Origin of the sequence: Isoptericola maris, assembly GCF_048065335.1 — a bacterium.
GTDB lineage: Bacteria > Actinomycetota > Actinomycetes > Actinomycetales > Cellulomonadaceae > Isoptericola > Isoptericola rhizosphaerae.
The window spans coordinates 1-55,895 of the sequence record NZ_JBLUNY010000001.1; the positions used below are offsets into that span (position 1 = coordinate 1).

The following is a 55,895-nucleotide window of genomic DNA, read 5'->3' on the forward strand; positions in this document are numbered from 1 at the left end:
ACCCGGAAGCTCAGCCCTTCAGCGCCGATGGTACTGCCCTGGAGACGGGGTGGGAGAGTAGGACGCCGCCGGACACCCTTCACAGCCAGGCCCCCCACACCACACGGTGCGGGGGGCCTCGCTGCATGTCAGGAGCGGGTCGCGGTTCCCACCGGCTCGTCGATCTCGAACATTGCGGCCGACATCCCCGGTCGATGAGCGTGGGACAATCATTCACTGACCGGAACGAGAGGATGACAGTGAACGACACTCCGCGCGAGGACCGTCCTGCCCGAGGCGAGGACGGCCCGCGACGCCCCCAGGGGCAAGGGCGCGGCGACGGGCCGCGTCGCCCCCGGGACGACCAGCGACGTTCTGACGGTCCTCGTCGTGACGGAGGCGACGGTCGCGACGGATCGGACCGCCGCGGTGGCGCGCGTCGTGGCGAGACCGACGGCCGTCGCGGTGGCGACCGCCGCACCGGTACGGCAGGGCGTGGCGGCGCCAGCGCGCGGGGCGGTCGCCAGGACGGCAAGGCGTACGGCGGCGACAGGGGCCGGCGCGACGAACGGCACGGCGGATCGCGTGGCCACAGCCCTCGCAGTGGCGCGGACCGCCCGGTGCGTCCCGAGCGTCCGCGGGACGCGGACCGCACTCCTGACCCCGAGATCCCCGAGGGCGTCGACGCACGCCAGCTCAGCAAGGACGCCCGAGCTCGCCTGCGTGGCCTCAGCAAGGACAACGCCGACGGCGTCGGTGCGCACCTCGTGATGGCCGGCCGGCTGCTCGACACCGACCCGGAGCAGGCCTACCTGCACGCGCAGGCAGCGGTCCGGCGCGCCGGGAGGATCGACGTCGTCCGGGAGGCCGCGGGTATCGCGGCGTACCGCACGGGACGCTACGCCGAGGCTCTGCGCGAACTGCGGACGGTGCGGCGGCTGAACGGCTCGTCGGAGCACCTGCCGCTCATGGCCGACGCGGAGCGCGGACTGGGACGCCCCGAGCGGGCGATCGCTCTGGCGCAGTCGGAAGAAGCGGCCACGCTCGACTCCGAGGCGCGGACCGAGCTGGCCATCGTCGTGAGCGGTGCGCGGAGCGACCTGGGCGACCATGACGCTGCGCTGACGGTCCTGGACCGGATTCCGGCCCCGGAGCGCCAGGGTGATCTCGGCCTGCGCGTGCTGCAGGCGCAGGCCGTCGCTCTCGAGGCGGCGGGTCGGGACGACGAGGCCGCGCGGGTGCTGTCCGGGCTCGACCCGGCGGCCCTGGACCGCGCTGCCGGTGTGCCCGAGGGCGACGAGGACTACGTGGTCTACGACGCCTTCGACGAGGAGGCGGACGACGAGGAGGCCGACACGTGAGCGCGTCGCTGCTCGGCAGCGACCGGCCGTTGGCCGACGTGCACGACCTGGCCCTCGTCGACCTCGACGGCGTCGCGTACCAGGGGCGGCTCCCGATCGCGCACGCTGCGGCGTCGCTGGGTGAGGCGCGCACGAGAGGTCTTCGCCTGGTCTTCGTGACGAACAACGCCTCGCGCGAGCCGGAGGAGGTGGCGAGCCGGCTGACCGGTCTCGACATCCCGACGGATCCTGACGAGGTCATGACAGCCGCGCAGGCGTGCGCGAACCTGCTCCGGACCCGCCTGGAGCCGGGCGCCAAGGTGCTCGTGGTGGGCGGCAAGGGACTGACCACGGCCGTGACCGAGGCTGGTTACGAGGTGGTGACGTCGGCCGAGGACGGACCAAACGCCGTCGCCCAGGGCTACTCGCCGGAGCTCGCCTGGCCGGACCTGGCCGAGGCGGCGTACGCCGTCGCCGGCGGAGCCTGGCACGTGGCGAGCAACCGAGACCTGTCGCTCCCGACGGAGCGAGGTCTCGCGCCGGGCAACGGGGCGCTGGTGGCCGCGGTCGTCGCCGCCACCGGGGTGGACCCGGACAGCGCCGGCAAGCCCGAGCCGACCATGTATCGCATGGCCGTGGAACGGGTCGGCGCCCGGCGCCCGCTGGTGATCGGGGACCGGTTGGACACGGACCTGGCTGGCGCGCGCGCCGGTGGCTATCCCGGCCTGCACGTGCTGACGGGCGTCTCGAGCGCTCGAGACGCCGTCCTGGCCGGACCGGGCATGCGCCCCGCCTACCCCGGTGCTGACCGGCGGTCGTTGCTCGAGCCGCACCCGGCGCCGAGCGAGGCCGAGGACGGCTGGTGGCGGTGCGCAGGACGTTCCGCCCGCGTGGTGGACGGCTCCCTCGAGCTGGACGGCGAGGGCCCTGCCGGGATCGACGTGGTCCGCGCCGCCTGTGCCGCGGCGTGGTCCGCCGTCGACGACGGGGCGCTGCTGGACCCCGCCGGTGTTCCCGAGCTGACCGCTTGACGGCACCCGCCCGTGCGTCGTGCCGGGGCCGCCGCCCCCAGCAGGTAGCGTTGCCCCGGGACGGACGAGCAGCGAGGAGGGGACATGTCGCAGGACGCGGAAGCGCCGCGCGCGCCGGCACCGGAACGTCCTGAGTCACCTCTTGCGCCGCTCGACGGCCTGGACGAGCTCTCGACCGACCAGCACGTCGCACGCTTCGAGGCGGTCCACGACCGCCTGCGAGCGCGACTCGACGACGGCCCGGCGGACGACGAGGCGGGTGACTGATGCCCGAGCGTGCCGACGCCGAGCTCGTGCGGCGTGGCCTGGCCCGGTCGCGCAAGCAGGCCTCGGTCCTGATCGCCGCCGGCCGCGTCCGGATGGACGAGACGGTCGTGGCCAAGTCCTCGACCCCGGTACCGTCCGGTCGTGCACTGGTCGTCGAACCTGATCCTGACGACCCCGGCTACGCGTCCAGAGCCGGGGGTAAGCTCGCGAGCGCCCTCGAGGCTCTCGCGGGCGACCCCGCGGGACGCGAGCTGACCGACCGCCTGCCGGGCGGGGACTGCCTGGACCTGGGCGCCTCGACCGGAGGTTTCACCGATGTGCTGCTGCGGCGCGGCGCCGCGCACGTGACGGCGCTCGACGTCGGCCACGACCAGCTCGTGCCGGCGCTGCGGACAGACCCGCGCGTGACGGTGCGCGAGGGGTTCAACGTGCGACACCTGGGGGTCGACGACCTGGCCTCGCCACCGGACGTCGTCGTGGGTGACCTGTCGTTCATCTCGCTCCGGCTCGTCGTCTCCGCCGTCGCCGGGGTGATGGCACGTGGCTCGTTCACCCTGCTGCTGGTCAAGCCGCAGTTCGAGGTCGGTCGTGACCGGCTCGGCAACGGGGGGGTCGTCCGCGACCCCGACCTGCACGTCGGGTCGGTGGTGGACGTCGCCGCGTCGGCGGCAGCCGCGGGCCTCACCGTCCTCGGCGTCGTCCCGAGCGCGCTGCCGGGCCCCAGCGGCAACCGCGAGTACTTCTGCTGGATGCGCCGGGCGGACGCGGCGCCGGTCGACCGCAGCGCGTTGACGGAAGCCGCGCGAGCCGCTGTCGACTGGCAGCCCGGCGGTGGGGGCCTTCCGCCGGTGGTCCCGGTGCCGGCGGGCGTCTCCGGAGGTGCGTCATGACCCGTCGCGTGCTCATCGTGACCCACGGCGGCCGCCCTGAGGCCGTCGCCGCCATGGCCGAGGCGGTGGCGGAGCTGGAGAGGGCAGGCTTCGAGGTGGCCCTGCACGACGACGATCTCGCCGAGACCTTCGGCGACCAGATGTCGGCCACGCGGGTGCGCGAGGGCGTGGCCGAGTCGGAGATCGTGATGGTGCTCGGTGGTGACGGCACGATCCTGCGTGCCGCCGAACTCACCCACGGCACCGACGTCCCCCTGCTCGGGGTCAACCTGGGCCACGTGGGCTTCCTCGCCGAGTCGGAGCGCGACAACCTCCACGACGCCGTGCGCCGGGTCGCCGCGCGCGAGTACGTGGTCGAGGAGCGCAGCGTCGTCGACGTCGTGGTGCACCGGCCGGGGGAGAGCGAGCCGGTCACCGGGTGGGCCCTCAACGAGGCCACCGTGGAGAAGGCGCAGCGGGACCGGATGATCGAGGTCGCGATCGCCGTCGACGAGCGCCCCGTCAGCTCGTTCGGCTGCGACGGCGTGGTCGTGTCCACCGCGACCGGGTCGACAGCCCACGCCTTCTCGGCGGGCGGGCCGATCATGTGGCCGGACGTGGACGCGGTGCTGCTGGTGCCGCTCTCCGCCCACGCGCTGTTCTCGCGTCCCTTGGTGATCGGTCCGCGCTCGGAGTTCACGGTCGACGTGCTGGCGCGCAGCCCGCTGCCCGCGGTGCTGACCTGTGACGGGCGGCGCAGCATCGACCTCCCGGTAGGGACAAGGGTGCAGGTACGGCGAGGGGCGGTGCCGCTGCGGTTCGCGCGGCTGGCGCACGCGCCCTTCAGCGACCGGCTCGTCTCGAAGTTCAACCTGCCGGTCATCGGCTGGCGCGAGGCCGCGGGTGAAGCGGCGGCGCGCCGGGCGGCGCGGTACGCCGTCGACCAGGACGACCAGGACGACAAGGAGGCATGAGGGTGCTCGAGGAGATCGCGATCGAGGACCTCGGGGTGATCCGCGCCGCCCGCGTCCCGCTGGCCCCGGGCCTGACGGTCATCACCGGTGAGACCGGTGCCGGCAAGACGATGGTCCTCACCGGGCTCGGTCTGCTCATGGGAGGCAAGGCCGACCCCGGGACGATCCGGTCAGGTGCGGACCGTGCCGTGGTCGAGGGCAGGTGGGACCTCGCCCGCCATCCCGCCGCGGCGCGCCGGGTCGACGACGCCGGGGGCACCGTCGACGACGACGGCTCCGTCGTCGTCCTGCGGACCGTCGCCGGAGGCCGGTCCCGGGCGCACCTGGGCGGGCGCGGGGTGCCGCAGGGCGTCCTCGCCGAGATCGCGGACGACCTGGTCACGGTCCACGGGCAGTCCGACCAGCTCCGTCTGCGCACCCCCGCCAAGCAGCGGGCCGCCCTCGACCGCTTCGCGGGGGCCGATCACGCGGCGGTGCTGGTCGAGCACCGCGCGGCATGGGCCGAGCGTGCGGCCCTGCAGGCGGAGATCGACGACCTGACCTCCCGTGCGGCGGAACGGGCGCGCGAGGCCGAGCTCCTGCGGCTCGGGCTCGCCGAGGTGGAGCGCATCGATCCTCAGCCGGGCGAGGACGTCGAGCTCGCGACGCTGGTCGCGCGTCTGGGCAACGCCGAGCAGCTGCGTCAGGCGGCCCAGCTCGCCCACGACGCGGTCGCCGGTGAGGACATGGACACCGAGGGGTCGGCCGTGCACGCGGTGGAACGCGCCCGCCGCTCGCTCGAGAGCGTCGTGGCCGACGACCCCGGGCTCGAGGACCCGGCGCGTCGGTTGGCGGAGGCGGGCTACCTGCTCGCGGACATCGCCACCGAGCTGTCCGGGTACGTCGCCGACCTCCAGGCCGACCCCGCGGCGCTGGAGACGGCCCACGCCCGGCTCGCCGAGCTGGGGACGCTGACACGCAGCTACGGCAGCAGCATCGACGAGGTGCTGCAGTGGGCGTCGGACGCCGGGTTGCGTCTGCTCGACCTCGACGACGGCGGCGGTCGGCTCGAGGGCATGCGGGAGCGGGTCGCCGAGCTCGACGAGCAGGTGGCCGACCTGGCCGCGCGGGTCACCGCAGGCCGGACCGATGCCGCGGGGCAGCTCGCTGCCGCCGTCACCGCCGAGCTGGCCGGGCTCGCGATGAGCGGTGCGCGGCTCGAGATCGAGGTGTCCGCGGCGGACCCGGGGCCGGCGGGCGCGGACCAGGTGACGTTCCTGCTCGTCCCGCACCCCGGGGCGCCGGCCCGGCCGCTCGGCAAGGGTGCGTCGGGCGGTGAGCTCTCCCGGGTGATGCTCGCGGTCGAGGTGGCGCTCGCCACGGCCGCGGACGAGGCCGCCGACACGGTGCTGCCGACGTTCGTCTTCGACGAGGTGGACGCCGGCGTCGGCGGCCGGGCAGCCGTCGAGGTCGGCCGCCGGCTCGCGTCGCTGGCGCGCAGCACCCAGGTCGTCGTGGTGACGCACCTCGCCCAGGTGGCGGCGTTCGCCGACACCCATCTGGTGGTGACGAAGTCGGCCGGCGACGACGGCGACGCGACCGTGACCGGTGTCCGGGCGGTGTCCGACGACGAGCGGGTCCGTGAGCTGGCGCGCATGCTTTCCGGCCAGGACGACTCGGAGACAGCACGTCGCCACGCCGTCGAGCTCATCGAGTCCTCCGTCGTGGGACGATAGCCCCGATGAGACTGACCCTGCGCCGGGCCGACCGCGGCCCTGAGACCAGCGACGACGCGACCGAGCACTGCGGTCCGGCTCGCGTCGGAGCACGTACGAAGGACCTCACGAAGCGTCTCTCCGCCGGTGACGTGGCCGTGATCGACCACGCCGACATCGACCGTGTCGCGGCCGAGGCCCTCGTCGCCGCACGTCCGTCGGCGGTGCTGAACGCCGCGCCGTCGACCACCGGCCGTTACCCGAACGCGGGCCCCGGCATCCTCCTCGAGGCGGGGATCGTGCTCGTCGACGGGCTCGGCCCTGAGGTGATGGACATCCACGAGGGCGCTCGCGTCGCCGTCGAGGAGGGCGCCGTCCTCGTCGACGGCAAGCCGTGGGCCACCGGTACGCGACAGACGCCCGAGACCGTCGAGACCGCCCTCGCCGCAGCCCGGGACGGGCTGTCGGACGAGATCGAGCGGTTCGCCGAGAACACGATGACCTACCTGCGCCGTGAACGGGACCTGCTGCTCGACGGCGTCGGCGTCCCGGACGTGCGGACCAGGTTCGCCGGCCGGCACGTCCTCATCGTGGTGCGCGGCTACCACTACCGCGAGGACCTGGCGATGCTGCGGTCCTACATCCAGGAGAACCGGCCGGTGCTGGTCGGGGTGGACGGCGGTGCGGACGCGATCCTCGACGCCGGCTGGCGTCCGGACATGATCGTCGGGGACATGGACTCGGTGTCCGACAAGGCGCTGGCCTGCGGTGCGGAGATCGTCGTGCACGCCTACCGGACCGGCGACGCCCCGGGCCTGGAACGCGTCCGCGAGCTCGGCGTGGACCCGGTGGTCTTCCCGGCGACGGGCACCAGCGAGGACATCGCCATGCTGCTCGCGGACGACAAGGACGCCGAGCTCATCGTCGCGGTCGGCACCCACGCCACCCTCGTGGAGTTCCTCGACAAGGGCCGTGCGGGCATGGCGAGCACCTTCCTCACCCGGCTCCGCGTCGGGGGCAAGCTGGTGGACGCCAAGGGCGTGTCCCGCCTGTACCGCACCCGCATCTCGAACCTTCAGCTCACGCTCCTGTCGCTGGCGGGCGTGGGGGCCGTGCTGGCGGCCCTGTGGTCGACGGCGGCCGGACAGACCGCCTTCGGACTCGTGGGCGCCCAGATCGACGACATCGTCTCGTGGGTCGGCAGCCTCTTCGGCGGCTGACCCATCGCGACCCCTGAACCAAGGAGTACCCGCACGCCGTGATCGATTTTCGCTACCACCTCGTCTCGCTGATCTCCGTGTTCGTCGCGCTCGCGGTCGGCATCATCCTGGGCGCGGGGCCACTGCAGAACGCGATCGGTGACCAGCTCACCGACCAGGTGGAGGCCCTGCGGTCCGAGCGCACCGACCTGCGCGAGATCCTGGTCGAGACGGAGTCCGAGCTGGCCGACCAGAACGCCTATGCGCTGGCCGCCGGGGCGGAGCTGGTCGACGGCTCGCTGACGGGCGTCACCGTCGCGGTGGTCGACGCCGGCGGCACGGCCGACACGCTCGAGGTCGACGTCGTCAGCCGGCTGGAGGACGCCGGAGCACGCATCGTCGCCCAGGCGTCGCTCACCGACGCCTGGAGCTCCGCCGAGGACTCCGTGCTGCGGGGGACGGTCGCGGACGGCCAGCGCGAGCACGTCGCCGACGCGATCGACGAGGAGGCCGGCACGGCCGAGGTCCTCGGCGCGGTCCTCGGTCTGGCGATGACCGAGGCGGACCAGCAGATGCCGTCGGCGCGCAGTGAGCGCTCCATGGAGCTGTATGAGCTGATGCTGCGCGTCGGACTCGTCGAGTCCCGGTTCGAACCGTCCGGACCGGCCGACGCCGTGCTGCTGCTCGGCGGCGCCGCTGCCGACGAGAACGCGACGGCTGACGGAGCCGGTTCCGAGGAGCCCGAGGACGTCGACGTCGTGGCGCTCGTCTCGGCGCTCCAGGCGACGGCGCAGGACGTCGTGGTCGCGGGGCCGACGGCCGCGGACGGCGACCTGGTCTCGGACGTCCGTGCCGACGACGACGTCGTGGCGCGAGTGAGCACCGTCAGCGGCACCGAGCGCGAGGTCATGCGCCTGAACGTGCCGCTCGCCCTGGCCGCCCAGATCGCGGGCGAGGTGGGTCAGTACGGGTTCGAGGAGGACGCCGCCGTGGTGCCGCCGGCCGTCGACCTGCCGGGCCCGGACGACGAGGCCGACGACTCGGGCGACTCCGGCGGTGACTCCTGATGGGTATCGCACGGACGCTCGTCGCCGGCGTGGTCGCTGCCGCGGTGACGCGGGCGGCGCGCAGGGCGCTGGACGCCGCACCGCCTGGTGGCGCGGAGCGTTGGACGCGCACCAACCATGGTGGTGAGCCGGTGTCGATGCTGGAGGGCCCCGCAGTGGCCGCCGGTCTCGTGGCCGGTGCCGCCGTCGCGGGCGGCGGGCCGCGCGACCGGGCGGCCACCGTGCTGGCGTGCGCGGGGGCCGGGGTGTTCGGGATCCTCGACGACCTCGCCGAGGACACCACCCACAGTGCCAAGGGTCTGCGGGGGCACCTCGGGGCGTTGGCCCAGGGCCGGCTGACCACCGGCGGCCTGAAGGTGGTCGGCATCGGGGCGACGTCGCTCGTGGCGGCAGCGGTCGGGACGCGCCGGCGGGGCGGCGTCCTCGGGCACGCGGCCGACGTCGCGGTCAACGGGGCGCTGATCGCCGGGACGGCCAACCTCGTCAACCTGCTCGATCTGAGACCCGGCAGGGCGCTGAAGGCCTCCGCCCTGCTCGCCGCGCCGGTGCTGACCGGCTCGGGCGGGCAGACGGGGGCGCTGCTCGGCGCCTCGGCGGCGGCGGCACCGGCCGACCTCGGTGCGCGTGACATGCTCGGCGACGCCGGAGCGAACGCTCTGGGTGCGTTCGTGGGGACCCGGTGGGCGCTGTCCGCGCCGCGGCCGGTGCGTGCCGTCGCGCTGGCCGCCGTCGTGGGCCTGACCCTGGCGTCGGAGCGGGTCAGCTTCTCCGCCGTCATCGAGCGCACGCCGTGGCTGCGTCGGATCGACCAGGCGGGGCGCACGCCGGCCGTCGCGCCGCCGCATGACCTGGAGGCGGCCTCGGACGAGGGTCCGACGGCGTGAGCATGCCGGGCGGTCGCCGCGCCGCCACGGCGGTCGCCGGTGCGGCGGTCCTCATCACCGTGGTGACCCTGGCCAGCAGGGTCGTGGGATTCGGCCGCTGGCTCGCTCAGGCGCACTTCGTCGGGACCGACGGCGTGGACGGGCCGTTGAACGCGGCGAACTTCCTGCCGAACGTCCTGTTCGAGGTCGCGGCGGGTGGTGCGTTGGCCGGTGCCGTCGTCCCGTTGCTCTCCGGGTTCCTGGTGCGAGGTGACCGGGAGAAGGCCTCTCGGACGGCCTCGGCGCTGCTCGGTTGGACGCTCGTCGTGCTGGTCCCGCTCGGTGCGCTCGTCGCGCTCCTCGCCGACCCGTTGGTCCGCCTCACGGGTCTGAACGACCCGGTCAACGTCGCCGTCGCCGTCGACTTCCTGAGGGTGTTCGCGGTGCAGGTGCCCCTGTACGGGGTCGCCGTGGTGCTCGGCGGGATGCTGCAGGCCCACAACCGGTTCTTCTGGCCGGCGTTCTCCCCGCTGGTGTCGAGCCTCGTCGTGATCGGGGTGTACTGGCGGTTCGGGGCGTTGGCCGACGGCAACCAGCAGGACGTGGCCGAGCTGTCGTCGCAGGCGCTGGGCTGGCTGGCCTGGGGGATGACGGCGGGAGTCGCCTTCCTGGCGCTGCCGTTGGTCTGGCCGGTCGCCCGGTCCGGGCTCCGGCTGCGGCCGACGTTGCGGTTCCCGGCCGGCGAGGGACGCCGTGCCGCACGCCTCGCCTCCGCCGGGATCGGAGCACTGGTGGCCCAGCAGCTCGCGCTGCTCGCCACGATGAAGGCGGGCAACGAGGCCGGCGGGGACAGCACCTGGACGATCTTCCTCTACGCGCAGAACGTGTACTTCCTGCCGTACGCCGTGCTGGCCTTCCCCATCGCGACCAGCGCGTTCCCGCGGTTCGCCGAGCTCGCGTCGCAGGGACGGCGCGACGACCTGGCGCGTCTGGTCTCGTCGACGACCCGCGTGCTGGTGGTCGTCTCGGTGGCGGGTGCCGCCGCGCTGGTGGCGGCTGCGCCGCTCGTGGAGAACGTGTTCGACGGCATCGCCCGCCCGAACGCGGACGGGCTCGCCGCGGCGCTCGCCTGGATGGCGCCCGGGCTGCTGGGCTATGCGCTGATCCTGCAGCTCTCTCGTCTGCTGTACGCGGTCGACGCCGCCCGGGCCGCCGTCGTGGCGACAGCCGCCGGCTGGTTGGTCGTCGCCGTCGGGGTGTCGCTGGCGGTCCCGATGTTCTCCGGGGAGGCCGGTGGCACCAGGAGCGACGTGCTCGCCTGGCTCGGGGGCGCCACCACCGTCGGCATGACGGCGGCCGGTGTCGCTCTGTTCGTGGCCGTGCGCCGCGCGGTCGGCGCGGCGGCGGTGTCGGGCGTCGTCCGGACCGCGGCGGTGGCGCTCGGTGCGGGTGCCGTGGGTGCTCTGCTCGGGCGCTGGTGCGTCCCGGTGGCGGACCGCACGGCCCCGGTGGACCCGACCGGTGCGGACGGGGCGCCGGCCGAGACCCCGCTCGAGCTCGGCTGGTTCGCCGCGGACGTGGGTCTCGGGCTCCTCGCCGGCCTGATCGCGGCCGCCGTGGTGCTGCTGGCCGCGGCGTTGGCGGACGGCGCCGTGCGTGCTCGCCTCGCCGCCGTCGGACGGCGTGCCGCCCGCCTCTGACGGGCTACCCTCTGTGCCGCATCCCACCCCGGGACGGGCGAGTCCCGGACGCCGTGGCGCGAACTCTCGGATAGCATGGAGTTCCGTGGCTGACTCCGTGAACCGAACGTCCTCCCGCTCCTCCAGCCGCGCCGGTGCGACGCACCAGACGCGCCACATCTTCGTGACGGGCGGTGTGGCGTCCTCCCTCGGCAAGGGCCTCACGGCCTCCTCCCTGGGCCGCCTGCTGCGTTCCCGCGGGCTGCGGGTGACGATGCAGAAGCTCGACCCCTACCTCAACGTGGACCCGGGCACCATGAACCCGTTCCAGCACGGCGAGGTGTTCGTCACCGAGGACGGCGCCGAGACCGACCTGGACATCGGGCACTACGAGCGCTTCCTCGACATCGAGCTGCCGGCCTCGTCGAACGTCACGACCGGTCAGGTCTACTCCCGGGTGATCGCCAAGGAGCGCCGCGGCGAGTACCTGGGTGACACGGTGCAGGTGATCCCGCACATCACCGACGAGATCAAGCTGCGCATGCGGGACCAGGCGGGCCCCGACGTCGACGTGATCATCACCGAGATCGGCGGGACGGTCGGTGACATCGAGTCCCAGCCCTTCCTCGAGGCCGCGCGGCAGGTGCGCCACGAGCTCGGCCGCGACGACTGCTTCTTCCTGCACGTCTCGCTGGTGCCGTACATCGGGCCGTCCGGCGAGCTGAAGACCAAGCCGACGCAGCACTCCGTCGCTGCGCTGCGCTCGATCGGCATCCAGCCGGACGCGATCGTGCTGCGCTCGGACCGCATCGTGCCCGAGAGCATCAAGCGCAAGATCGCGATGTCCTGCGACGTCGACAACGAGGCGGTCGTCAACGCGGCGGACGCCCCGAGCATCTACGACATCCCCCGTGTGCTCCACTCCGAGGGCCTCGACGCCTACGTCGTGCGGCGTCTCGACCTGCCGTTCCACGACGTCGAGTGGGGCGGTTGGAACCGACTGCTCGAGCGCGTCCACGAGCCGGAGCACAAGGTCGAGATCGCGTTGGTCGGCAAGTACATCGACCTGCCGGACGCCTACCTGTCGGTGACCGAGGCGCTGCGCGCCGGTGGTTTCGACAACGACACGCGGGTCGCGATCCGCTGGGTCGCTGCGGACGACTGCAGCACCCCGGCGGGGGCGCAGGAGGCGCTCGACGGCGTCGACGCGATCCTCGTGCCCGGCGGCTTCGGCGTGCGCGGCATCGACGGCAAGATCGGTGCCCTGCGCTGGGCGCGGGAGAACCTGGTACCCACGCTCGGCATCTGCCTCGGCCTGCAGTCCATGGTCATCGAGTACGCGCGCAACGTGCTCGGCCTGGCGGACGCCTCGTCGACCGAGTTCGAGCCGGACACCGAGTCGCCGGTCATCGCGACGATGGCCGAGCAGCTCGCCATCGTGGGTGGCGACGGCGACCTGGGCGGCACGATGCGCCTGGGCGACTACCCGGCGGCGCTGGCCGAGGGGTCCGTGGTGTCGAAGGCCTACGGCTCCACCCAGGTCACCGAGCGTCACCGCCACCGGTACGAGGTCAACAACGCCGTGCGCGACCAGCTGGAGGAGGCCGGCCTGCGGTTCTCCGGCACGTCGCCCGACGGCACGCTCGTGGAGTTCGTCGAGCTCCCCGCCGACGTGCACCCGTACTACGTGAGCACGCAGGCGCACCCCGAGTTCAAGTCGCGGCCGACGCGGTCGCACCCGCTGTTCCACGGTCTGGTGGCCGCGGCGCTGGTGCGCCAGGGCGCGCCGGCGTGACGGCACGACGGCCGGACGAGGAACGCGTCGAGGACCGTGTCGCGCCGCGACGGGTCGTGCGTCGCACCACCGTCCACGAGGGCAGGATCTTCGACCTCGTGCAGGACGACGTCGACCTCGGTGATGCCGGGGTCGTCGCCCGCGAGTACCTCGACCATCCCGGCGCGGTCGCCGTCGTCGTGCTCGACGAGCACGACCGGGTGCTGCTCCTGCGGCAGTACCGGCACCCGGTGCGTGCCGAGATGTGGGAGATCCCCGCGGGCCTGCTCGACGTCGTCGGCGAGCCCGCCGTCGAGGCCGCGGCCCGCGAGCTCGCCGAGGAGGCAGACCTGACCGCCGGGCGCTGGGACGTGCTCGTCGACTTCGCCACGACGCCCGGGGCGAGCAACGAGGCCCTGCGCGTCTTCCTGGCCCGTGACGTGCGGGAGGTCCCGCACGCCGACCGCCACACGCGCACCGGCGAGGAGTCAGAGATCGTCACCCGCTGGGTTCCCCTGGACGAGGCGGTCGAGCGGACCCTGGCCGGCGGACTGCACAACCCGTCCGCCGTCGTCGGCATCCTTGCCGCGGCAGCGAGCCGGGCCGACGGGTGGGCGTCGTTGCGGGACGTCGACGTGCCGTGGCCCTACCGCCGGGGCGAGCTGCCCGACTGACGGTCAGCGGGTGCGTAGCCGCAGCACGGCGTTCGCCGTGGCCCACACCAGCAGCCCGGCACCGAGCATGTGCACGCCCACGAGCAGCTCGGGGAGCCCGGTGAAGTACTGCGTGTAGCCGACGGCACCCTGGGCCAGCGTGACGACCAGCAGCAGCCAGGCGCCGCGGCGTGCGCGCCGGACGAGGTCGCCGGCGGGCTGGCGCAGCAGGAGGAGCAGGAGCAGGGCGAGCACGGCGACGAACAGCCAGACGGACGTCGAGTGCGCACGGGTCATCGCCAGGGGGTCCACGGCGAGCCGGTACCCGACCTCGGTGTCGCCCGAGTGCGGACCGGCACCGGTGACGATGACGCCGAGCACGACGACGGGCACCACGAGCACCCCGAGAACCCGGCCGGCGAGCGTCACGGCACCCGAGCCGACCGGCTGCGCGGTACCGTCGCCCTCGCCGTGGCGGTGCAGCAGGTAGGCGGACCACCACACGAGCGCCGCCGACACCACGAAGTGCAGGGAGACCCAGCCGGGGTGCAGGTCGAGCAGGACGACGACACCGCCGATGACGGCCTGCGCGGCCACGCCCACCAGCGGGACGACGCCGAGCCGGCGGTAGGCGTCCGACCGGCGCCGGTCCGTCCACACGAGCAGCAGCACTGCGAGCGCGATCACCGCGAGCACGCCGGTCATGGTGCGGTTCCCGAACTCGACGAACGGGTGGTAGCTGGCCGCCTCGTGGAACACCGGGGTGAACTGACCCGGCTCGCACAGCGGCCACGTCGAGCAGCCGAGCCCGGACCCGGTCAGCCGCACGGCGCCACCGGTGACGATGATGCCGATCTGTGCGACGACGTTCGCGATCAGGATCCCGCGCGTCCACCCGCGGAACCGGGCGAGCGGGTCGGCGCGCCCGGCACGTGGCGGGGCGGACTCCGAGGTCGTGTCGGAAGGGGTGGCGGGCGCGGGCGTGCTCACGGCACCACGATAGTGGCCGACGGCGCCGCACCGGCCCGTGCGGGCGGCGTCGGGCTGTGAGATCGGTCGTCCACCGGTCAGTGCCAGCGGAAGAGCCTGCGCGCCCCGACCCCGAGGGCGGCGGCCCAGGCGAGCAGGACCACGACGCTCAGCGGCGGCACGCCGGTGCCGAGCAGCGCACCACGCAGGCCTTCGCCGAGCGCGCCGGACGGCAGGAAGGTGGCGAGGGGAGCCAGCGGGCCCGGCAGCTCGGCGGGCGGCACGATCAGCCCACCGCCGACGACAAGCAGCACCAGCACGAGGTTCGCGACGGCGAGCACGCCCTCGGCGCGCAGGGTGCCGGCGAGCAGCAGGGCCAGCGCGGTGAACGCGGCGGTGCCCGCCAGGCCGAGCCCGATCGCGGGCACGACGCCGGAGAGCTCGGGCTGCCAGCCGAGGGCGAGCGCCACGACTCCGATCACCGCGACCTGCACTCCCTGGACCGCCAGGACCCCGAGGACCTTGCCGGCGAGGAGGCCGCCGCGACCGAGCGGTGTCGTGGACAGCAGCCGCAGCACACCGTTGCGGCGGTCGAACGCGGTGGCGATCGCCTGCGACGTGAAGGACGTGGTGACGCACGCCAGAGCGAGGATCCCGGGCGTCACGAAGTCCACGCGGTCGACGCCGCCGGTGTCGAGCCCGACCACCGACGTGCGCACCAGCCCCACGAGGAGCAGGACGGGCATCACGATCGTCACGAGCAGCTGTTCGCCGTTGCGCAGGATCGCCCGCGTCTCGAACGCGGCCTGCGCAGCGACACGCCGGTGGGCCGGGGCGGGGGAGGAGATCGTCATCGCAGGTGCCGTCCGGTGAGGTCGAGGAACACGTCTTCGAGGGTGCGGCGGCCCACGGTGAGGCGTGTGGTCAGGGTGTCCTGCTCGGCGAGCCACCCGGTCAGCTCCGCGAGCGTCGACGGTCCCACGGCGCCGGTGACCACGTACTCGCCGGGCTCCGGCTCGGTGGCCGACCAGCCGCCGTCGGGCGCACCGCGGGTCAGCCGCTCGGCCAGGGCGCCGACCGCCAGGCCGGGGCGCGCGGCGAACCGGACCTGGGGCGCGCTGCCGGAGGCGCCGTCGGAGAGGAGCGCCGGGACGTCGCCCGAGGCGATGACCCGGCCGTGGTCGACGACGTGGACCACGTCGGCCAGGTCCTCCGCCTCGTCCATCAGGTGGGTCGTCAGGACGACGGCGACGCCGTCGGCACGCAGCTCGCGCACGAGGTCCCAGACGGCGCGTCGTGACTGCGGGTCCATCCCGGCGCTCGGTTCGTCGAGGAAGACGACCTCGGGACCTCCGACGACGGCGGCGGCGAGCGCGAGGCGCTGCCGCTGGCCGCCGGAGAGCCGCCGCACGGTGGTGCGGGCGAAGGCATGCAGCCCGAGCCGCTCGGCGAGCTCGTCGACGTCGCGGGGGGCGGCGTACATCCGGCTGACGTGGCGCAGCATCTCCATCGCGCGCACGCCGGTCGGCAGGCCGCCGTCCTGCAGCATGGCGCCGACCCGAGGGCGCAGCGCCGCCGCGTCCGCGACCGGGTCGAGCCCCAGGACGCGCACGGTTCCAGCGTCGGGGGAGCGCAGGCCCTCGCAGCACTCGACCGTGGTGGTCTTGCCGGCACCGTTCGGGCCGAGCACCGCGGTGACGGCACCGGCGGTAGCCTGCAGATCGAGGCCGTCGACGACGTCACGGCCGCCGTAGGTCTTGCGCAGTCGACGCACGTCGACGGCGACGCCGGGTGGCGTATCGGTGGTGGGCACCAGAAGATTCTACGGACGCTTCGAGACACCTGGAGTGACGATGACCTTCTCCCCGTTCACCCAGCCGGCCGACCTCGCGTCGCTGGCGCGTCGCATCTGGTACTGGCCGGTGGTCCGTGGCGTGCTGGCGGTGGGGTTCGGGCTGCTGGCGATCCTCCTGCCGGACAAGACCCCGGGACTGCTCGTGCAGGTCTTCGGAGCGTTCGTCGTCGTGGACGGCGTCGTCTCGCTCGTCGACGGGCTGCGTCGGCGCGGGAGCCAGGCCGGGTCGGTGAACGTCGGCATCGGCGTGGCGGCCGTCGTCTTCGGCGGTGTGCTGCTGTTCCTGCCGGGCCTGGCGCTCGGGCTCGTTCTCGTCCTGATCGCGGTCTGGGCGCTGGTCTTCGGGCTGCTGCAGATCGTCGGCGCCTTCGCCATGCGGTCCCGGGGCGGCACGTCGTGGCTGTGGACCCTGCTGTCGGGTCTCTTGTTCGTCGCGCTGGCGGTCGTCTGCTTCACGAACCCGGGTCGCACCGTCGAGGTGATGTCGGTGATCGTCGGCATCTTCGCCGTCGTGATCGGGGCCGCCCTGGTCACGCTCGGGATGAAGCTGCGGAGGCTGGGGACGCAGGGACCCACCGGGGGCGCCGTCATCGACGGCGAGGTCGTCGAGGGTTGAACCGCGCCGGTGAAGAGCCGGTGAAACGTGTGTGACCTGCGTCGCACGATGTGCGCCAGCCTGCGGTTTCCCGGGTTCGGTGAGGCATGCCTTGCTTGACATCCCTGATTACGCAACAAGGATGTTATCTATATCGACGACGGAGGTGAGCACGTGACGACCACCCAGGCACCCTGGGGTGCGCACGCTGCTGCGCACACCCCGCACGCGGAGAGCGACGGCACCCGCCGTCGTGTGCTCGCGCTCGTCGCGACCGAGGGCCCGGTCACCGCGGGTCGCCTCGCCGACGTGCTCGGGCTCACCCAGGCGGCCGTGCGCCGTCACCTGGCCGGCCTCGAGCGCGACGGCACCATCACGGTGCACGACGGCGGCACGGGAGCCGTGCCGGCCCGCCGCGGCCGGCCGGCACGGCACTACGTCGTCAGCCCTGCCGGGCAGGCCGAGCTCGGCGAGCAGGACTCGGAGCTCGCCACCCAGGTGATGCGGTACCTGCGTCGCACGGGCGGTGACGAGGCCGTCGAGGCGTTCGCCACCGAGCGCAACGACGCCGTCGTCCGCCGCTACGCGCCACGACTGACCGCCAGCGACCCCCAGGAGCGGGCAAACCAGCTCGCCGACCTGCTCTCCGCCGACGGCTACGCCTCCTCGGTGCGGCCCGTCGTCGGGCCGGTCGTCCCCACCGTCCAGCTGTGCCAGGGCCACTGCCCCGTGCAGCACGCCGCCGAGGACTTCCCCGAGCTGTGCGAGGCCGAGGCCCGCGCGTTCTCGGAGTTGCTCGGCACGCACGTCCAGCGGCTGGCCACCCTCGCAGGCGGCGCGCACGCCTGCGTCACGAACATCCCGCTGACTCCCCCCCACCCCGCCGGCCGCCCCGGCGGCACGCAGGAAGGATCACGATGAGCGCTCCTACCCAGGACGCCGCCACCAAGGCGGCAGAGGCACAGACCGAGAGGCCCTCCGACGACGAGATCATCGCGTCGATCGGCTCCTACGAGTACGGCTGGCACGACACCGACGAGGCCGGCTCCGTCGCCGAGCGTGGCCTGAACGAGGCCGTCGTGCGCAACATCTCCGCGCTGAAGGACGAGCCGGAGTGGATGCTCAAGGCCCGGCTCAAGGCGCTGCGCCTCTTCGGCAAGAAGCCCATGCCGAGCTGGGGCGCGGACCTCACCGGCATCGACTTCGACCGCATCAAGTACTTCGTGCGGTCCACGGAGAAGCAGGCCACCAGCTGGGAGGAGCTGCCGGAGGACATCAAGGCCACCTACGACAGGCTCGGCATCCCCGAGGCGGAGAAGCAGCGCCTCGTCGCCGGCGTCGCCGCGCAGTACGAGTCCGAGGTCGTCTACCACCAGATCCGCGAGGACCTGGAGGAGCAGGGCGTCATCTTCGTCGACACCGACACGGGCCTGCGCGACTACCCGGAGCTGTTCCAGGAGTACTTCGGCACGGTCATCCCCGCCGGTGACAACAAGTTCTCGGCGCTCAACTCGGCCGTCTGGTCGGGCGGGTCGTTCGTCTACGTCCCGCCGGGCGTCCACGTCGAGATCCCGCTGCAGGCCTACTTCCGGATCAACACCGAGAACATGGGCCAGTTCGAGCGGACGCTGATCATCGCCGACGAGGGCTCCTACGTGCACTACGTCGAGGGCTGCACCGCGCCGATCTACTCCTCCGACTCGCTGCACAGCGCCGTGGTGGAGATCGTCGTCAAGAAGAACGCCCGCGTGCGGTACACGACCATCCAGAACTGGTCGAACAACGTGTACAACCTGGTGACCAAGCGTGCCACGGCCGAGGCCGGTGCCCAGATGGAGTGGGTCGACGGCAACATCGGCTCCAAGGTCACCATGAAGTACCCGGCGATCTACCTCCTGGGCGAGCACGCCCGCGGCGAGACGCTGTCCATCGCCTTCGCCGGCGAGGGCCAGCACCAGGACGCCGGCGCCAAGATGGTGCACGCGGCGCCCCGGACGTCGTCGTCGATCGTGTCGAAGTCCGTCGCGCGCGGCGGTGGGCGCACGTCCTACCGCGGGCTGGTGCAGGTGCTGGAGGGTGCCGAGGCGTCGGCCTCCAACGTGCTCTGCGACGCGCTGCTCGTCGACCAGATCTCCCGGTCCGACACCTATCCGTACGTCGACGTCCGCGAGGACGACGTGTCCATGGGGCACGAGGCGACGGTCTCCAAGGTGAGCGCCGACCAGCTGTTCTACCTCATGTCCCGAGGCATGGACGAGACCGAGGCCATGGCCATGATCGTGCGCGGGTTCGTCGAGCCCATCGCGCGCGAGCTGCCCATGGAGTACGCGCTCGAGCTCAACCGCCTCATCGAGCTGCAGATGGAAGGGTCCGTCGGCTGATATGACTGCCACCACCGATCGCACCACCGATCACTCGCGCGCCGCGGCCGACGGCGCCCACTCCCACGGAGTGGTTCCCGCCGGCAGCCGCGCCGAGCGGGTGACCTCCTTCGACCTCGCGGACATCCCCGTGCCCTCGGGGCGCGAGGAGGAGTGGCGCTTCTCGCCGGTCTCCCGGCTCCAGCCGCTCTTCGCGGACACCCTCGGAGCCGACGGCGTCACGGTCGCCGTCGAGGCCGCCCCCGAGGTCAAGGTCGAGACGGTCGCCCGTGACGACGCGCGCCTCGGCAAGGCCGGCAAGCCCGGTGACCGCACCGCGGTCAGCGCCTGGAACGCCGTCGCCGAGGCCACCGTCGTGACGGTGCCCGCCGAGGCGGTCGCCTCCGACGTCACGTCGGTCCGGATCGACGGCGTCTCGAAGGACGCGACGGCGCAGCACCTGCTGGTGCACGCCGAGCGGCACTCCGAGGCGGTCGTGGTCATCGACCACCGTGGTGACGCGCTGCTGAACCAGACCGTCGAGGTCGTCGTCGACGAGGGCGCGCACCTCACCCTCGTCTCCGTGCAGGACTGGGCCGACGGTGCCGTGCACGCGGCGGCGCACCGGTCCACGATCGGCCGCGACGCACGGCTCAAGCACGTCGTGGTGACCTTCGGCGGCGACGTCGTGCGGATCACCCCCGACGCGACGTTCACCGCCGAGGGCGGCGAGGTCGAGATGGTCGGGCTGTACTTCGCGGACGCGGACCAGCACCAGGAGCACCGCCTGTTCGTCGACCACGCCGTGCCCAGCTGCAAGTCGCGCGTGACCTACAAGGGGGCGCTGCAGGGTTCGGGCGCGCACACGGTGTGGGTGGGCGACGTGCTCATCCAGGCCGAGGCCGAGAACACGGACACCTACGAGCTCAACCGCAACCTCGTCCTGACCGACGGGGCCCGGGCGGACTCGGTGCCGAACCTCGAGATCGAGACCGGCGAGATCGCGGGAGCCGGCCACGCGTCGGCGACCGGCCGGTTCGACGACGAGCAGCTCTTCTACCTGATGGCTCGCGGCATCCCGGAGGTCGACGCACGCCGGCTCGTGGTGCGCGGCTTCTTCGCGGAGCTCATCGACGAGATCGGTGTGGAGTCCGTCGAGGAGCGTCTGCTCGCCTCGATCGAGGCCGAGCTCGAGAAGTCCATGAGCGTGATCACCGGCGTGCCCGCCGCGGCGGAGTGACGTCGTGACCAAGCAGATCGTCGCCACGACGGCTGACCTCGAGCCCGAGGAGGCCAAGCTCGTCGAGCTGGACGACGCGAACGGGGCCACCGTCCCCGTCGCACTCGTCCGGGACGCCGACGGCGACTTCCACGCGATCAGCGACATCTGCTCGCACGGAGCGGTGTCGCTGTCGGACGGCGAGGTCGAGGGCTGCCGGGTCGAGTGCTGGTTGCACGGCTCGCAGTTCGACCTGCGCACCGGCAAGCCGCTGCAGCTGCCCGCGACCCGGCCGGTGCCCGTCTATCCGGTCACCGTGGAAGGCGACCAGGTCCTCGTCGACATCGACGCCCCGATCGCCGTCGCGTCCTGACCCCCACTTCTCTCGTCCCGAGACTTTCGAATCATTTGGAGAACCACTGATGTCCACCCTGGAGATCCGCGACCTGCACGTCAGCGTCGAGACCAAGGAAGGGCCGAAGCCGATCCTGCGCGGCGTCGACCTGACCATCAAGTCCGGTGAGACGCACGCCATCATGGGGCCGAACGGCTCCGGCAAGTCGACCCTCGCCTCGGCCCTCGCCGGCCACCCCAAGTACGAGGTGACGTCCGGCACCGTCACGCTCGACGGCGAGGACGTCCTCGCCATGAGCGTCGACGAGCGCGCCCGCGCCGGCCTGTTCCTCGCGATGCAGTACCCCGTCGAGGTCCCCGGCGTGTCGGTGGCGAACTTCCTCCGCACGGCCAAGACCGCCATCTCCGGCGAGGCCCCGGCGCTGCGCACCTGGGGCAAGGAGGTCAAGGGCGCGATGGAGAACCTGCGCATCGACAGCTCCTTCGCCGAGCGCTCGGTCAACGAGGGCTTCTCCGGCGGTGAGAAGAAGCGCCACGAGATCCTCCAGATGGAGCTCTTCAAGCCGCGCTTCGCGGTCCTCGACGAGACCGACTCGGGCCTCGACGTCGACGCGCTGCGCGTCGTCTCCGAGGGCGTGAACCGCGCCAAGGACACCACCGACGTCGGGGTCCTGCTCATCACGCACTACACGCGCATCCTGCGCTACATCAAGCCGGACTTCGTCCACGTCTTCGTGGACGGCCGGATCGCCGAGGAGGGCGGCCCCGAGCTCGCCGAGCGGCTCGAGGACGAGGGCTACGACCGCTTCCTGACCACCGGCGCCACGGCGTCGGCCTGACGGAGCGGACCATGACCGCCGCCGACACCGTGCGCCCGGCCCAGGCCGAGGCCCTCACCGCGAGCGAGCTCGCCGCGGTGCGGGCCGACTTCCCGCTGCTCGGGCGCACGGTGCGGGGCGGCAAGCCGTTGGTCTACCTGGACTCGGCGGCGACCTCGCAGAAGCCGAACGTGGTGCTGGAGGCCGAGGTCGAGTTCTACGAGCAGCGCAACGCCGCCGTGCACCGCGGCGCGCACCAGCTCGCGGAGGAGGCCACCGAGGCGTTCGAGTCCGCGCGCTCGGCCGTCGCCTCGTTCGTCGGGGCCGACGACGGCGAGATCGTCTGGGCGTCGGGCGCGACGGCGGCGCTCAACCTCGTGGCCTACGCGTTCTCGAACGCTACGGCCGGCCGCGGGGGGGCGGCTGCCGAGCGGTTCCGGCTGGAGCCGGGTGACGAGATCGTCGTGACCGAGGCCGAGCACCACGCGAACCTCGTCCCGTGGCAGGAGCTGTGCGCCCGCACCGGCGCCGTGCTGCGCTGGTTCGGGGTGGACGACGACGGCCGGATCGACCTGTCCGACGTCGACGACGTGATCACCGACCGCACGCGGATCGTGGCGTTCGGCCACGTGTCCAACGTGACGGGTGCCGTCGGCCCCGTGGCCGACCTGGTCGCCGCCGCCCGGCGCGTCGGCGCGTACACGGTGCTCGACGCCTGCCAGTCGGTGCCGCACCTGCCCGTGGACCTGCGGTCCGTCGGGGTGGACTTCGCCGTCTTCAGCGCGCACAAGATGCTCGGGCCGACCGGTGTGGGAGCACTCTACGCTCGCCGCGAGCTGCTCGAGGCGATGCCGCCGGTCACCACGGGCGGGTCCATGGTCGAGGTCGTCACGATGGAGGGCGCCACCTACGCGCCGCCACCGCAGCGGTTCGAGGCCGGCACCCAGATGGTCGCCCAGGCCGTCGGCATGGGTGTGGCCGCGCAGTGGCTCGACGAGCTCGGCATGGCGCGGGTCGCCCGGCACGAGCACGAGCTGGCCGCCGAGCTGCTGCGGATCACCGAGATCCCCGGCGTGCGCGTGGTCGGGCCGACGGACACGACCGACCGTCTGGCGGTCGTCTCGTTCGTCGTCGACGGCGTGCACGCGCACGACGTGAGCCAGGTGCTCGACGACCGCGGTATCGCCGTACGGGTCGGCCACCACTGCGCCCAGCCGCTGCACCGGCGGTTCGGTGTGGCGGCGACGGCCCGTGCCTCGGCGTCGGTCTACACCACCGTCGACGAGATCACGGCGTTCCGGGAAGCGCTGACGGGTGTGCGAGCGTTCTTCGGTGCAGAGTGAGCAGGGAGGACGCATGAGCGGTTCGTTGGAGCAGATGTACCAGCAGGTCATCCTGGACCACGCGAAGCACCCGCACGGCCGTGGGCTGGCCGAGTCTGCCGACGGCCACCTGCGGGGCGAGTCGCACCAGGTGAACCCGACGTGCGGCGACGAGGTCACCCTCCGCGTGGACGTCGTGGCGGACGGTGCTGGTGGCGCGGTGGTCTCGGGCGTGTCGTGGGAGGGTCAGGGGTGCTCGATCTCCCAGGCGTCGGTCTCCGTCATGACCGAGCTCGTGACGGGCCGCGGGCTGGCTGACGTCCGCGAGCTCGACGCGACCTTCCACGCGCTCATGGCCTCGCGCGGCAAGGGGCTGGACGACGAGGCGGCGCTCGAGTCGCTCGGCGACGGCGAGGCGTTCACCGGCGTCTCGCAGTACCCCGCCCGCATCAAGTGCGCGCTGCTCGGCTGGGCAGCGCTGAAGGACTCGCTGGCGCGCAGCGGCGCGCTGGCCGACCCGACCGGAGGAACCGATGACTGAGAACACGACCGAGACGGCCGCGCCGGCTGGTCCGACGCCGGGCGCGACGACCGCAGCCGACGTCGAGGAGGCCATGCGCGACGTCATCGACCCCGAGCTCGGGATCAACGTCGTCGACCTCGGCCTCGTCTACGGCGTCGAGGTGGACCAGAACAACCACGCCACGATCGACATGACCCTGACCTCGGCGGCGTGCCCGCTGACCGACGTCCTCGAGGACCAGTCGGCGCAGGCTCTCGAAGGGCTCGTGACCGGGCACCGGATCAACTGGGTCTGGATGCCGCCGTGGGGTCCGGAGAAGATCACGGAGGACGGCCGCGAGCAGCTCCGCATGCTCGGCTTCAACGTCTGAGTCCAGGGCCCGTCCCGGCCGGGTCTTCGACCTGGCGGCGGCCGCACCGCAGGACCCGACGTCCACCGCCACCTGGAGGCGTCTCCAGGCTGCGGTGGACGCCGGCGCGTGATAACGATGGCAAGTGGAGTCGGGGGACTGGAGCCCCCACGTCGCGTGCGCGACGTCCGTCCGGGACGAGAAGGCCTCGATGACCTCCACTGCCGAAGGCGCCGCTACAGCCAACAAGCTCACTCTTCCCGCCCTGACCGCGATGGTGGTCGGCTCGATGGTCGGGGCCGGGGTGTTCCAGCTGCCCGCTCGGTTCGCGAGCGAGACGGGCGTCTACGGTGCCCTCATCGCCTGGACCGTCGCAGGGCTGGGCATGCTCACGCTCGCCTTCGTGTTCCAGTCCCTCGCCGTCCGCAAACCCGCACTCGACAACGGCGTCTACGTGTACGCCCGCGAGGGTTTCGGTGTCTACCCGGGCTTCCTGTCGGCCGTCGGGTTCTGGGCCTCGGCGTGCGCGGGCAACGCCTTCTACTGGGTGCTCATCATGACCACCCTGTCGCAGCTCTTCCCGGATCTGGGATCCGTCCTGGGCGACGGCGACACGTGGACGGCGTTCTTCATCTCTGCCGCGGCCGTCTGGGGCTTCTACTTCCTCATCCGCCGGGGCGTCAGGGAAGCGGCCGCGATCAACGCGGTCGTCACGGTCGCCAAGCTCGTGCCGCTGGCGCTCTTCCTGGTCCTGGTCGTCTTCTTCTTCGACTGGGACGTCTTCGTCGGCAACCTCACCGGTGGCTACGACGTGCCCGGCGGCGAGTCGTTGTTCGTGCAGGTGCAGGGCACCATGCTCATCACCGTCTTCGTGTTCCTGGGCATCGAGGGTGCGAGCGTCTATTCCCGGTACGCCAAGAAGCGACGCGACGTCGGGCGGGCCACGGTGCTCGGGTTCCTGTCGGTGCTCGCCCTGTTCGCGAGCATCTCCATCCTGTCCTACGGTGTCCTGCCCAAGAATGACATCGCGGCTCTCCCGCAGCCGTCGGTCGGCGGCGTGCTGGAGGACGCCGTCGGCCCGTGGGGCGGGGTGCTCATCCGGGTCGGCCTCATCGTCTCGGTGCTCGGTGCGTACCTCGCCTGGCAGCTGCTGGCCGCCGACGTCGTCTACGCGGCGGCCAAGGACAAGGACCTGCCGCGCTACTTCTCCCGGTTGAACGCACGCGAGGTGCCGCAGAACGCGGTGCTGTGGACCTCGATCTTCGTCACGCTCATCCTGTTCGCCGTGCAGTTCGTCAGCGACGCGCTCGACTTCACGCTCGACCTGACGGCGGCGCTCGCCCTCGCCCCGTTCGCCCTGGCCAGCGCCTACGCGGTCAAGATCGCGCTGCGCCGCGACGGGTACGGCAACGTCTCGGAGGGTCTCCGCACCCGCGAGCTGGTGGTGGCGATCATCTCCACGGTCTACACACTGTTCCTCATCTGGGCCGCCGGGTACGTGTTCGTGTTCCTCGCGTGCCTCCTGCTCGCACCCGCCACGGCGCTGTACTACGTCGCGCGTCGCGAGCAACGTGCGAGCATCTTCACCACCTCGGGCCTGGTGACGTTCGTCGTCGTCGCGGCCTTCGCCGTCGTCGGCGCCGTGCTCCTCGCCACGGGTTCCGTGCAGATCTGATCCAGTGCCCGGCCGGGACGCGACCACGGCGGACCCGTCCCGGTGCCGCCCCGCCGGGATGGTGTCATGCCCTCCCCAGCCGGATCATCGTCCAGGACACGGGCGGTAGCTCGGCGCGGACCCGGCCGTCGGCGATCTTGGCGGTGGTGTTGGGGCGCGGGACCACGGTGGTGTCGTCGTCGGCGGTCGCGGCCCAGGTGTGGTCCGGGTTGGACAGGGTCAGCGCCTCCAGCACGGCGAGGCCGGGAAAGCCCCGCAGGTCGACGTCCAGGACGACGTCGTCCCTCACCGAGCGGTTGGTCGCGAAGAGGACGACCTCGCCGGTGGCGGGGTCGTGGGTGGCGACGGCGTCGAGCACGGCCACCTCGCCGAACCGGGCCGTCTCGGTGACGGGTGAGTCGATCGCCAGGCGCAGCACGTCACCGGTGGCGTACCGGGAGGTGAGTGCGAAGGGGTGGAAGATCGTCTGCTTCCAGGCTCGTCCGCCCGGTTCGGTCATGATCGGGGCGATGACGTTGACGAGCTGGGCCTGGGAGGCGGCGTGGACCCGGTCGGTGTGGCGCAGCAGGCTGATGAGCAGGTTGCCGACCACGACGGCGTCGGCCACGTTGTAGCGGTCCTCGAGCAGCACCGGGGCCACGGGCCAGTCGTCGCCGGACGGCGGGCGGGACTCGGCCCGCTGCTGGTACCACACGTTCCACTCGTCGAAGGAGATGTTGATGCGCTTCGAGTGCTTGCCCGCCGCGCGCACGGCGTCCGCGGTGGCGGCCACGGCGTCGATGAAGTGGTCCATGTCGACCGCGGAGGCCAGGAACGAGGCGAGGTCGCCGTCGGACTCGTAGTAGTAGGCGTGCGCCGAGACGTGGTCGACGTGCTCGTAGGCCTCGGTCAGGACCGTGTGCTCCCACGCGCCGAACGTGGGCATGGCCGAGTTGGACGAGCCGCACACCACCAGCTCCAGGCCCGGGTCGATCATCCGCATCGCCCGGGCGGTCTCCGCGGCCAGGCGCCCGTACTCGTGCGCGGTCTTGTGCCCGATCTGCCACGGCCCGTCCATCTCGTTGCCCAGGCACCACATCGTGACCCGGTACGGGTCCTCGGCACCGTTCGCGCGGCGCCGCTCGGACCACTCCGTGCCACCGGGCACGTTGCAGTACTCCAGCAGCTCCAGCGCCTCCGCGATACCCCGCGTGCCGAGGTTGACCGCCATCATCGGCTCCACCCCGGCCCTGGCCGCCCACCGCATGAACTCGTCCACCCCGACCAGGTTCGGCTCCGTGGAGTGCCACGCCAGGTCCAGGCGACGCGGCCGGTCCTTCACCGGACCGATCCCGTCCTGCCACCGGTACCCGGACAGGAAGTTGCCACCCGGGTAGCGCACGGTGGAGATCCCGAGCTCCCGGATCAGCTCCAACACGTCACCACGAAACCCGTCGCCGTCGGCGCTCGGGTGCTCCGGGTCGTGGATCCCGGTGTACACCGACCGACCCAGATGCTCGACGAACGAACCGAACGTGCGACGACGCACAGGCCCGACGACGAAGGCCGGATCGACGGTGACAGATGTGGGCAGCATGAGGCTTCCTCCGGGAACGGGGCGGGGAACGCTGGTGACGCAGGTCGGGGAACTACTGACCGAGCTCGTTCTGCAGGTCGGACTGCGTCTGGTCGAGAGCGTCCTGCGCGGGCACGCCGTTCTCGAAGATCTCGTTGAGGGTGACGGTGCGGAACGTGTTGTCGACGCTCGGCCAGTTCGGATCGGTGAAGGAGTCGAGGTGCCCGATCCCGCCCTTGACCTCGTTCAGGACCTCGAACAGGTTGGTCTGGAAGTACTGGTTGAACTTGTTGTCAGGATTCATGGTCACGGCCTCGTCCTCCCAGACGGCCATGTTCACCGGGTCGAAGCCGAGCACTTCCCAGACCGCGACGTTGGCCTCCGGCGACAGCTTGGCGAACGCGAGCCAGTCGGACGCGAGGTCTCGGTTCGGGGAGGCGACGGGTACCGAGGCGCCCGTGCCACCGCCACCGATGGTCTGCGCGGCACCGCCCTCGATGACGGGCGCCGGCGCGATGGCGACCTTGCCCTCGAGGTCGGGCATGTAGTCCACGAACCGGGAGGTGTACCACGCCGGGTACACGATCGCCGCGTAGTCGCCGTTGTTGATGGCGCCGAAGGCTTCCTCGGAGTCAGGGCTGCCACCGGGGATCGTCGAGATCGCGCCGGCGTCCTGCATCTCCTGCTCCATGGAGAGTGCCTCGACGACCTCAGGACTGTTCACCTGCAGGTTCCCCTCGGCGTCGAAGAACTCCCCGCCCAGCTGGGCCGTGATGAGCGGCTCGACGAAGTTGACGCCGGTGCTGGCGACGCCGAACGCCTTGTCGGTGGCGGCGTTGTACTCGGCACCGGCCTCACGGAAGTCGTCCCACGTCTCGATCGTGGTGTAGTCGATGCCGGCGCCCTCGAGCAGCTCCGTGTTGTAGAAAGCGACGAAAGCGCCCACGTGCGTCGGGAAGCCGTACACCTTCCCGTCCTTGCTGTACAGGTCGAGACGTGCCTGGACGACGTCGTCCGCGTACGGCGCCGCGGCTTCGGTCAGGTCTACCAGCGGGGGAGTCGACCCCTTGACGAAGCTGGCGAACTTGTTGACCTCGATGTCGACGACGTCGGGAAGACCCTCGCCCGAGTTGACGGCGAGCTGGAGCTTGTTGTGCATGTCCTCGTAGGGGTACACGGTGACGTCCAGCCTGATCTCCTGCTCAGGGTTCGCGTCGTTCCACTGGTCGGCCATCTCCTCGTAGTACGCGGCGTGCACGTCCGCGAACGTCCACATGCTCAGGTTCGTGGAACCGTCGGAGTTCTGGGTCGGTGCGGCCTCACCGCTGCCGCCGCCGCTGCAGGCGGCGAGCGAGGCGACGGCGAGCCCTGCGACGAGCGCGGACATCTTCGTTCGCTGTGTGGTCATGAACTTTCTCCGTTCGGTCGGGCGGGAGGTCAACCCTTGACGGCCCCCGCGGTGATTCCTTCGATGAAGAATCGCTGGAATGCCAGGAAGAGGATGAGGATCGGGATGAGCGAGAAGAAGGCTCCGATGATGAGGAGCTCGTAGTTGTTGCCGTAGGGAGTCAGCAGGGTGTTGAGACCGATCGGCAACGTGAACTTCTCCGGTGTCCGCAGCACGAGGAGCGGCCACAGGAAGTTGTTCCAGCAGAGCATCCCGTTGAGGATCGTCATCGCTGCCATGGCCGGCTTGCTGATGGGGAGCACGAGGCGGAAGAAGATGCCGAACTCGGTCACGCCGTCCACGCGACCCGCCTCGAGGATCTCCTTCGGTATGCCGAGGAAGTACTGCCGGAAGAAGAAGATCGTCACGGCGGCCGCGAGGAAGGGCAGCACGATGATGAGGTAGGTGTCAGCCAGACCCATGTCGTTCACCTGGACGTACAGGGGCAGCATGAGCATCTCGAACGGCACGGTGATGAGCAGGAGCACCATGATGAACGACAGCGTCTTGCCCTTGAAGTGGTACATCGCGAACCCGTAGGCGACGAAGGAGCTCACCAGGAGCGTGCCCGCGACCTGGGCCACCGTCAGCAGGAGCGTGTTGGCGAACCAGCGGAAGTACGGTCCCGAGTCGGTGAACAGCAGGACGTAGTTGTCCAGGCTGAGGGTGCTGACGTCGACGTCGAACGTCATGCCTCGGCGGATGACGTCGTTGCCGTCCTGGAAGGTGCCGATGAAGATCGCGACGAGCGGCACGAGGGCGATCGCGGCGATCAGGAGGAGGAACCCGGACTGGATCCACGTCGCGGCCCGCGGCGAGAGGCGTCGTGGGCCGGCGGTCGTCCGGTCCGGCGGGGTCGAGCCGGTGCCGGACTCCTGGGGTGCGGATCCCCCGCGGACCGTGGTGGGTGGTTGGGCAGCCATCACGCGGCCTCCTTCTTGAACGTCCCGCTGGCGATGAGGTACGTGAGGTTGATCGTCATGACGATGACGAGCAGCACGACCCCGACGGCCGAGGCGAACCCGAGGTCGTTCTCCTCGATGCCCTTGCGGTAGAGGTAGCCGATCACCGTCAGGCCCTGGTTGTTCGGCGACGAGTTCCCGGCATAGAGCATGAAGCTCTCGAGAAACATCGCGAGCCCTCCGTACACGCTGATCGTCACGACGTAGACGATCGTCGGCTTGAGGTTCGGGATGGTGATGTGGAGGAACTGCTGGAACTTGCTCGCGCCGTCGATCGACGCGGCCTCGTAGTACTCGGTCGGGATCGACTGCATCCCGGCCAGGAAGTACATGGTGTTCACCCCGCTCCATCGCCAGAGCGCGAGTGCGAGGAGAGCGACGAGGCCGGTGATGTCCTCGCGCAGCCAGCGGACCGGACCGAAGCCGAAGAACTCGGCGACCTGGTTCATCATCGCGGAGTCGGACTCGGCGAAGATCAGCCGGAACACGATGCCGGCGACGACGACCGAGGTCAGCGCGGGGACGAACAACGACGCCTTGAAGAAGGCCTTCACGCGTGGGTTCCCGAGCTTCGAGTTCACGACCGCCGCGAGCACCATCGGGATCGGGACCAGCAGCACGATCGTCAGGATCATGTAGCGCATGCTGTTGTAGAGCGCCTGCCAGAAGACTCGGTCCCGCCAGAGCCGTTCGTAGTTGTCGGTGCCGATGAACGTGGCTTGGCCGTAGAGCACCTCCTGGAAGCTCATCACGAAGGATCTCCCGATCGGGACGATCCAGAACACGGCCAGCGTGACCAGGAACGGAAGGATGAAGAGGTACGGGGCGAGCCTCTTCGAGTACAGGATCTGTCTCACGACGGTGTGGTCCCTCCACGACGGGGGCAGCGATCGGTCAGCCGGACGGGCATCATGGGCGCGTGGTGAAGATGAGCGACGTGGCCCGTGAGGCCGGGGTGTCGAAGATGACGGTGTCCAACGTGATCAACGGACGCCCGGGAGCGAGCGAGGCGACCCGGGCACGGGTGCTCGCCGCCGTCGCCCGCCTCGACTACACGGTCGACGTGACGGCGCGGCGCCTGCGGGCGGGTCGCAGCGGCGCGATCGGCCTGCTGGTCCCGCATCTCGACGGGCCCTACTACGCGCACCTCGCGGCACGTCTCGACACGCTGGCGCGGGCGCGGGGGTACCACGTGATCATCGAGCGCACGGGGGCGAGCCGGGAGGGGGAGCTGGACGCCATCTCTCCCGAGCGCCTCCGCCCGTTCGACGGGGTGGTGTTCAGCCCTGTCCAGATCGAGACCGCGGACCTGATCGGTGCCGGCGTGGAGGTGCCGGTCGTCCTGCTCGGCGAGCGGCACCTGGCCGGCCCGTTCGACCACGTGATGATGGACAACGTGGGTGGCGCCGACCTCGCGACGGCCCACCTGATCGAAGGAGGTGCCCGCCGGATCGCCCTGGTCGGCGGGCGGCCCGACCGCGGCGTCGACAGCATGCCCACGCTGCGCACCCGCGGCTACCGGCAGGCGCATGCCGACGCGGGGATCGAGGTCGACGAGCAGCTCGTCGTCGATGCGGACTCGTTCACCACGAAGGACGGTTACGACGTCATCATGCGGCTCCACCGCGAGGGCGTGCGGTTCGACGGCGTCTTCGTCCTGACGGACGCTGCGGCGATGGGCGTGCTGCGCGCCCTGGCCGACCTGGGCCGCCGCGTCCCCGAGGACGTCCAGGTGGTGGGGTTCGACAACGACGACGAGGGCGACTATCTCGTGCCGCGGCTGACCACCGTCGACCCGGACAACGACTCGATGGCCCGCAGCGTCATGGAGCTGGTGCTGCGTCGCGTCGATGCCGGTGCGCCACGGGTGTCGGACGCCGCTGAGGTGGTGACGTCGGCGCGCGTCGTCGTGCGTGAGTCGACGCGCCCTCGCGCCTAGCAGTGGAGCTGTCACCGTGCCTCTTCCTCGAGTCACCCGACCGGGTGGTGTACCGATAAAGTAGGCCGGTGCACAGGCCGTGTCAACGACCTTCGGGAACCTGCTCCGCCGCCGTGCGGAGGGCGCTACGAACGCCCCGCCGCGAGCCCGGCCAGCTTCGCCACGGTGTTCATGTTGCGGGTCGTGACGCGGGCGGTGCCGGTGGGTACCCTCAGGCGGCTGCTGCCCATCCCGTGCGGGTAGTGCACGTAGACCTCCCGGTCTCCGAGGACGATCTCCTCGTCGGCCCTGCCCGTCGCACCCTCGGCGGTGCCGTCGGTGGGCGAGGTGTCGAGGAACATGACGCCCACGCGGCTCGGCGAGGCGTCCGGGAAGGGGTTGCGGTCCCGCACCCGGACGAGCTCGTCCGGCGTCCGGACCAGGACACCCACCGGTCTGCCCGCGTGCTCACGCAGCGCGCTCTCGAGGGCCTCTCGTGCGCCGTCGGACCCGAGGCCCGTGGTGAACAGGACGTTCCCGCTGGCGATGTACGTACGCACGTCGGTGAACCCGATCGTCTCGCACCGGGCGCGCAGGTCGCTCATCGGCAGCTTGCCCGTGCCGCCGACGTTGACGGCGCACAGCAACGCGACGAGCAGGGTCCTGTCCCGGGCGGCGGTCACCGGACCACCGTACGACGTGCGGGCGCCGGACCTGCCCGCCGTCAGTAGCCGAGCGGAGTCTCGACAGACTCCCAGTGCCAGGCCTCCGGGAGCCGCCCGTCCGGCTCCGCCCAGGCCGGATGGGTCCAGCCGTAGTCCTCGGCGTGCTCCTTCATCCAGGCGTACCGGGCGCCGTCGAAGCTCTCCGGGCCCATGCTGAGGTCGACGGCGGTACCGAGCCCGTGATTGGAGCAGCCCGGGGGAGCGGCGAGAGGGTTCGGATCGTCGGGGTCGTAGACCGCGACCTGCTCCTCGTACGAGCGGTACGCGGAGTTCACGGTGAGGTGCTCGCCGAACTCCGCCCGGAACGCCTCGTCGAGAGCCACCAGCCCGTCGACCAGGTCCGCGCGCACCGAGTGCTCCGGCGCCCAGGGGATGGGCGCGAGCCGCTTCGCGGGGAGCTTGCCGGCCTCCGGGAACCAGACCTGGTCCGGTTCGGGACAGACGGCGGCGTCCTGTGCTGACATCAGGTCGGTGGTGGCCACGTCGAGGTCGTCGCGGTGCGTGGCCAGCGTGCCGGCGATGCTCTCCAGGTCGGCCAGCGGCAGCTCGGCGAGACGGTCCGCCTGCGTGGTGCCGAGCGTGTCGGCGGCGACGTCGAGGGCGTGGCGCAGGTCGGACCGTGCCGTCTCGTCGGCCCCTCGGCCGGCGTCGGCGAGCTCGTCCGTCGCGGAGAGGATGCGTTCCGCCCGGCGTTGCACCGGCCCGAGCGTCTCGCGCACCTCCGCCGCCTCGGACGTCGCGAACGCACGGCGGGACCCGTGCACCGTCGTGACGGCTCGCTCGAGCCGGTCACCGGCGCGAGCGGCGTCACCCGGCCGCCGGTCGAGGACCGGGCGGCCCTCCAGGACCGTCCCGGCCTCGTCGATCACGCCGGACAGCTGCGACCGGACGCCGTCGTCGGCCACCCTGTCCGCGGAGTCGGCGAGCTCGCTCCGCGCGACGTCGACCTGCGCGGCCAGCTCCTGCGCCTCGATCGACAGGCTCCGCCCGACGCCGACACCTGCGGCGACGAGCACGCCGACCAGCGCCAGCGGAACGAGGATGGCCGCGGCGCGCCGTCCGGAGCCCCCGACCCGGTCCGCACGCACGTGCCGCAGCGCCTCGTCCACCGCCGGCGCCCGAGGGCTGAGCAGGGCCAGCAGCGCCCCGCCCAGGAACGCTCCGAGCGCGTACCAGGCAAGGTCCGCCGCCCCGAAGCCGGTCCCCAGGACGAACCGCGCGGCGGGGACGCGCTCGAGCAGCTCCCCGGGCATCCCGGTCAGGTGCGACAGCTCGATCGCCGTGCACACCGTGAGGGCGGTCACGGACGCCACGACCCGCGGTGCGCGCGGAAGCACCAGGACGACGAGCCAGACGACGAGCATCGCGTACAGGACGTCGCCCAGCGGGCCGCCGACGTCGCCGGGCAGCCAGGCCCGTCCCGCGAGCCCGGCCGCCACCGTGGCGCCCGCCAGGAGGAGCGCCGTCACCCGCGGCAGGCGGGGCGCCGGCCCGCTCACCGGACGGCGGCGCGGTGCTGGAACGGCTGCACGACGGCTCGCGCCCGGGGCGTGTCGGAGGAGTTCACGGGGGAACCTTACCGACGAGCGGCGTCGTGTGACCCAGACCGCGGACCCGGGAGCGTGCGACCCGTAGACTGGCGGCTGATCCCGCACCCACTTTCTGAAGGACACCCCTGCCTTGATCACCGCCCACGGCGTCGAGCTGCGCTTCGGCGCCCGCGTCCTGCTGCACGAGGCCACGTTCCGCGTGGCTCCGGGCGACCGCATCGGCCTGGTCGGCCGCAACGGCGCCGGCAAGACCACGCTCACCAAGACCCTCGCGGGCGAGACCCTGCCGGCAGGGGGCACGATCACCCGCGGCAACGAGATCGGCTACCTGCCGCAGGACCCGCGCACGGGCGACCTCGACGTCCTGGCGATGGACCGGGTGCTCAGCGCTCGCGGCCTCGACAAGATCGTGGCGAAGATGCGTCAGGCGGAGAAGGAGATGGCGAGCGAGGACGCCGACGTCCAGGTGTCGGCGATGGAGCGCTACCCGAAGCTGGAGACGCGGTTCCTCGCCGCCGGCGGCTACTCGGCCGAGTCGGAGGCGCACCGCATCACGAGCAACCTCGCGCTCGACGACCGCATCCTCGGCCAGCCCCTGCATACGCTCTCCGGCGGTCAGCGCCGACGCGTCGAGCTCGCCCGGATCCTGTTCTCGGGGGTCGACACGCTGCTGCTCGACGAACCGACCAACCACCTGGACGCCGACTCGATCGTCTGGCTGCGCGACTACCTCAAGTCGTACTCCGGCGGGTTCATCGTGATCTCCCACGACGTGGAGCTGCTGCGCGCCACGGTGAACAAGGTCTTCCACCTGGACGCCAACCGCGGCGAGCTGGACCAGTACAACCTGCGGTGGGACCCGTACATCGCGCAGCGCGAGCAGGACGAGCGCCGTCGCCGGCGCGAGCGCGCGAACGCCGAGAAGAAGGCCGGCACGCTCCTGGCGCAGGCCAACAAGATGCGGGCCAAGGCGACCAAGGCGACCGCCGCGCAGAACATGATCAAGCGCGCCGAGCGGATGCTCGCCGGCACCGAGGGCGAGCGCCAGACCGACAAGGTGGCGGCGCTGCGGTTCCCGAAGCCGGCACCCTGCGGCAAGACGCCGCTCACCGCCCGGGAGCTGTCCAAGAGCTACGGCTCCCTCGAGGTGTTCGCGGGGGTCGACCTGGCGATCGACCGCGGGTCACGGGTGGTGATCCTCGGGCTCAACGGTGCGGGCAAGACGACGATGCTGCGGTTGCTGGCCGGCGTCGAGACTCCCGACACCGGCGAGGTGCTGCCGGGTCACGGGCTCAAGATGGGCTACTACGCTCAGGAGCACGACATGCTCGACATGGACGCCACCGTCGTGGAGAACCTGCGGCACAGCGCCCCGGACCTCACCGACACCCAGGTGCGCACCACCCTCGGGTCCTTCCTCTTCAGCGGGGACGACGCCGAGAAACCGGCGCACGTCCTCTCCGGCGGGGAGAAGACGCGGCTCGCGCTGGCCACGCTGGTGGTCTCCAGCGCCAACGTCCTGCTGCTGGACGAGCCCACGAACAACCTCGACCCGGCGTCACGCGCGGAGATCCTCGGCGCGCTGAACACCTACGAGGGCGCCGTCATCATGGTCACCCACGACGACGGGGCCGTCGACGCGCTCAACCCGGAGCGGGTGCTGCTGCTGCCGGACGGCGACGAGGACCTCTGGTCGGACGACTACGCGGAGCTCGTGTCCCTCGCCTGAGGGCCGGGTCGCGCCGCGTCGACGAGCGCGTCCTCGTGGTCCTCGTCCACCCGGCGGGACGGGCGGCGCTCGCGGCGCGGACGTGAGGACCCCTCCGGGTCCGCGGCGGCGATGAGCTCGCCGGCCGTGACGGTGGCCGCTCGGGTCTCGCGCCGCCACAGCAGCACGAATCCGCCGACTGCCCCGAGCGCGAAGATCGCCCACTGGAACGTGTAGCTGAGGTGGGAGCCGGGGTCGGTGTCCGGGCGTGGCGCCGGCACCAGCGCCTCGTCGGCGGCCGGGGCCTCGCTGCGCATCTGCCCGTACGCGCCGACGGTCCGGTCTGCGGACGCGGGTCCGTCGGCCGGCCCGGCCGCCAGGACCTGCGCGGTGTTGACGCGCGACACCGTCCCGGCCTCGGCGCCGCGGTCGGCCGCGGGCTCGTCGGCCCGGAGCGTGACCGTCACGGCGACCTCGCCGTCCGGGGGAGCGGGGACGGACGCCGGCTCGGTGGCGTCGGCGCCGAGCGGGACGAACCCGCGGTCGACGACGATCACCACGGGCTCGCCGGCGAGCTCGGTGCGCAGCGGCACCAGGAGGTGGAAGCCGGGGGTGCCGTTGACGGGCCGGTTGCGCAGCAGCACCGTCCCGGACGGGTCGTACTCACCGACGACCACGGCGGGCCGCCACACGTCGTCGGCCGTCAGGGTCGCTCCGGGCGTCGCGACGAGCTCCTCCAGCGGCACGGGCGCCGCCGCGTAGTTGACCTGGACGAGGTCGATCTGCTCCTGCCGGTCGGTGTACCGGTGCCACTGCCAGAACGCCGCGAGCACGCACAGGCCCGCGAGCAGGACCGCTGCGAGACCGAGCGTGGCCCACTGCCGACGAGTCCGCTTCACACGTGCTCCAGCTCGCCGACGGGGACGGTCTGCTTCCAGAACGACCGCGCGCCGAGGAACTGCTCGAGGTGCTCACGGTGGTCGTCGCACGCGAGCCACACCTTGCGGCGTTCGGGAGTGTGGAGGCGCGGGTTGTTCCACAGCAGGCCCCAGCGCGCGTCGGCGCGGCATCCCTTGGCCGAGCACACGAGCTCGTCGGCGGTCACGGGGTCGGCGCCCAGGCCGAGCACGTCCATCAGTCGTCCTTCCGGCCGTCGGGTGCCGCCGACGGCGTGTCGTCGGTGTGGTCCACCACGCGTGGGCCCGGATCGTCGAGGGGTGTCGGCGTGGCCTCGATCTCGGACGGCTGCACGGGCTGCACCGCCGACGAGTCGCGCGTCGACCGGTCGCGCCCGGCGTTGACGAGCAGCACCGCGGAGTAGGGCAGCACGACGGCGCCGGCGAAGCAGACCCACATCAGCCAGCCGTCCACGAGGAGCGCGGCGGCCAGGATCAGGACGATCCTCAGACCCATCTGGAACAGGTACTGGCGCAGCCGTCTCCGCTGGTCCTCGGCAAGGCTTGCCGGGACGCCCGTGATCGAGGTGACCTCGTGGGGCCGGGGCGTGCTCACCCGTCCAGTCTACGGCTGCACCCGCGCTGCTCGGTCTTTGGAGGAAACCGACAATCCCGTTCGGCGACGTGTGCCTCGCCGTCAGCGCGGGACCGGCACGGCACCGGGGTACGGTCGCACAGGCGCACCGCCGTGCACCCGGACCGCAGGGTCCGTCGTCGAGAGGAGCATCCGTGGCAGAGCAGGCAGCATCCGGCCGTGTGGTCGTCGTGACCGGGGCCGCACGCGGCATCGGCCGTTCGATCGCCGAGCGATTCGTCGCCGCAGGGGACGTCGTCGCGACGATCTACCGGGGCGGCGACCTGCCTGAGGGCGTCCACGGCTTCGTGGCGGACGTCACGGACAGTGCGGCGGTCGACGCCGCCTTCGGCGAGATCGAGGCGCAGCTCGGCGCTCCCACGGTGCTGGTCGCCAACGCGGGCGTGACCCGCGACCAGCTCCTGATGCGGATGAGCGACGACGAGTTCGAGCAGGTCGTCGACGTGAACCTCACCGGGACGTTCCGGTGCGTGCGCCGCGCCTCCAAGCCCATGATCCGCGCCCGGTCGGGGCGCATCGTGCTGATCGGGTCGGTCGTCGGGCTGTACGGCGGTCCGGGCCAGGTCAACTACTCCGCCACGAAGGCCGCCCTGGTGGGCATGGCCCGGTCGATCACCCGTGAGCTCGGGGGGCGGGGGATCACGGCCAACGTGGTCGCCCCCGGTTTCGTGGAGACCGACATGACCGCCGCGCTGCCCGAGGGCACCCAGAAGAAGTACCGGGAGTCGATCCCCGCGGGCCGGTTCGCGACCCCCGACGAGGTCGCCGGCGTCGTGGAGTTCCTCGCTTCGGACGCCGCGGCCTACGTCTCCGGCGCGGTCGTGCCGGTCGACGGCGGCCTGGGCATGGGCCACTGAACTGTCCCTCGGGCGCACGGCCCGATACGCTCCCACCAGAACTTCACTGAAAGGTCACCATGGCTCTGCTCGACGGCAAGAAGCTGCTCATCACGGGCGTCCTGACGGACAGCTCGATCGCCTTCCACGCCGCGCGGCTCGCGCAGGAGGAGGGTGCCGAGGTCGTCCTGACGTCCTTCGGGCGGCAGATGAAGCTGACCCAGGCGTTCGCGAAGCGGCTGCCCGTCACCGCGCCCGTCGTCCAGCTCGACGTGACGAGCTCCGAGGACCTCGCCTCGCTCGCCGACCAGGTGCGTGAGCACACCGACCGGCTCGACGGCGTCGTGCACTCGATCGGGTTCGCGCCGCAGAGCGTGATGGGCGGCAACTTCCTGTCCGCCGAGTGGGACGACGTCGCCACCGCGGTGCAGGTCTCGACGTTCTCGTACAAGTCGCTCGTCACGGCGGCCCAGCCGCTGATGGCGGACGGCGGGGCGTACGTCGGCCTGACGTTCGACGCCGGCTTCGCGTGGCCCGTCTACGACTGGATGGGTGTGGCGAAGGCCGGGCTCGAGTCCGCCAACCGGTACCTCGCGCGGGACCTGGGGCCGTCCGGCATCCGGGCCAACCTGGTCTCGGCGGGCCCGATCCGCACGACCGCCGCCAAGTCCATCCCCGGCTTCGAGGCCATGGAGGACGCCTGGCCGCGCCGTGCGCCACTCGGTTGGGACCAGACGACGGCAGAGCCGGCGGCCCGCGCGGTCGTGGCGCTGCTGTCCGACTGGTTCCCGGCGACGACGGGCGAGATCGTGCACGTCGACGGCGGCGTCCACGCGATGGGTCAGTGAGCGAGGTCCCGTGAAGCAGCCGAAGCACGCCGTCGCCGTCCCGGACAAGGGACGTCGGCTCGTGCTGCTTCGGCACGCGAAGGCCGAGCCCGGCAAGGGCACCGTGCTCGACGCGGATCGCGCGCTCGCGTTGAACGGGCGCAAGCAGGCCGGTCGGGTCGGGATGGCCCTGACGGCGGCGGGGATCGTCCCGGACCTCACCCTCGTCTCGTCCGCGCTGCGCACCCGCCAGACCTGGGAGCTCGCCCGAGCCCACCTGGGCAACCACGGAGAGCGCAACCATCTGGCGGCCGAGGTACGCGACGAGCTCTACGCGGCGAGCATCGGTGACGTCCTGGAGCTCGTCCGGGGCGTCGACCCGCGGGTCAAGACGCTGCTGGTCATCGGGCACGAGCCCACGATGGCGGCCACCGCCGCCTATCTCGCCGACACGTCGTCGGACGACGCCGCTCTCGCGCAGGTCCGTGTCGGGGTGCCGACCGCGACCTACTCGGTGCTGCACGCCCTCAAGCAGCCGTGGGCTGAGTGGGGCAAGCGGTCCGCCACGCTGCTGCGGGTCGGCCGCCCGAGCTAGGCGCTCGGGCAGCTAGTCCTGCGGGGAGGCGACCGGAGCGGCGGCGTCGACCTCGTCGACGATGCGCAGCACCTCGTCGAGCCGCGGCCCGTCGATGCTGTACGGCGCCTGCTCGCGCACCAGCGGCTTCGCGGCGAACGCGATACCGATCCCGGCGGCCCCGATCATGTCGAGGTCGTTGGCGCCGTCGCCCACCGCGACGGTGTCCGCCATGCCGAGCCCCAGCTCGGCCGCCCACTCGCGGAGCGTGGTTTCTTTGTGGGCCCGGTCCACGACGGGGCCGACGGTCCGGCCGGTGAGCACGCCGTCGGCCACCTCGAGCCGGTTCGCGCGCCAGCGGGTGATGCCGAGCGGCGCGGCGAGCGGAGCCAGGATCTCGGCGAACCCGCCGGAGACGAGAGCGAGCTCCCACCCGCGGCGCTGCACCTCGGCGGTGAGCTCGGCCGCACCCGGCGTCAGGATGACCGCCTCGCGCACCGCGTCGAGCGCGGACACCGGCACGCCGGCGAGCGTGGCGACGCGTTCACGCAGCGAGGCGGCGAAGTCGAGCTCGCCCCGCATCGCGCGCTCGGTCACGGCGGCGACCTCGTCGCGGGTGCCGGCGTGCTCGGCGATGAGCTCGATGACCTCCTGGGTGACGAACGTGGAGTCGACGTCGGTCACGACGAGTCGTCGACGACGCGGTCGGCCGGACAGTTCTGGTCGGGGCGCGGCGGTGGCGCTGTCAGGCAACGTGGGAACCCTTCGGGACGACGGTGATCCCCGAGTCGGTGACGGTGAAGCCCCGGGCCCGGTCCTCCTCGTGGTCGACACCGATCCGGGCGCGCTCGTCCACCACCACGAACTTGTCGAGGATGGCGCGGTGCACCTGGGCGTGCCGGTGCACCTGGACGCCGTCCATCACCACGGAGTCGGTGACCGTCGCCCAGGAGTGCAGGTGCACGCCCGGGGACAGGATGGACCCTGCGACCGTCGCGCCGGAGACGAGGACACCAGGTGAGACGATCGAGTCTGCGGCGTGCCCGAGGCGGCCCGGGCCCGCGTGGACGAACTTCGCCGGCGGGAGACCGGTGTAGCCGGTGTACAAGGGCCAGTCCTCGTTGTACAGGTTGAAGACCGGCTGGACGGCGATGAGATCCTTGTTCGCGTCGAAGTACGCGTCGATCGTCCCGACGTCACGCCAGTACGCCTGGTCCCGGTCGGTGGAACCGGGGACGTCGTTGCGGATGAAGTCGTAGACGCCGGCCGTGCCCTCCCGGACGAAGGCCGGGACGATGTCGCCGCCCATGTCGTGCCGGGAGTCGGGGTCCGCCGCGTCCTTCGTGACCGCCTCGACGAGGGCGTCGGCGTCGAAGACGTAGTTGCCCATGGAGGCCAGCACCTCCTGCGGGGAGTCGGGCAGGCCGACAGGCGCCACCGGCTTCTCCAGGAAGTCGCGGATCCGCGTGGGGTCCTCGGGCTCGACGTCGATGACGCCGAACTGGTCTGCGAGCGCGATCGGCTGGCGGATCGCCGCGACCGTGGCGCGGGCACTCGACTCCACGTGCGCGTCGACCATCTGCGAGAAGTCCATGCGGTACACGTGGTCCGCGCCGACCACCACGACGATGTCGGGACGCTCGTCGTCGATGATGTTCAGGCATTGGTAGATGGCGTCCGCCGAGCCCAGGTACCAGTGCTTGCCGACACGCTGCTGCGCCGGGACCGAGGACACGTAGTTGCCGAGCAGGGAGGACATGCGCCAGGTCTTGGAGATGTGCCGGTCCAGGGAGTGCGACTTGTACTGCGTCAGCACGATGACCTGCAGGTAGCGCGAGTTGATGATGTTCGACAAGGCGAAGTCGACGAGCCGGTAGATCCCGCCGAACGGGACCGCTGGTTTGGCGCGCTGGGAGGTCAGCGGCATGAGTCGCTTGCCCTCTCCGCCGGCGAGGACGATGGCCAGGACCCGCGGGTGTGACGACGCCATGCCCCGACCCTAGGACCTCGCGGCGGCGGATGCCGCGCGACGCGGCCGGGAGCGCTACGTTGAGGTGCGTGAGCCACCCGTTGAGGATCGACCTGCTGACCCGCGAGTTCCCGCCCCACGTCTACGGTGGCGCCGGGGTGCACGTCGCGGAGCTGTCCGCCGTCCTGCGCAGGCACGCCGACGTCCGCGTGCGCTGCTTCGACGGGCCGCGGCCCGGCGTCGAGCACGTCACCGGCTACGACGAGCCGGCCACCCTCTCCGGGGCGAACGCGACGCTGCGCACGCTGGGGGTGGACCTGGCGATCGCGGACGACGTCGCGGGCGCCGACGTGGTGCACTCGCACACCTGGTACGCGAACATGGCCGGCCATCTGGGCGGCATGCTGCACGGTGTCCCGCACGTGGTCACGGCGCACTCGCTGGAGCCGCTGCGCCCCTGGAAGGCCGAGCAGCTCGGGGGCGGCTACACCGTCTCGAGCTGGGCCGAGCGCACCGCCTATCTCGGCGCGGCGGGGATCGTCGCGGTCTCCGCGGGCATGCGGGCCGACATCCTGCGCTGCTACCCCGAGCTGGACCCCGACCGGGTGCACGTGGTCCACAACGGGATCGACCTGGACGGCTGGGTGCGTCCGCCGGACGACGTCGTGGCGCGGGTCGCGGGGAAGCACGGCATCGACCCGACCCGGCCCGCGGTGGTCTTCGTCGGGCGCATCACCCGGCAGAAGGGCCTGCCGGACTTCCTGCGGGCGGCCGCCCGGCTGCCGGACGAGGTGCAGGTCGTCCTCGGCGCCGGCGCCCCGGACACCCCGGAGATCATGGCGGAGGTCCGCGACCTCGTGGACGAGCTGCGGGCCACGCGCGGGGGCGGAGCGGCGGCCGGTGTGGTGTGGATCGAGGAGATGCTGCCCCGGGAGGAGCTGTGCGCGGTGCTCGCCGCCGCGACGGTGTTCGCCTGCCCGTCGGTCTACGAGCCGCTCGGTATCGTCAACCTCGAGGCCATGGCGGTGGGCCTGCCCGTGGTGGCCACGGCCACGGGCGGCATCCCCGAGGTGGTCGACGACGGCGTCACCGGCGTCCTCGTGCCGATCGAGCAGGCGGACGACGGTACGGGGACACCGCTGGACCCCGAGCGGTTCGTGGACGACCTGGCCGCCGCCCTGACCGCCGTCGTCGGCGACCCGGCCCGTGCCGCCGCGATGGGTGCCGCGGGGCGCCGGCGGGTCGAGGAGCACTTCGCCTGGGCGTCGATCGCCGAGCGCACGATGGACGTCTACCGGACGGTGCTCGAGGGGCCGTGACGGTCCGGGGCGCCGCGCCTCAGGGCACGGAACCGTAGGTCGCGGCGCTCAGCGCGCGGCGGGCCGTGCGCTCGACCTCGCGCAGCGCCGTCGACCGCTGGTCCATCTGCCACAGGTTGACTGCCGCGCCGTCGTCGTCGGTCGCGAGGTCCACGATGGCCAGCAGGCGGGTCGCGAGCTGCATGACGCGGGCGCGGCGCCCGTCGAGGTCGGGGACGGGCCAGCCGGACGTGCTCGAGCTGCGGACCCGCTCGATCGCGTCGGCGGCGTCGTCGCGCCACCGGGAGACGTCGAGCGCGTCGAGGGCGTCGGTCGCGACGACGAGGCTGCCGCGCAGCTCGCGCTCGGCGTCCGCGAGCGAGCCGAGCGTGCCGGCCACGAGGGTCGACCACGGGGGGACCTCAACGACCTGCCACGACACCAGGTGCCCCGGCTCGAGAGTGGTGCCGAACGCGGTGACGCGGGGCACGGCCGCCCAGGAACCGGCGGAGGTGGTCACGAGCAGGCACTCGCCGGACTCCGTGGCGGCGGCCGTGGCGGCCGCGGGCACGCCGGAGGGGTCGCCGGGTGCGGGCAGGACGGCGCAGACCTCCCGGGGCCCGTCGGAGAAGGTCGCGACGAGCTCTTTCAGCGTGACCTGCTCGGCCTCGGCGCCGGGCAGGCCGAGGACGGCGTGCGGCTCGTCGTCGTCGGTCACCGAACGCACCGCGAGGCCGTGCGACGCGCCGAGCGCCTGGAGCCACAACGCCAGCACGACGCTGCGGGGCAGGGTGGTGGTCTCGCTCACGCCTCGCACGATAGACGCCTGACGTGCCTCGGCGCCTGTCGCGACGCCTCGTGGACCGCTTCGGCGAGGCGGTCCACGGTGGGCCGGGTGGGCTCCCCGCTCCGGTAGGGTCGGGCACCATGAGCGCGGTACTCGACCTGCAGGGCGTCACCGTCCGACGCGGCACCTCCACGATCGTCGACTCCGTCGACTGGACCGTCTCCGAGGGGGAGCGCTGGATCGTCCTCGGTCCCAACGGGGCCGGCAAGACGACGCTGCTGCAGATCCTCGCGGCACGTTCGCACCCGACGTCCGGCACCGCGGACCTGTTGGGTGAGCGCCTCGGGAAGGTCGACGTCTTCGAGCTGCGTCCCCGGATCGGCTTCTCGTCGTCGGCGCTCGCCGATAAGATCCCGCACCACGAGTCCGTGCGCGACGTCGTCGTGACCGCCGCGTACGGCGTCACGGGCCGCTGGCGCGAGGAGTACGAGGAGCTGGACACCGAGCAGGCGCTGGCGCTGCTCGGGGCGTTCGACGTCGCGGACCTCGCGGACCGCCGCTACGGCACGCTCAGCGAGGGCGAGCGCAAGCGCGTGCAGATCGCCCGGGCGCTCATGACCGACCCGGAGGTGCTGCTCCTCGACGAGCCGGCCGCCGGGCTGGACGTCGCCGGGCGCGAGGAGCTCGTCGGCGCGCTGGCCGAGCTCGCGGGGGACGAGTCCTCCCCGGTGCTGGTCGTGGTCACCCACCACGTGGAGGAGATCCCGCCGGGCTTCACGCACCTGCTGCTCCTCGGGGACGGCAAGGTCGAGGCGGCCGGCCCTCTCGAGGAGGTCCTCACGTCGGAGAACCTCTCGCGGGCCTTCGGCATGGACCTGCTCGTGGCGCACGGCGGCGGCCGCTGGCTCGCCCGGGCGGCACGACCTGCTCGACGCTGAGCCGCTGCCCGATCCGGCGAAAATTTGGTAAATTCAGAGCAAAGCAGACGGCGACCGCGGAGGTAGGGCCATGGACGGCTGGTTGTGGTGGATCGGCGGGGCGCTCGTCCTCGCGGTCGTCGAGATGCTCTCGCTCGACCTCGTCTTCATCATGCTCGCGGGCGGTGCCGTCGCGGGCGGCGTCACGGCGGCCGCCGGCGGACCGTTCTGGCTGCAGATCGTCGTGGCGTGCGTCGTCGCGGTGCTGCTGATGATCACGCTGCGGCCGTGGCTGCTGCAGAACCTGCGACGCCGGACCGACCTCGTCGAGACGAACGCTGCCGCACAGGTCGGCAGGATGGCCGTCGTCGTCTCCGACGTCACCGAGACCGGGGGGCGCGTCAAGCTCTCCGGCGAGGTCTGGTCCGCGCGGCTGGTCGACGACGGGCTGCCGAACAGCTCGGGTCTCGTGCCCGAGGGCATCGAGGTCCGCGTCGTGAAGATCGACGGAGCCACGGCGGTCGTCGCGCCGGCCGGGGCGACGAGCCAGAACGCCGACGGATCCGTCTGACGACGGCGTCCTCCAACGGAAAGAGAACTCGTGGAAGATCCAGGAACAATCATCGGCTACATCGTCCTGATCGCGCTCGTCATCTTCGTGGTGGTGACGCTGTTCAAGATGGTGCAGATCGTCCCGCAGGCGACGGCCTTGATCATCGAACGGCTCGGCCGGTACCAGAAGACCTTCGAGCCGGGTCTGCACTGGCTGATCCCCTTCATCGACAAGGTGCGCGCCGGCGTCGACCTGCGTGAGCAGGTCGTCTCGTTCCCGCCGCAGCCGGTGATCACTTCGGACAACCTCGTCGTCAGCATCGACACCGTCATCTACTTCCAGGTGACCGAGCCGAAGTCCGCGGTCTACGAGATCGCCAACTACATCAGCGGTATCGAGCAGCTGACGGTCACGACCCTGCGTAACGTCGTGGGTTCGATGGACCTCGAGCAGACGCTGACCAGCCGTGACCAGATCAACGGCCAGCTGCGCGGTGTGCTGGACGAGGCGACCGGCCGGTGGGGCGTGCGCGTCAACCGTGTGGAGCTGAAGTCCATCGACCCGCCGGCCTCCGTGCAGGGCGCGATGGAGCAGCAGATGCGCGCCGAGCGTGACCGTCGTGCCACGATCCTCACGGCCGAGGGTGTCAAGCAGTCGGCGATCCTCACCGCCGAGGGTGAGAAGCAGTCGCAGATCCTCAAGGCCGAGGGTGACGCCCAGGCGGCGATCCTCACCGCCGAGGGTGAGGCGCGGGCCATCCTGCAGGTGTTCGGGGCCATCCACGAGGGCAACCCCGACCCCAAGCTGCTCGCCTACCAGTACCTGCAGATGCTTCCGGAGATCGCGAACGGCTCGTCCTCCAAGCTGTGGGTCGTCCCGACGGAGTTCACCGCAGCTCTCGGCTCGATCGCCAAGGGCTTCGGCGGGACGCCCGGCACCCCCGGCATCCCCACCGAACCGTCGGACGACGACAGCGGCAGCGGCGTGAGCGCCGCCGTACGGTCGGCGCTCGGCCAGTCGGGCCTGCAGGACCCGGGCGAGGCGCTCGCCGAGGCCCGCCGGCAGGCGCAGGCCGCGACGGCGGACGCCACGAGCTCCGGCACGCGGTCCGGTGCCCCGTTCGAGCCGAACGTCGAGCGCGGGCAGCGGCCGGTCGGCGAGCAGCCGCCGGCCCCGCCCGCCCCGCCGGCGCCGCGCACGCTCGGCGCCGAGGACGAGGGCACGCCGCCGGCACCGCAGCAGTGAGCCGACGGCCGTCCAGCGGCCCGCGGAGCCCCGTCGTCCCTCGTGGGCGGCGGGGCTCCGTCGTGCCCGGGCAAGGTCGCCCTGCGACGGCGTCGCTTGCGGAGTGAGGACTCACTCACTTACGCTGTCGCGGTGAACGACCCTGCTCCGACGCGCGCCCCCCGGATGGACCCTGACGAGCGCCGTACGGCGATCATCGCCGCCGTGCTGCCGGTCGTGGCCGAGCATGGCGTCGACGTCACCTCCCGCGAGCTGGCCCGCGCGGCGGGCGTCGCCGAGGGCACCCTCTTCCGGGCGTTCGGCGACAAGTACTCGCTCCTCGGCGCCGTCGCCGTCGAAGGGCTGCACCGCGCCTCGGGAGCCGACCAGACCCGCGTCGAGCTCGCGGACATCGACCGGACGCTGCCGCTCGCGTCACGCCTGGCCGAGGTGATCGAGCTCGGGCGGCGCCGGATGGGGGAGGCGGTGCGCTGGATGGGCATCCTGCGGGTGCTGCACCACCGTCCGGGCGCTCGCGACGGCGCCACCGATCCCCAGGTGCGCGATTTTCGTGCACGACTGGCCGAGCAGCGCGAGAAGCAGCGCGAAGCGACCATCGAAGGGCTCACCGACGTCCTGGCACCCGACGCCCACCGGCTGCGGGTCCCGGTCGACGTCGCCGTCGCCCTCGTCGAGGCGAGCATCGCCGGGACCCACGCCCGAGTCGACCACCTGATGCCCGCGCCGTCGGTCGAGGTCATCGCCGACGCGCTCGTCCACGGCATTGTCACCTCGTCCGACAGCCCGGAGGCCTGATGCTCGTCGCGCTCGTGCGCCGCTACCTCCGCCCCTATCAGGGCGCGGTCGTGCTCCTGCTGCTCCTGCAGCTCGTCGCCACGCTGGGATCGCTGTACCTGCCCTCGCTCAACGCGGACATCGTCGACCAGGGCGTGACGCTGGGCGACACCGGTTACATCATGCGGACCGGCGGCTGGATGCTCGCCGTCAGCCTCGCGCAGGTGCTCTGTGCGATCGGTGCCGTCTACCTCGGCGCCCGGGCAGCCACCGCGCTCGGCCGGGACCTGCGCCGGGACCTCTTCGACTCCGTGCAGCAGTTCTCGGCCCGGGAGCTGGACGGGTTCGGGGCGCCGTCGCTCATCACCCGCACCACCAACGACGTCCAGCAGGTCATGATGGTCGTGCTCATGACCTTCACGGTCATGGTGATGGCGCCGATCATGATGGTCGGCGGCGTCGTCATGGCGCTGCGCGAGGACCCGACGCTGTCGCGGCTGCTGCTGGTCGTGGTGCCGATCCTGGGTGCCGCCGTCGGCCTGATCATGTGGCGGATGGTCCCGTACTTCCGGGGGATGCAGGCGCGGATCGACGTCATCAACGCGGTGCTGCGCGAGCAGATCACGGGGATGCGCGTGGTGCGCGCGTTCGTCCGCGAGGAGCGCGAGGCGCAACGCTTCGGCGCGGCGAACACCCGCCTCTACGACGTCTCGCTCGGCGCCGGCAAGCTCATGGCCCTGGCCTTCCCCACGGTCATGCTCATCATGAGCCTCTCGCAGGTCGCCGTGCTCTGGTTCGGTGCCGGCGAGGTCTCCGCCGGCGAGCTGCAGGTGGGCTCGCTGATGGCGTTCCTGTCCTACATCATGTTCATCCTCATGGCCGTCATGATGTCCACGATGATGGTCATGATGGTGCCGCGGGCCGCGGTCGCCGCAGGCCGTATCAGCGACGTGCTCGGTACCCGGTCCACGGTGGTCGAGCCCGCGGAGCCGGTCGCGCTCGCGTCGCTCGCGGGCGACCAGGGCCCGCGGGGGCGCGTGAGCTTCGCCTCGGTGGAGTACGGCTACCCCGGAGCGGACGAGCCGGTGCTCCACGACCTCACCTTCACCGCGGAGCCGGGGCGGACGACGGCGATCATCGGCTCCACCGGAGCGGGCAAGACGACGCTCCTGAACCTCGTGCCGCGGCTCTTCGACGTGACCGGCGGCAGCGTGAGCATCGACGGTGTGGACGTCCGGGACCTGTCGCTGCACGACCTCGGGTCGTTGACGGGGCTGGTGCCGCAGAAGGCGTTCCTCTTCTCCGGCACGGTCGCGGACAACCTGCGGTACGGCAAGGGCGACGCGACCGAGGCCGAGATGTGGGCCGCGCTCGAGGTGGCACAGGCCCGCGACTTCGTCGAGGCGCTGCCCGAGGGTCTGCACGCGCCCGTCTCCCAGGGCGGCACGACGTTCTCGGGCGGCCAGCGGCAGCGCCTCGCCATCGCTCGCGCCGTGATCCGCCGTCCGCGGATCTACCTCTTCGACGACTCGTTCTCCGCGCTCGACTACGCCACCGACGCGCGCCTGCGTGCGGCGCTGCGGCCGCGGACGGCGGACGCCTCGGTCATCGTCGTGGCGCAGCGGGTCGCGACGATCCGCGACGCCGACCAGATCCTCGTCCTCGACCACGGGAGGATCGTCGGGCGCGGCACGCACACCGAGCTGCTCGAGTCCAACGAGACGTACGCCGAGATCGTCACGTCGCAGATGTCCCTGGAGGAGGCAGCATGAGCCACCCGCACGCGGCTGCCGGCATGCCGACGGCCAAGCCCATGGACTTCTCCGGTTCCTTGCGGCGCTTCGCCACCACGATGCGTCCCGAGCGCGCCCGGGTCGTGTTGCTGACCCTGTGCGGGGTGGTCTCGGTCGCGCTGACCGTGACCGGCCCCAAGATCCTGGGCGACGCGACGAACGTCATCTTCGAGGGTTTCGTCGGCCAGCTCCTCGGCCGGACCATGCCTGCGGGGACCACCACGCAGGAGGCCGTCGCGGCTCTGCGTGCGTCCGGCGACGACTCCCAGGCGGACATGGTCGCCGCGATGGGCGACGTGGTGCCCGGCCAGGGCGTGGACGTCGACCGGCTCGCGCAGATCCTCGTCGTCGTCGTCCTGATCTACGTGGGGGCGTTCGCCTTCGGCTGGCTGCAGGCCCGGCTGATGACCGTCGCGGTGCAGAACACGGTGCGCCGGCTGCGTGACGACGTCGAGGCCAAGCTGCACCGGATCCCTCTCAGCCATGTCGACAAGCAGGCTCGTGGCGACATCCTGTCCCGCGTCACGAACGACATCGACAACGTGGCGCAGTCGACCACGCAGACGCTCGCGCAGCTCGTGACGTCGCTGCTGACCGTCGTCGGCGTCCTGGCGATGATGTTCTGGATCTCCTGGGTGCTGGCCCTCGTGGCGCTGGTCACGGTGCCGCTGTCGGTCGTGCTGACGATGGCGATCGCGAAGCGGTCCCAGCCGCAGTTCGTGGAGCAGTGGGCGGCGACCGGCCGTCTGAACGCTCACGTCGAGGAGATGTTCACCGGCCACGCCCTGGTCAAGGTGTACGGCCGCCAGCAGGACGCCGCACGGACCTTCGCCCGCGAGAACGAGGCGGTCTACGACGCGACCCGGCGCTCACAGTTCATCTCGGGCACCATCCAGCCCTCGATGGGCTTCCTGGCGAACCTCAACTACGTCCTGGTCGCCGTCATCGGCGGGCTGCGGGTGGCGTCCGGGCAGCTGTCGATCGGCGACGTGCAGGCGTTCATCCAGTACTCGCGGCAGTTCACCCAGCCACTGACCCAGGTGGCCTCGATGATGAACCTGCTGCAGTCCGGCGTCGCGTCCGCCGAGCGGGTCTACGAGCTGCTCGACGCGCCCGAGCAGGACCCGGACCCCGTCCCCGCCCGGGAGCTGACCGACGTGCGGGGCAGGGTCGAGTTCTCCGGAGTCTCCTTCTCCTACGATCCGCAGGAGCCGCTGATCGAGGACCTCGACCTCGTCGCGGAGCCGGGACAGACCGTCGCGATCGTGGGTCCGACCGGCGCCGGCAAGACCACGCTGGTGAATCTGCTCATGAGGTTCTACGAGATCGACGGCGGTCGCATCACGCTCGACGGCGTCGACACCCGCGAGCTGACCCGCCACGCGCTGCGCTCGCGGATCGGCATGGTGCTGCAGGACACCTGGCTGTTCCGGGGCACCATCGAGGAGAACTTGCGCTACGGCGTCCGCGACGGCACGGAGGTCTCGACGGAGACCTTCCTCGAGGCGACCCGGGCCACCTCGGTGGACCCGTTCGTGCGGACGCTGCCCGACGGCTACGACACCGTGCTGGACGACGAGGGCACCGCGTTGTCGGCGGGGGAGAAGCAGCTGCTCACGATCGCCCGGGCATTCCTCGCCGACCCGGAGATCCTCGTGCTCGACGAGGCGACCAGCTCTGTCGACACCCGGACCGAGGTGCTCGTGCAGCAGGCGATGAACGCGCTGCGCTCGGGGCGCACGGCGTTCGTCATCGCGCACCGGTTGTCGACCATCCGCGACGCGGACGTCATCGTCGTCATGGAGCACGGCCGGATCGTCGAGCAGGGCGACCACGACGACCTGCTCGCCGCCGACGGTGCCTACGCCCGCCTCTACGCGAGCCAGTTCGTGGCTCCGGTCGTGGAGGAGTCGGAGGCGGTCCAGGACGTCAGGACGGCAGCACCATGAGCCGGACCGGCGGAGCGCCGGCCTGCTGCCAGTCGAACCGTGCCTCACCGACGATCCGCCAGCCCTTGCGCAGGTAGACGGCGTGGGCCACGCCGTCGCGGTCGTCCTCGTCGAGCACGGAGGTGCGTCCGGTGCCGCGGATCCACTCGGTGGCCGCGTCCAGGAGTCGTCCGCCCACGCCCTGGCCCTGGCCCTGGGCGACCCGGTGCACGTTAGAGGACCGAGACGCAGGACAGCTCGCTCACCGGCCGGCGACGTGCTCCGGGTTGATGCGCCGGGCAGCGGTGGCGTGCCAGAGTGGGCCCGTGATCGCCCACCGCCCCCACCATGCGTCGGGACCGTCCACCGGCGAACGAGGCGGCACGGGGCGGGACGCACCCCGCCGTCCGAGCGTCACGGTGGGGATCCTGGTCGTCCCCGCCGTCCTGCTCGCCGTCGCGGCGGCCGGGGCGCTGCTGCCGGGCGTGCCGTGGCTCGGGCAGGTCGGCGGGTATGCCGCGGCCTGGGCCCCGTGGCTCGTCGTGGCCGGGCTGGCGGTGACGGTGTGCGCGACCGTGGCGCTCCTGCGTCGCGGTTCGGTCACCAGGGTGGTGGCCGTGGCGGGCGGGCTGGTCGCGGCGGCGCTGTCGTTCGTCGTGGTCACCCAGCAGCTGCGCGTCGCGCAGGAGCACGCGGTCGGGGTGCAGATCGCCGAGCTCTTCCGGTTCACGCCGGGCGACACGGAGGCCGACCTGGACGCCCGGTACGGCGAGGCCGACGGCGAGCCGCAGGACCTGTCGTTGTGGCTCCCGGAGGGCGGGGCGGCCGGTGAGGCGCCGGTCGTGGTCCTCGTCCACGGTGGTGGCTGGGTCGCGGGCGAGCGGTCGCAGACGACGACGGCGTCGCACGCGGCCTGGTTCGCCGCCCAGGGCTACCTGGCCGTCAGCATCGACTACCCGCTCTCCGGCGACGACCGGCACCTGTGGGACGCCGTGGAGCCGCAGGTGGCCTGCGCGCTGGTGTGGGTGGGCGAGCACGCTGCCGAGCACGGGGGCGACGCCGACAGGGTGTTCCTCGCCGGGGACTCGGCGGGCGGCAACCTCGCGCTGGAGGTCGCCTTCCGTGCCGCCGCCGGGGACCTGGACCCGGCGTGCGACGGGACGGTGCCGCCCGTGGCCGCCGTCAGCACGCTGTACCCCGTGGCCTCGCCCGGCGGCCTCCACGGGAACACCGACCCCGTGATGGGCAGCCGGGGGCGCGAGCTGACGGAGCAGTACACGGGCGGGTCGCCGTCGGAGTACCCGGAGCGGTACGCGGCGATCACGCCGGCGGAGCACGTGACGCCCGACTCCCCGCCGACGCTGATGGTCGCCGGGGAGGCCGACCATCTCGTGCCGGCGGCCGGGGCGGAGGAGCTCGCCGCGGTGCTCTCGGGCGCGGGCGTCGCACGGGAGCTGGTCCTGCTGCCCGCGGCGGACCACGTGTTCGACAGTGCGCCGGGCGGGATCGGCACCCAGGTCTGGCGCGATCTCACGCTGAGGCTGTTCGAGCGGTCGTGACGTGGTGCGGCACCATGGTCGTGTGACTCTCTTCACCGCACCCACCGACCACACGCCCGACCCCTCCCTGGCGCACCGGCGCGCGCAGGCGGAGGTGACTGTCACCGGGCCGGACGGCGTGCCGCTGGCCGGCACCGACGTCGTCGTGGCCCAGAGGCGGCACGCGTTCGGGTTCGGCTGCATCGGCTTCGAGCTCGTGGACCACGCGAACGGCCGTTCTGCCGACCCTGCCTACGACAACGATTTCGCGGACCGCTGGCTCGACGTCTTCAACATCGCCACGCTGCCGTTCTACTGGGGCACGTTCGAGCCCGCCGAGGGCGCGCCCCGCACGGCCGAGACGCTGGCCGCGGCCCGCTGGTTCGCCGACCGCGGCGTGACCGTCAAGGGGCACCCGCTGGTGTGGCACACGGTGCAGCCGCGGTGGCTCCTCGGCAGGCCGCTCGACGAGGTCGAACGGTTGCAGCGCGAGCGCATCCGGCGCGACGTCGGCGACTTCGCCGGGTTCATCGACACCTGGGACGCGATCAACGAGACCGTCATCATGCCGGTGTTCACCGCCGAGGAGAACGCGATCACGCCGCTCGCGCGGCTCAAGGGCCGCGTGGAGACGATCCGGATGGCGTTCGACGAGGCGCGGGCCACCAACCCGGGCGCCACCCTGCTGCTCAACGACTTCGACATGTCGACGGCCTACGAGTGCCTCATCGAGGCGGTGCTTGAGGCGGGCATCCGGATCGATCGGCTGGGCCTGCAGTCGCACATGCACCAGGGCTACTGGGGCGAGGAGAAGACGCTGCGCATCCTGGAGCGGTTCGCGCGGTACAACATCCCGATCCACCTCACCGAGAGCACGCTGCTGTCCGGCGAGGTGATGCCGGAGCACGTCGTCGACCTCAACGACTGGCAGGTGGAGTCCTGGCCGTCGACCCCGGAGGGGGAGGAGCGTCAGGCCGACGAGGTGGAGCGGCACTACCGCACCCTGCTCAGCCACCCGGCGGTGGAGGTCGTCAACTACTGGGGGCTCGGGGACCGCGGCATGTGGCTGGGTGCTCCCGGCGGGCTGCTGCGCGCGGACGGGTCGCCCAAGCCGTCCTACGACCGGCTGCGCTCCCTCGTCAAGGGCGAGTGGTGGTACGCACCGATGACGCTGCGCACCGACGACGCCGGACGGGTCCGCGTCGAGGGGTTCCTCGGCGACTACGAGGTCTCGCTGCCCGATGGCGGCGACGCGGCGGCGCTGAGCCTCGACCGGGCGGGGGAGCAGACGGCGCAGGTGCGCCTGGCGGGCTGAGAGAATCCCCGGGTGACCTCGCCCGCCGACCCTCGTCCCGCCGTCGTCCGTGTCACCGATCCCGGTGACCCGCGGCTGCGCGACTACACCGACCTGACCGACGTGAAGCTGCGCACCGTGCGGGAGCCCGCCGAGGGACTGTTCATGGCCGAGTCCTCGAACGTCATCCGGCGGGCTCTCGCCGCGGGGCACCGGCCGCGCTCGTTCCTCATGGCCGACAAGTGGCTCGACTCGATGGCCGACGTGCTCGACGCCCACCCCGAGGCCCCGGTCTACGTCGCCGACGAGCGGGTGCTGCGCGAGATCACCGGGTTCCACCTGCACCGTGGTGCGTTGGCCGCGATGCACCGCCCCGAGCTGCCGGCCGTGCACGAGCTGGTCGCCGGGGCACGCGGGGGAGCCGGGGCGCGGCGCGTGGCAGTGCTGGAGGACATCGTGGACCACACCAACGTGGGCGCGATCTTCCGGGCGGCGGCGGGCCTGGGTGTCGACGCCGTCCTCGTCTCTCCACGGTGCGCCGACCCGCTGTACCGCCGGTCGGTACGGGTGTCGATGGGAACCGTGTTCCAGGTGCCGTGGACGCGGCTGGCCACGTGGCCCGGCGGCCTGCACGACCTCCAGGACGACGGCTTCACGGTGGCGGCGCTGGCGCTCGCCGACGACGCCGTCTCGCTGGACGACCTGGCGGCCGACCCGCCGGAGCGTCTCGCGCTCGTCCTCGGCGCCGAGGGGGACGGGCTGTCGCGCGGTGCCGTCGCGGCCGCGGACCGGGTGGTGAAGATCCCGATGGCCGGCGCCGTCGACTCGCTCAACGTGGCGGCGGCGTCGGCCGTGGCGTTCTGGGCGACCCGCTCATGAGGCGGACCGCCTCGTGGCTCCGGCCTCGCCCCGCGCTCGGTCAGGCCGGACGGTCGGACCGGTGGCGCAGGCGCTCGCGGGCGGTGCGTCCACGCCTGGCCGCAGGGACGACGCCGGTGGCGGACGCGAGGCCCATCGCTCCGGGGACGTCGGCGTAGAGGGTCTCGTGGCCGCCGGCCGGGACGGAGTAGGTCTCGTGCCAGACGCCGACCGCGCCGGGCACCTTCGTGGCGCGGCGGTAGAACTCGAGCCACGCGGGGCGGTGCCGGCGCTCGTCGGCGTTGGCGTACCGGTAGACGTCCTCGACGGTGCGCCAGTACTGCACCATCGTGGGGCCGCGCGCCCCGACCAGCGTGGTGGCACCGAGGAACCCGGAGTCCGGGTCCTGGTACAGCTCGCGGAGCATCGGCCTCATGGCGGCCAGGGCCGGCCACCAGGCGTCCGGCCGCCAGAGCTTGTTGATCCGGGCGCCGATGAGGAAGACGGCGAGGTCGCCGTCGTGGTCGTGCGTGGTGAGGTCCACCATGACGTCTCCTTGGATAGTTAGACTCTCCATTATTGGAGAGTGTTACTCTCCAATGTCAAGAGGTGGGGGAGGACCGATGCGCATCTCAGGGCTCGCGGCAGCGACCGGAGTGCCGGTGGCCACGCTGAAGTACTACCTGCGCGAAGGTCTGGTGCCGCCCGGGGCGGCGACGTCGCGCACGCAGGCGGACTACGACGACGTGCACGTGGCCCGGGTGCGGCTGGTGCGGGCGCTCACCGAGTCGGCCGGGCTGAGCCTGGCCGCCGTCCGCGACGTCCTCGCGGCGCTGGATGATCCGCCGATGTCGAGGCACGGCCTGCTGGGAGCCGCGCACCACGCGCTGGTGGCGGCCGAGGGTGAGGGGATGTCGCGCGAGGAGCCGGGTGCCGTGGGCGACGACGAGGCCAGGCGGCGCGTCCTCGAGCTCGTGGCGGAGCGCGGGTGGTGCGACGACCCGCTGCTCGTCGACCGGCTGGGCGAACAGCTCCGGGCCGCCGACGCCGCCGGGGTTGCGGTCTCGGACGGGTACCTCCGGGCGCTCGCGGCGGCAGCGGACCGCGTCGCGGCGGCCGACCTGTCCACCGTGCGCGGCGAGCCGGCGGACGCCCTGCGCCAGGTGGTGCTCGGCACGCTGCTGACCGACCCCCTGCTGGTCACGCTGCGGCGTATGGCCCAGGAGCGAGCGAGCCGGGAGGCGGCCGAGGGCTGACGACCCGTCGTCGACCCCTGTGATCCCGGTCACGGAGCTTGCCGCGGGCGCATCAAGTGAGGTTAGGCTGGCCTGCGTGACTGAGAGCGCCGCTGTGGCTACCGTGACCGAACCGACCGGCGTCGTCGCGCCGCAGCCGTGGCGCATGTTCGACGTCGAGGTCGAGCGGATCACGCGCCTGTGCCCGTCGTTCGTCCGCATCACCTTCACCGGCGCCGACCTGGACCTCTTCGCGGACAACGGCGCCGACCAGCGGGTCAAGTTCCTGCTCCCGGCCCCGTGCGGTGGGTGGGAGTACCTCGACCGGCAGAGCCCCGACTGGTTCACCTCCTGGCGCGAGCTGCCCGAGGAGCGGCGCAACCCGCTGCGCACCTACACGGTGCGCGCGGTGCGGCCGGACCTGCGCGAGGTCGACGTCGACATCGTCCTGCACGGGGACACCGGTCCGGCATCCCGCTGGGCCAACGGTGCTCGCCCCGGCACGCCCCTGGTCATCCTCGGGCCCAACGCCGCCCACAGCGGCGCTCACGGTGGCCGCGAGTTCGCCCCGCCGACGACGAACCACGCGCTGCTGCTGGCCGGTGACGAGACGGCCGTGCCCGCG

The 55,895-nt window shown here is 72.1% G+C and carries 56 protein-coding genes (1 of these 56 running past the window's edge); 39 read left to right on the forward strand and 17 right to left on the reverse strand.

The window, feature by feature from the left end; translation table 11 throughout:
• The first annotated feature begins 599 nt into the window (after positions 1-599).
• The 12 genes from ACH5HR_RS00005 (at position 600) to ACH5HR_RS00060 (ending at position 13,410) form a co-directional block, all read left to right on the forward strand.
• Positions 600-1,340 (forward strand): tetratricopeptide repeat protein, encoded by a 741-nt coding sequence (locus ACH5HR_RS00005; protein WP_402377139.1) that lies wholly within the window; start codon positions 600-602, stop codon positions 1,338-1,340.
• Positions 1,337-2,350, forward strand: a complete 1,014-nt coding sequence (locus tag ACH5HR_RS00010) for an HAD-IIA family hydrolase (RefSeq protein WP_416475579.1) — start codon at positions 1,337-1,339, stop codon at positions 2,348-2,350. Before ACH5HR_RS00005 ends, ACH5HR_RS00010 begins: the two co-directional genes overlap by 4 nt.
• A gap of 84 nt (positions 2,351-2,434) precedes the next feature.
• Entirely contained in the window at positions 2,435-2,617 is a 183-nt protein-coding gene (locus ACH5HR_RS00015; protein WP_402377144.1) for a hypothetical protein, read from the forward strand.
• On the forward strand, positions 2,617-3,507 hold the full coding sequence (locus ACH5HR_RS00020) for a TlyA family RNA methyltransferase (RefSeq protein ID WP_402377147.1): 891 nt from the start codon (positions 2,617-2,619) through the stop codon (positions 3,505-3,507). The genes ACH5HR_RS00015 and ACH5HR_RS00020 overlap by 1 nt, the downstream gene beginning before the upstream one ends.
• Positions 3,504-4,460 carry an NAD kinase gene (locus ACH5HR_RS00025; protein ID WP_402377150.1) on the forward strand — a complete coding sequence of 319 codons (957 nt, stop codon included), beginning with the start codon at positions 3,504-3,506 and terminating at the stop codon, positions 4,458-4,460. The genes ACH5HR_RS00020 and ACH5HR_RS00025 overlap by 4 nt, the downstream gene beginning before the upstream one ends.
• Before the next feature lie 2 nt (positions 4,461-4,462).
• Entirely contained in the window at positions 4,463-6,175 is a 1,713-nt protein-coding gene (gene recN, locus ACH5HR_RS00030) for a DNA repair protein RecN (RefSeq protein ID WP_402377386.1), read from the forward strand.
• A 5-nt stretch (positions 6,176-6,180) separates the two neighbouring features.
• Complete coding sequence (steA, locus tag ACH5HR_RS00035) at positions 6,181-7,374, forward strand: putative cytokinetic ring protein SteA (protein ID WP_402377153.1); 1,194 nt, start codon at positions 6,181-6,183, stop codon at positions 7,372-7,374.
• Positions 7,375-7,412: 38 nt separating this feature from the next.
• The gene (locus ACH5HR_RS00040) at positions 7,413-8,420 is read left to right on the forward strand and encodes a copper transporter (RefSeq protein ID WP_416475582.1); all 1,008 of its coding nucleotides are present in this window, start codon (positions 7,413-7,415) and stop codon (positions 8,418-8,420) included.
• Positions 8,420-9,304: a hypothetical protein gene (locus tag ACH5HR_RS00045; protein ID WP_416475583.1), complete on the forward strand. Its 885-nt coding sequence runs from the start codon at positions 8,420-8,422 to the stop codon at positions 9,302-9,304. Before ACH5HR_RS00040 ends, ACH5HR_RS00045 begins: the two co-directional genes overlap by 1 nt.
• A gap of 2 nt (positions 9,305-9,306) precedes the next feature.
• On the forward strand, positions 9,307-10,983 hold the full coding sequence (gene murJ, locus ACH5HR_RS00050) for a murein biosynthesis integral membrane protein MurJ (protein ID WP_416476389.1): 1,677 nt from the start codon (positions 9,307-9,309) through the stop codon (positions 10,981-10,983).
• An 85-nt stretch (positions 10,984-11,068) separates the two neighbouring features.
• Positions 11,069-12,757, forward strand: a complete 1,689-nt coding sequence (gene pyrG, locus ACH5HR_RS00055) for a CTP synthase (protein WP_416475585.1) — start codon at positions 11,069-11,071, stop codon at positions 12,755-12,757.
• Positions 12,754-13,410: an NUDIX domain-containing protein gene (locus tag ACH5HR_RS00060; RefSeq protein ID WP_416475587.1), complete on the forward strand. Its 657-nt coding sequence runs from the start codon at positions 12,754-12,756 to the stop codon at positions 13,408-13,410. The genes pyrG and ACH5HR_RS00060 overlap by 4 nt, the downstream gene beginning before the upstream one ends.
• Before the next feature lie 3 nt (positions 13,411-13,413).
• On the opposite strand, the gene ACH5HR_RS00065 is transcribed toward ACH5HR_RS00060, so the two are convergent.
• The 3 genes from ACH5HR_RS00065 to ACH5HR_RS00075 form a co-directional block, all read right to left on the reverse strand.
• The gene (locus ACH5HR_RS00065) at positions 13,414-14,379 is read right to left on the reverse strand and encodes a COX15/CtaA family protein (protein WP_402377165.1); all 966 of its coding nucleotides are present in this window, start codon (positions 14,377-14,379) and stop codon (positions 13,414-13,416) included.
• Between the two features lie 77 nt (positions 14,380-14,456).
• Positions 14,457-15,212, reverse strand: a complete 756-nt coding sequence (locus ACH5HR_RS00070; RefSeq protein WP_416475588.1) for an ABC transporter permease — start codon at positions 15,210-15,212, stop codon at positions 14,457-14,459.
• The gene (locus tag ACH5HR_RS00075) at positions 15,209-16,171 is read right to left on the reverse strand and encodes an ABC transporter ATP-binding protein (protein WP_402377170.1); all 963 of its coding nucleotides are present in this window, start codon (positions 16,169-16,171) and stop codon (positions 15,209-15,211) included. Before ACH5HR_RS00075 ends, ACH5HR_RS00070 begins: the two co-directional genes overlap by 4 nt.
• Before the next feature lie 40 nt (positions 16,172-16,211).
• Here ACH5HR_RS00075 and ACH5HR_RS00080 point away from each other — a divergent pair, with 40 nt between their 5' ends.
• The 10 genes from ACH5HR_RS00080 (at position 16,212) to ACH5HR_RS00125 (ending at position 25,428) form a co-directional block, all read left to right on the forward strand.
• Positions 16,212-16,829 carry an HdeD family acid-resistance protein gene (locus tag ACH5HR_RS00080; protein ID WP_402377173.1) on the forward strand — a complete coding sequence of 206 codons (618 nt, stop codon included), beginning with the start codon at positions 16,212-16,214 and terminating at the stop codon, positions 16,827-16,829.
• Between the two features lie 153 nt (positions 16,830-16,982).
• Positions 16,983-17,729 (forward strand): helix-turn-helix transcriptional regulator, encoded by a 747-nt coding sequence (locus tag ACH5HR_RS00085; RefSeq protein WP_416475590.1) that lies wholly within the window; start codon positions 16,983-16,985, stop codon positions 17,727-17,729.
• A complete protein-coding gene (sufB, locus tag ACH5HR_RS00090) occupies positions 17,726-19,189 on the forward strand; it encodes a Fe-S cluster assembly protein SufB (RefSeq protein WP_416475591.1) in 1,464 nt (487 codons plus the stop codon). Before ACH5HR_RS00085 ends, sufB begins: the two co-directional genes overlap by 4 nt.
• Before the next feature lies 1 nt (position 19,190).
• Entirely contained in the window at positions 19,191-20,408 is a 1,218-nt protein-coding gene (gene sufD / locus ACH5HR_RS00095; RefSeq protein WP_402377181.1) for a Fe-S cluster assembly protein SufD, read from the forward strand.
• 4 nt (positions 20,409-20,412) lie between these two features.
• The gene (locus tag ACH5HR_RS00100; protein ID WP_402377184.1) at positions 20,413-20,760 is read left to right on the forward strand and encodes a non-heme iron oxygenase ferredoxin subunit; all 348 of its coding nucleotides are present in this window, start codon (positions 20,413-20,415) and stop codon (positions 20,758-20,760) included.
• Positions 20,761-20,809: 49 nt separating this feature from the next.
• Complete coding sequence (gene sufC, locus ACH5HR_RS00105) at positions 20,810-21,580, forward strand: Fe-S cluster assembly ATPase SufC (RefSeq protein WP_402377187.1); 771 nt, start codon at positions 20,810-20,812, stop codon at positions 21,578-21,580.
• An 11-nt stretch (positions 21,581-21,591) separates the two neighbouring features.
• Positions 21,592-22,902 carry a cysteine desulfurase gene (locus ACH5HR_RS00110; RefSeq protein ID WP_416475593.1) on the forward strand — a complete coding sequence of 437 codons (1,311 nt, stop codon included), beginning with the start codon at positions 21,592-21,594 and terminating at the stop codon, positions 22,900-22,902.
• 13 nt (positions 22,903-22,915) lie between these two features.
• On the forward strand, positions 22,916-23,422 hold the full coding sequence (gene sufU, locus ACH5HR_RS00115; RefSeq protein ID WP_416475594.1) for a Fe-S cluster assembly sulfur transfer protein SufU: 507 nt from the start codon (positions 22,916-22,918) through the stop codon (positions 23,420-23,422).
• Positions 23,415-23,774, forward strand: coding sequence for a metal-sulfur cluster assembly factor (locus tag ACH5HR_RS00120; protein ID WP_402377193.1), 360 nt, complete (start codon positions 23,415-23,417; stop codon positions 23,772-23,774). The genes sufU and ACH5HR_RS00120 overlap by 8 nt, the downstream gene beginning before the upstream one ends.
• Positions 23,775-23,964: 190 nt before the next feature.
• Positions 23,965-25,428, forward strand: a complete 1,464-nt coding sequence (locus ACH5HR_RS00125) for a basic amino acid/polyamine antiporter (protein ID WP_416475596.1) — start codon at positions 23,965-23,967, stop codon at positions 25,426-25,428.
• 64 nt (positions 25,429-25,492) lie between these two features.
• Here the strand turns inward: ACH5HR_RS00125 and arfA are convergent, their stop codons facing one another.
• The 4 genes from arfA to ACH5HR_RS00145 are packed head-to-tail and all read right to left on the reverse strand — an operon-like array spanning position 25,493 to position 30,249.
• Positions 25,493-27,004, reverse strand: coding sequence for an arabinosylfuranosidase ArfA (gene arfA / locus ACH5HR_RS00130; RefSeq protein ID WP_416475597.1), 1,512 nt, complete (start codon positions 27,002-27,004; stop codon positions 25,493-25,495).
• 52 nt (positions 27,005-27,056) lie between these two features.
• Positions 27,057-28,391, reverse strand: a complete 1,335-nt coding sequence (locus ACH5HR_RS00135; protein WP_416475599.1) for an ABC transporter substrate-binding protein — start codon at positions 28,389-28,391, stop codon at positions 27,057-27,059.
• 29 nt (positions 28,392-28,420) lie between these two features.
• Positions 28,421-29,353, reverse strand: coding sequence for a carbohydrate ABC transporter permease (locus tag ACH5HR_RS00140; RefSeq protein ID WP_416475600.1), 933 nt, complete (start codon positions 29,351-29,353; stop codon positions 28,421-28,423).
• The gene (locus tag ACH5HR_RS00145; RefSeq protein ID WP_402377206.1) at positions 29,353-30,249 is read right to left on the reverse strand and encodes a carbohydrate ABC transporter permease; all 897 of its coding nucleotides are present in this window, start codon (positions 30,247-30,249) and stop codon (positions 29,353-29,355) included. The genes ACH5HR_RS00140 and ACH5HR_RS00145 overlap by 1 nt, the downstream gene beginning before the upstream one ends.
• A 71-nt stretch (positions 30,250-30,320) precedes the next feature.
• Here ACH5HR_RS00145 and ACH5HR_RS00150 point away from each other — a divergent pair, with 71 nt between their 5' ends.
• On the forward strand, positions 30,321-31,331 hold the full coding sequence (locus ACH5HR_RS00150; protein WP_416476391.1) for a LacI family DNA-binding transcriptional regulator: 1,011 nt from the start codon (positions 30,321-30,323) through the stop codon (positions 31,329-31,331).
• 125 nt (positions 31,332-31,456) lie between these two features.
• Here ACH5HR_RS00150 and ACH5HR_RS00155 read toward each other — a convergent pair whose 3' ends face one another.
• Both ACH5HR_RS00155 and ACH5HR_RS00160 read right to left on the reverse strand, forming a co-directional pair.
• Positions 31,457-31,993, reverse strand: a complete 537-nt coding sequence (locus ACH5HR_RS00155; RefSeq protein ID WP_416475602.1) for a DUF1697 domain-containing protein — start codon at positions 31,991-31,993, stop codon at positions 31,457-31,459.
• Between the two features lie 41 nt (positions 31,994-32,034).
• Positions 32,035-33,504: a DUF2809 domain-containing protein gene (locus ACH5HR_RS00160; RefSeq protein WP_416475604.1), complete on the reverse strand. Its 1,470-nt coding sequence runs from the start codon at positions 33,502-33,504 to the stop codon at positions 32,035-32,037.
• A 211-nt stretch (positions 33,505-33,715) separates the two neighbouring features.
• Between ACH5HR_RS00160 and ACH5HR_RS00165 the strand changes: the two genes are divergently transcribed.
• Entirely contained in the window at positions 33,716-35,314 is a 1,599-nt protein-coding gene (locus tag ACH5HR_RS00165; RefSeq protein WP_402377214.1) for an ABC-F family ATP-binding cassette domain-containing protein, read from the forward strand.
• Here the strand turns inward: ACH5HR_RS00165 and ACH5HR_RS00170 are convergent.
• From ACH5HR_RS00170 to ACH5HR_RS00180, 3 genes are read right to left on the reverse strand one after another with little or no spacing between them, the layout of a single operon-like run.
• Complete coding sequence (locus ACH5HR_RS00170) at positions 35,287-36,192, reverse strand: SURF1 family cytochrome oxidase biogenesis protein (RefSeq protein ID WP_402377217.1); 906 nt, start codon at positions 36,190-36,192, stop codon at positions 35,287-35,289. The two genes, ACH5HR_RS00165 and ACH5HR_RS00170, sit on opposite strands and share 28 nt — an antisense overlap.
• On the reverse strand, positions 36,189-36,428 hold the full coding sequence (locus ACH5HR_RS00175) for a hypothetical protein (protein WP_402377219.1): 240 nt from the start codon (positions 36,426-36,428) through the stop codon (positions 36,189-36,191). The genes ACH5HR_RS00170 and ACH5HR_RS00175 overlap by 4 nt, the downstream gene beginning before the upstream one ends.
• Positions 36,428-36,805, reverse strand: coding sequence for a DUF3099 domain-containing protein (locus tag ACH5HR_RS00180; RefSeq protein ID WP_402377222.1), 378 nt, complete (start codon positions 36,803-36,805; stop codon positions 36,428-36,430). Before ACH5HR_RS00180 ends, ACH5HR_RS00175 begins: the two co-directional genes overlap by 1 nt.
• Before the next feature lie 173 nt (positions 36,806-36,978).
• Between ACH5HR_RS00180 and fabG the strand changes: the two genes are divergently transcribed.
• Genes fabG through ACH5HR_RS00195 form a run of 3 tightly spaced genes read left to right on the forward strand, consistent with a single transcriptional unit; the run spans position 36,979 to position 39,102 of the window.
• Positions 36,979-37,701, forward strand: coding sequence for a 3-oxoacyl-ACP reductase FabG (gene fabG / locus ACH5HR_RS00185; RefSeq protein ID WP_416475605.1), 723 nt, complete (start codon positions 36,979-36,981; stop codon positions 37,699-37,701).
• 59 nt (positions 37,702-37,760) lie between these two features.
• The gene (gene fabI, locus ACH5HR_RS00190) at positions 37,761-38,528 is read left to right on the forward strand and encodes an enoyl-ACP reductase FabI (protein ID WP_402377228.1); all 768 of its coding nucleotides are present in this window, start codon (positions 37,761-37,763) and stop codon (positions 38,526-38,528) included.
• A gap of 10 nt (positions 38,529-38,538) precedes the next feature.
• Positions 38,539-39,102, forward strand: coding sequence for a SixA phosphatase family protein (locus ACH5HR_RS00195; RefSeq protein ID WP_416475606.1), 564 nt, complete (start codon positions 38,539-38,541; stop codon positions 39,100-39,102).
• Between the two features lie 12 nt (positions 39,103-39,114).
• On the opposite strand, the gene serB is transcribed toward ACH5HR_RS00195, so the two are convergent.
• Complete coding sequence (gene serB / locus ACH5HR_RS00200) at positions 39,115-39,834, reverse strand: phosphoserine phosphatase SerB (RefSeq protein WP_402377232.1); 720 nt, start codon at positions 39,832-39,834, stop codon at positions 39,115-39,117.
• Positions 39,827-41,071 (reverse strand): glucose-1-phosphate adenylyltransferase, encoded by a 1,245-nt coding sequence (glgC, locus tag ACH5HR_RS00205; protein WP_416475608.1) that lies wholly within the window; start codon positions 41,069-41,071, stop codon positions 39,827-39,829. The genes serB and glgC overlap by 8 nt, the downstream gene beginning before the upstream one ends.
• Before the next feature lie 80 nt (positions 41,072-41,151).
• On the opposite strand from glgC, the gene glgA reads away from it, so the two are divergent.
• Entirely contained in the window at positions 41,152-42,369 is a 1,218-nt protein-coding gene (gene glgA, locus ACH5HR_RS00210; RefSeq protein WP_416476393.1) for a glycogen synthase, read from the forward strand.
• A gap of 19 nt (positions 42,370-42,388) precedes the next feature.
• On the opposite strand, the gene ACH5HR_RS00215 is transcribed toward glgA, so the two are convergent.
• Entirely contained in the window at positions 42,389-43,156 is a 768-nt protein-coding gene (locus tag ACH5HR_RS00215; protein ID WP_416475609.1) for an Rv1486c family protein, read from the reverse strand.
• Between the two features lie 119 nt (positions 43,157-43,275).
• On the opposite strand from ACH5HR_RS00215, the gene ACH5HR_RS00220 reads away from it, so the two are divergent.
• From ACH5HR_RS00220 to ACH5HR_RS00245, 6 genes are all read left to right on the forward strand, one after another.
• The gene (locus tag ACH5HR_RS00220; protein ID WP_402377239.1) at positions 43,276-44,073 is read left to right on the forward strand and encodes an ABC transporter ATP-binding protein; all 798 of its coding nucleotides are present in this window, start codon (positions 43,276-43,278) and stop codon (positions 44,071-44,073) included.
• A 70-nt stretch (positions 44,074-44,143) separates the two neighbouring features.
• The gene (locus tag ACH5HR_RS00225) at positions 44,144-44,623 is read left to right on the forward strand and encodes an NfeD family protein (protein ID WP_416475610.1); all 480 of its coding nucleotides are present in this window, start codon (positions 44,144-44,146) and stop codon (positions 44,621-44,623) included.
• A 30-nt stretch (positions 44,624-44,653) separates the two neighbouring features.
• Complete coding sequence (locus tag ACH5HR_RS00230; RefSeq protein WP_402377243.1) at positions 44,654-45,850, forward strand: SPFH domain-containing protein; 1,197 nt, start codon at positions 44,654-44,656, stop codon at positions 45,848-45,850.
• A 132-nt stretch (positions 45,851-45,982) separates the two neighbouring features.
• Positions 45,983-46,645 carry a TetR/AcrR family transcriptional regulator gene (locus ACH5HR_RS00235; RefSeq protein WP_402377246.1) on the forward strand — a complete coding sequence of 221 codons (663 nt, stop codon included), beginning with the start codon at positions 45,983-45,985 and terminating at the stop codon, positions 46,643-46,645.
• Positions 46,645-48,396 (forward strand): ABC transporter ATP-binding protein, encoded by a 1,752-nt coding sequence (locus ACH5HR_RS00240; RefSeq protein WP_416475611.1) that lies wholly within the window; start codon positions 46,645-46,647, stop codon positions 48,394-48,396. Before ACH5HR_RS00235 ends, ACH5HR_RS00240 begins: the two co-directional genes overlap by 1 nt.
• Complete coding sequence (locus ACH5HR_RS00245) at positions 48,393-50,366, forward strand: ABC transporter ATP-binding protein (protein ID WP_416475612.1); 1,974 nt, start codon at positions 48,393-48,395, stop codon at positions 50,364-50,366. Before ACH5HR_RS00240 ends, ACH5HR_RS00245 begins: the two co-directional genes overlap by 4 nt.
• On the opposite strand, the gene ACH5HR_RS00250 is transcribed toward ACH5HR_RS00245, so the two are convergent.
• Entirely contained in the window at positions 50,347-50,577 is a 231-nt protein-coding gene (locus ACH5HR_RS00250; RefSeq protein ID WP_416475614.1) for a hypothetical protein, read from the reverse strand. The genes ACH5HR_RS00245 and ACH5HR_RS00250 overlap by 20 nt on opposite strands.
• 94 nt (positions 50,578-50,671) lie before the next feature.
• Between ACH5HR_RS00250 and ACH5HR_RS00255 the strand changes: the two genes are divergently transcribed.
• From ACH5HR_RS00255 to ACH5HR_RS00265, 3 genes are read left to right on the forward strand one after another with little or no spacing between them, the layout of a single operon-like run.
• Positions 50,672-51,904 (forward strand): alpha/beta hydrolase, encoded by a 1,233-nt coding sequence (locus tag ACH5HR_RS00255; RefSeq protein ID WP_416475615.1) that lies wholly within the window; start codon positions 50,672-50,674, stop codon positions 51,902-51,904.
• A gap of 22 nt (positions 51,905-51,926) precedes the next feature.
• Positions 51,927-53,198, forward strand: coding sequence for an endo-1,4-beta-xylanase (locus ACH5HR_RS00260; RefSeq protein ID WP_416475616.1), 1,272 nt, complete (start codon positions 51,927-51,929; stop codon positions 53,196-53,198).
• A 12-nt stretch (positions 53,199-53,210) separates the two neighbouring features.
• Positions 53,211-54,056, forward strand: a complete 846-nt coding sequence (locus ACH5HR_RS00265; RefSeq protein WP_402377262.1) for a TrmH family RNA methyltransferase — start codon at positions 53,211-53,213, stop codon at positions 54,054-54,056.
• Positions 54,057-54,096: 40 nt separating this feature from the next.
• Here the strand turns inward: ACH5HR_RS00265 and ACH5HR_RS00270 are convergent, their stop codons facing one another.
• Positions 54,097-54,582, reverse strand: a complete 486-nt coding sequence (locus tag ACH5HR_RS00270) for a DUF4188 domain-containing protein (protein ID WP_416475618.1) — start codon at positions 54,580-54,582, stop codon at positions 54,097-54,099.
• Positions 54,583-54,658: 76 nt separating this feature from the next.
• Here ACH5HR_RS00270 and ACH5HR_RS00275 point away from each other — a divergent pair, with 76 nt between their 5' ends.
• Positions 54,659-55,291: a MerR family transcriptional regulator gene (locus ACH5HR_RS00275; RefSeq protein WP_416475620.1), complete on the forward strand. Its 633-nt coding sequence runs from the start codon at positions 54,659-54,661 to the stop codon at positions 55,289-55,291.
• Between the two features lie 145 nt (positions 55,292-55,436).
• Positions 55,437-55,895, forward strand: partial view of a siderophore-interacting protein gene (locus ACH5HR_RS00280; RefSeq protein WP_416476394.1) — the 5' portion only. 453 nt of this gene lie beyond the right edge of the window; only the first 459 of its 912 coding nucleotides appear in the window; its start codon is at positions 55,437-55,439; the stop codon falls past the right edge of the window.

What these genes read in the sequence shown, in the direction of transcription:
- glgC (WP_416475608.1), bottom strand. Translation starts at nt 41,071, where the DNA reads ATGGCGTCGTCACACCCGCGGGTCCTGGCCATCGTCCTCGCCGGCGGA.
- ACH5HR_RS00045 (WP_416475583.1), top strand. Translation starts at nt 8,420, where the DNA reads ATGGGTATCGCACGGACGCTCGTCGCCGGCGTGGTCGCTGCCGCGGTG.
- ACH5HR_RS00125 (WP_416475596.1), top strand. Translation starts at nt 23,965, where the DNA reads ATGACCTCCACTGCCGAAGGCGCCGCTACAGCCAACAAGCTCACTCTT.
- ACH5HR_RS00135 (WP_416475599.1), bottom strand. Translation starts at nt 28,391, where the DNA reads ATGACCACACAGCGAACGAAGATGTCCGCGCTCGTCGCAGGGCTCGCC.
- sufC (WP_402377187.1), top strand. Translation starts at nt 20,810, where the DNA reads ATGTCCACCCTGGAGATCCGCGACCTGCACGTCAGCGTCGAGACCAAG.
- ACH5HR_RS00275 (WP_416475620.1), top strand. Translation starts at nt 54,659, where the DNA reads ATGCGCATCTCAGGGCTCGCGGCAGCGACCGGAGTGCCGGTGGCCACG.
- ACH5HR_RS00245 (WP_416475612.1), top strand. Translation starts at nt 48,393, where the DNA reads ATGAGCCACCCGCACGCGGCTGCCGGCATGCCGACGGCCAAGCCCATG.
- murJ (WP_416476389.1), top strand. Translation starts at nt 9,307, where the DNA reads ATGCCGGGCGGTCGCCGCGCCGCCACGGCGGTCGCCGGTGCGGCGGTC.
- steA (WP_402377153.1), top strand. Translation starts at nt 6,181, where the DNA reads ATGAGACTGACCCTGCGCCGGGCCGACCGCGGCCCTGAGACCAGCGAC.
- ACH5HR_RS00020 (WP_402377147.1), top strand. Translation starts at nt 2,617, where the DNA reads ATGCCCGAGCGTGCCGACGCCGAGCTCGTGCGGCGTGGCCTGGCCCGG.
- ACH5HR_RS00120 (WP_402377193.1), top strand. Translation starts at nt 23,415, where the DNA reads ATGACTGAGAACACGACCGAGACGGCCGCGCCGGCTGGTCCGACGCCG.
- sufD (WP_402377181.1), top strand. Translation starts at nt 19,191, where the DNA reads ATGACTGCCACCACCGATCGCACCACCGATCACTCGCGCGCCGCGGCC.
- ACH5HR_RS00175 (WP_402377219.1), bottom strand. Translation starts at nt 36,428, where the DNA reads ATGGACGTGCTCGGCCTGGGCGCCGACCCCGTGACCGCCGACGAGCTC.
- ACH5HR_RS00220 (WP_402377239.1), top strand. Translation starts at nt 43,276, where the DNA reads ATGAGCGCGGTACTCGACCTGCAGGGCGTCACCGTCCGACGCGGCACC.
- ACH5HR_RS00110 (WP_416475593.1), top strand. Translation starts at nt 21,592, where the DNA reads ATGACCGCCGCCGACACCGTGCGCCCGGCCCAGGCCGAGGCCCTCACC.
- ACH5HR_RS00270 (WP_416475618.1), bottom strand. Translation starts at nt 54,582, where the DNA reads ATGGTGGACCTCACCACGCACGACCACGACGGCGACCTCGCCGTCTTC.
- ACH5HR_RS00140 (WP_416475600.1), bottom strand. Translation starts at nt 29,353, where the DNA reads ATGGCTGCCCAACCACCCACCACGGTCCGCGGGGGATCCGCACCCCAG.
- ACH5HR_RS00080 (WP_402377173.1), top strand. Translation starts at nt 16,212, where the DNA reads ATGACCTTCTCCCCGTTCACCCAGCCGGCCGACCTCGCGTCGCTGGCG.
- ACH5HR_RS00150 (WP_416476391.1), top strand. Translation starts at nt 30,321, where the DNA reads ATGAGCGACGTGGCCCGTGAGGCCGGGGTGTCGAAGATGACGGTGTCC.
- ACH5HR_RS00025 (WP_402377150.1), top strand. Translation starts at nt 3,504, where the DNA reads ATGACCCGTCGCGTGCTCATCGTGACCCACGGCGGCCGCCCTGAGGCC.
- ACH5HR_RS00225 (WP_416475610.1), top strand. Translation starts at nt 44,144, where the DNA reads ATGGACGGCTGGTTGTGGTGGATCGGCGGGGCGCTCGTCCTCGCGGTC.
- ACH5HR_RS00070 (WP_416475588.1), bottom strand. Translation starts at nt 15,212, where the DNA reads ATGACGATCTCCTCCCCCGCCCCGGCCCACCGGCGTGTCGCTGCGCAG.
- sufU (WP_416475594.1), top strand. Translation starts at nt 22,916, where the DNA reads ATGAGCGGTTCGTTGGAGCAGATGTACCAGCAGGTCATCCTGGACCAC.
- arfA (WP_416475597.1), bottom strand. Translation starts at nt 27,004, where the DNA reads ATGCTGCCCACATCTGTCACCGTCGATCCGGCCTTCGTCGTCGGGCCT.
- fabI (WP_402377228.1), top strand. Translation starts at nt 37,761, where the DNA reads ATGGCTCTGCTCGACGGCAAGAAGCTGCTCATCACGGGCGTCCTGACG.
- ACH5HR_RS00240 (WP_416475611.1), top strand. Translation starts at nt 46,645, where the DNA reads ATGCTCGTCGCGCTCGTGCGCCGCTACCTCCGCCCCTATCAGGGCGCG.
- ACH5HR_RS00015 (WP_402377144.1), top strand. Translation starts at nt 2,435, where the DNA reads ATGTCGCAGGACGCGGAAGCGCCGCGCGCGCCGGCACCGGAACGTCCT.
- sufB (WP_416475591.1), top strand. Translation starts at nt 17,726, where the DNA reads ATGAGCGCTCCTACCCAGGACGCCGCCACCAAGGCGGCAGAGGCACAG.